General features: G+C 36.1%; 47 protein-coding genes and 1 other annotated feature (2 of these 48 cut by a window edge). Of the genes, 30 read left to right on the top strand and 17 right to left on the bottom strand.

Annotated elements, in window-relative coordinates; all coding sequences use genetic code 11:
- Nucleotides 1-681, top strand: the 3' portion of a protein-coding gene (locus tag DCE79_RS09355) for an SIR2 family NAD-dependent protein deacylase (protein ID WP_108712795.1). It extends 45 nt beyond the left edge of the window; 681 of the gene's 726 nt are visible here — the last part of the coding sequence; its start codon lies off the left edge, out of view; the stop codon is at nucleotides 679-681.
- Nucleotides 682-738: 57 nt separating this feature from the next.
- On the opposite strand, the gene DCE79_RS09350 is transcribed toward DCE79_RS09355, so the two are convergent.
- On the bottom strand, nucleotides 739-1,539 hold the full coding sequence (locus tag DCE79_RS09350) for an SAM-dependent methyltransferase (protein ID WP_108712794.1): 801 nt from the start codon (nucleotides 1,537-1,539) through the stop codon (nucleotides 739-741).
- A 369-nt stretch (nucleotides 1,540-1,908) separates the two neighbouring features.
- Here DCE79_RS09350 and guaC point away from each other — a divergent pair, with 369 nt between their 5' ends.
- Nucleotides 1,909-2,889 carry a GMP reductase gene (gene guaC, locus DCE79_RS09345; protein ID WP_108714472.1) on the top strand — a complete coding sequence of 327 codons (981 nt, stop codon included), beginning with the start codon at nucleotides 1,909-1,911 and terminating at the stop codon, nucleotides 2,887-2,889.
- A gap of 115 nt (nucleotides 2,890-3,004) precedes the next feature.
- Nucleotides 3,005-3,242, top strand: a binding site (T-box leader).
- A gap of 89 nt (nucleotides 3,243-3,331) precedes the next feature.
- Complete coding sequence (locus DCE79_RS09340; protein WP_108712793.1) at nucleotides 3,332-4,921, top strand: 2-isopropylmalate synthase; 1,590 nt, start codon at nucleotides 3,332-3,334, stop codon at nucleotides 4,919-4,921.
- Between the two features lie 55 nt (nucleotides 4,922-4,976).
- On the opposite strand, the gene DCE79_RS09335 is transcribed toward DCE79_RS09340, so the two are convergent.
- From DCE79_RS09335 to DCE79_RS09310, 6 genes are all read right to left on the bottom strand, one after another.
- A complete protein-coding gene (locus DCE79_RS09335; RefSeq protein WP_108712792.1) occupies nucleotides 4,977-5,972 on the bottom strand; it encodes an LLM class flavin-dependent oxidoreductase in 996 nt (331 codons plus the stop codon).
- A 60-nt stretch (nucleotides 5,973-6,032) separates the two neighbouring features.
- Entirely contained in the window at nucleotides 6,033-6,605 is a 573-nt protein-coding gene (locus DCE79_RS09330; RefSeq protein ID WP_108712791.1) for a YdcF family protein, read from the bottom strand.
- An 88-nt stretch (nucleotides 6,606-6,693) separates the two neighbouring features.
- Nucleotides 6,694-7,662, bottom strand: coding sequence for a TDT family transporter (locus DCE79_RS09325; protein ID WP_108712790.1), 969 nt, complete (start codon nucleotides 7,660-7,662; stop codon nucleotides 6,694-6,696).
- Nucleotides 7,663-7,750: 88 nt separating this feature from the next.
- Nucleotides 7,751-8,065, bottom strand: a complete 315-nt coding sequence (locus DCE79_RS09320; RefSeq protein ID WP_108712789.1) for a DMT family transporter — start codon at nucleotides 8,063-8,065, stop codon at nucleotides 7,751-7,753.
- Nucleotides 8,065-8,403, bottom strand: a complete 339-nt coding sequence (locus DCE79_RS09315) for a DMT family transporter (RefSeq protein ID WP_108712788.1) — start codon at nucleotides 8,401-8,403, stop codon at nucleotides 8,065-8,067. Before DCE79_RS09315 ends, DCE79_RS09320 begins: the two co-directional genes overlap by 1 nt.
- Before the next feature lie 11 nt (nucleotides 8,404-8,414).
- Nucleotides 8,415-8,975, bottom strand: coding sequence for a TetR/AcrR family transcriptional regulator (locus DCE79_RS09310; protein WP_108712787.1), 561 nt, complete (start codon nucleotides 8,973-8,975; stop codon nucleotides 8,415-8,417).
- A gap of 104 nt (nucleotides 8,976-9,079) precedes the next feature.
- Here DCE79_RS09310 and DCE79_RS09305 point away from each other — a divergent pair, with 104 nt between their 5' ends.
- Nucleotides 9,080-9,637: a DNA-3-methyladenine glycosylase I gene (locus DCE79_RS09305; RefSeq protein ID WP_108712786.1), complete on the top strand. Its 558-nt coding sequence runs from the start codon at nucleotides 9,080-9,082 to the stop codon at nucleotides 9,635-9,637.
- A 153-nt stretch (nucleotides 9,638-9,790) separates the two neighbouring features.
- Here the strand turns inward: DCE79_RS09305 and DCE79_RS09300 are convergent, their stop codons facing one another.
- A complete protein-coding gene (locus tag DCE79_RS09300) occupies nucleotides 9,791-10,210 on the bottom strand; it encodes a universal stress protein (protein ID WP_108712785.1) in 420 nt (139 codons plus the stop codon).
- A gap of 11 nt (nucleotides 10,211-10,221) precedes the next feature.
- Nucleotides 10,222-11,655 (bottom strand): SulP family inorganic anion transporter, encoded by a 1,434-nt coding sequence (locus DCE79_RS09295; protein WP_108712784.1) that lies wholly within the window; start codon nucleotides 11,653-11,655, stop codon nucleotides 10,222-10,224.
- A 243-nt stretch (nucleotides 11,656-11,898) separates the two neighbouring features.
- Here DCE79_RS09295 and DCE79_RS09290 point away from each other — a divergent pair, with 243 nt between their 5' ends.
- Complete coding sequence (locus tag DCE79_RS09290) at nucleotides 11,899-13,728, top strand: dynamin family protein (RefSeq protein WP_108712783.1); 1,830 nt, start codon at nucleotides 11,899-11,901, stop codon at nucleotides 13,726-13,728.
- A gap of 85 nt (nucleotides 13,729-13,813) precedes the next feature.
- Here the strand turns inward: DCE79_RS09290 and DCE79_RS09285 are convergent, their stop codons facing one another.
- Both DCE79_RS09285 and DCE79_RS09280 read right to left on the bottom strand, forming a co-directional pair.
- Complete coding sequence (locus tag DCE79_RS09285; RefSeq protein ID WP_108712782.1) at nucleotides 13,814-14,722, bottom strand: EamA family transporter; 909 nt, start codon at nucleotides 14,720-14,722, stop codon at nucleotides 13,814-13,816.
- Between the two features lie 229 nt (nucleotides 14,723-14,951).
- Nucleotides 14,952-16,886, bottom strand: a complete 1,935-nt coding sequence (locus DCE79_RS09280) for a right-handed parallel beta-helix repeat-containing protein (protein ID WP_108712781.1) — start codon at nucleotides 16,884-16,886, stop codon at nucleotides 14,952-14,954.
- 290 nt (nucleotides 16,887-17,176) lie between these two features.
- Between DCE79_RS09280 and DCE79_RS09275 the strand changes: the two genes are divergently transcribed.
- The 6 genes from DCE79_RS09275 to DCE79_RS09250 all read left to right on the top strand — a co-directional run bounded on the left by DCE79_RS09275 (nucleotide 17,177) and on the right by DCE79_RS09250 (nucleotide 28,851).
- A complete protein-coding gene (locus DCE79_RS09275; RefSeq protein ID WP_108712780.1) occupies nucleotides 17,177-18,295 on the top strand; it encodes an AAA family ATPase in 1,119 nt (372 codons plus the stop codon).
- Nucleotides 18,296-18,349: 54 nt separating this feature from the next.
- Nucleotides 18,350-19,843 (top strand): vWA domain-containing protein, encoded by a 1,494-nt coding sequence (locus DCE79_RS09270; protein WP_108712779.1) that lies wholly within the window; start codon nucleotides 18,350-18,352, stop codon nucleotides 19,841-19,843.
- A 94-nt stretch (nucleotides 19,844-19,937) separates the two neighbouring features.
- Entirely contained in the window at nucleotides 19,938-20,774 is an 837-nt protein-coding gene (locus tag DCE79_RS09265; protein WP_234417226.1) for a DUF2785 domain-containing protein, read from the top strand.
- 328 nt (nucleotides 20,775-21,102) lie between these two features.
- Complete coding sequence (gene acnA, locus DCE79_RS09260; RefSeq protein ID WP_108712777.1) at nucleotides 21,103-23,802, top strand: aconitate hydratase AcnA; 2,700 nt, start codon at nucleotides 21,103-21,105, stop codon at nucleotides 23,800-23,802.
- Between the two features lie 235 nt (nucleotides 23,803-24,037).
- Nucleotides 24,038-26,218, top strand: coding sequence for a 5'-nucleotidase C-terminal domain-containing protein (locus DCE79_RS09255; RefSeq protein WP_108712776.1), 2,181 nt, complete (start codon nucleotides 24,038-24,040; stop codon nucleotides 26,216-26,218).
- A 326-nt stretch (nucleotides 26,219-26,544) separates the two neighbouring features.
- Complete coding sequence (locus DCE79_RS09250) at nucleotides 26,545-28,851, top strand: YhgE/Pip domain-containing protein (RefSeq protein WP_108712775.1); 2,307 nt, start codon at nucleotides 26,545-26,547, stop codon at nucleotides 28,849-28,851.
- A 580-nt stretch (nucleotides 28,852-29,431) separates the two neighbouring features.
- On the opposite strand, the gene DCE79_RS09245 is transcribed toward DCE79_RS09250, so the two are convergent.
- Nucleotides 29,432-29,725, bottom strand: a complete 294-nt coding sequence (locus tag DCE79_RS09245; RefSeq protein ID WP_108712774.1) for a YxcD family protein — start codon at nucleotides 29,723-29,725, stop codon at nucleotides 29,432-29,434.
- Nucleotides 29,713-30,171 carry a hypothetical protein gene (locus DCE79_RS09240; RefSeq protein ID WP_108712773.1) on the bottom strand — a complete coding sequence of 153 codons (459 nt, stop codon included), beginning with the start codon at nucleotides 30,169-30,171 and terminating at the stop codon, nucleotides 29,713-29,715. Before DCE79_RS09240 ends, DCE79_RS09245 begins: the two co-directional genes overlap by 13 nt.
- A 256-nt stretch (nucleotides 30,172-30,427) precedes the next feature.
- Here DCE79_RS09240 and DCE79_RS09235 point away from each other — a divergent pair, with 256 nt between their 5' ends.
- The 8 genes from DCE79_RS09235 (at nucleotide 30,428) to DCE79_RS09200 (ending at nucleotide 37,566) form a co-directional block, all read left to right on the top strand.
- Entirely contained in the window at nucleotides 30,428-31,411 is a 984-nt protein-coding gene (locus DCE79_RS09235) for a diaminopimelate dehydrogenase (protein WP_108712772.1), read from the top strand.
- A gap of 164 nt (nucleotides 31,412-31,575) precedes the next feature.
- Nucleotides 31,576-31,839: a YhdT family protein gene (locus tag DCE79_RS09230; protein WP_108712771.1), complete on the top strand. Its 264-nt coding sequence runs from the start codon at nucleotides 31,576-31,578 to the stop codon at nucleotides 31,837-31,839.
- On the top strand, nucleotides 31,839-33,284 hold the full coding sequence (gene panF, locus DCE79_RS09225) for a sodium/pantothenate symporter (protein ID WP_199912320.1): 1,446 nt from the start codon (nucleotides 31,839-31,841) through the stop codon (nucleotides 33,282-33,284). The genes DCE79_RS09230 and panF overlap by 1 nt, the downstream gene beginning before the upstream one ends.
- Nucleotides 33,285-33,386: 102 nt before the next feature.
- The gene (locus DCE79_RS09220; RefSeq protein WP_108712769.1) at nucleotides 33,387-34,133 is read left to right on the top strand and encodes a GTP cyclohydrolase II; all 747 of its coding nucleotides are present in this window, start codon (nucleotides 33,387-33,389) and stop codon (nucleotides 34,131-34,133) included.
- 12 nt (nucleotides 34,134-34,145) lie between these two features.
- Nucleotides 34,146-35,261: a bifunctional diaminohydroxyphosphoribosylaminopyrimidine deaminase/5-amino-6-(5-phosphoribosylamino)uracil reductase RibD gene (gene ribD / locus DCE79_RS09215; protein WP_108712768.1), complete on the top strand. Its 1,116-nt coding sequence runs from the start codon at nucleotides 34,146-34,148 to the stop codon at nucleotides 35,259-35,261.
- A complete protein-coding gene (locus DCE79_RS09210; protein WP_108712767.1) occupies nucleotides 35,254-36,330 on the top strand; it encodes an FAD-dependent monooxygenase in 1,077 nt (358 codons plus the stop codon). The genes ribD and DCE79_RS09210 overlap by 8 nt, the downstream gene beginning before the upstream one ends.
- A 9-nt stretch (nucleotides 36,331-36,339) precedes the next feature.
- Entirely contained in the window at nucleotides 36,340-36,900 is a 561-nt protein-coding gene (locus DCE79_RS09205) for a 5' nucleotidase, NT5C type (RefSeq protein ID WP_108712766.1), read from the top strand.
- A gap of 78 nt (nucleotides 36,901-36,978) precedes the next feature.
- Nucleotides 36,979-37,566, top strand: coding sequence for a transcriptional regulator (locus DCE79_RS09200; protein WP_108712765.1), 588 nt, complete (start codon nucleotides 36,979-36,981; stop codon nucleotides 37,564-37,566).
- A 113-nt stretch (nucleotides 37,567-37,679) separates the two neighbouring features.
- On the opposite strand, the gene DCE79_RS09195 is transcribed toward DCE79_RS09200, so the two are convergent.
- Nucleotides 37,680-38,057 (bottom strand): nucleotide excision repair endonuclease, encoded by a 378-nt coding sequence (locus tag DCE79_RS09195; RefSeq protein WP_108712764.1) that lies wholly within the window; start codon nucleotides 38,055-38,057, stop codon nucleotides 37,680-37,682.
- 417 nt (nucleotides 38,058-38,474) lie between these two features.
- Here DCE79_RS09195 and DCE79_RS09190 point away from each other — a divergent pair, with 417 nt between their 5' ends.
- Together DCE79_RS09190 and DCE79_RS09185 are read left to right on the top strand one after the other, a co-directional pair.
- Nucleotides 38,475-39,347, top strand: coding sequence for a DMT family transporter (locus DCE79_RS09190; protein ID WP_108712763.1), 873 nt, complete (start codon nucleotides 38,475-38,477; stop codon nucleotides 39,345-39,347).
- A 104-nt stretch (nucleotides 39,348-39,451) separates the two neighbouring features.
- The gene (locus DCE79_RS09185; RefSeq protein WP_108712762.1) at nucleotides 39,452-40,192 is read left to right on the top strand and encodes an alpha/beta fold hydrolase; all 741 of its coding nucleotides are present in this window, start codon (nucleotides 39,452-39,454) and stop codon (nucleotides 40,190-40,192) included.
- 79 nt (nucleotides 40,193-40,271) lie between these two features.
- Here DCE79_RS09185 and DCE79_RS09180 read toward each other — a convergent pair whose 3' ends face one another.
- Nucleotides 40,272-41,096, bottom strand: a complete 825-nt coding sequence (locus DCE79_RS09180; protein WP_108712761.1) for a TetR/AcrR family transcriptional regulator — start codon at nucleotides 41,094-41,096, stop codon at nucleotides 40,272-40,274.
- A gap of 93 nt (nucleotides 41,097-41,189) precedes the next feature.
- Between DCE79_RS09180 and DCE79_RS09175 the strand changes: the two genes are divergently transcribed.
- From DCE79_RS09175 to DCE79_RS09165, 3 genes are all read left to right on the top strand, one after another.
- Nucleotides 41,190-44,276, top strand: a complete 3,087-nt coding sequence (locus DCE79_RS09175; protein ID WP_108712760.1) for an efflux RND transporter permease subunit — start codon at nucleotides 41,190-41,192, stop codon at nucleotides 44,274-44,276.
- Nucleotides 44,277-44,457: 181 nt separating this feature from the next.
- Nucleotides 44,458-44,886, top strand: coding sequence for a CotY/CotZ family spore coat protein (locus DCE79_RS09170; protein WP_159083082.1), 429 nt, complete (start codon nucleotides 44,458-44,460; stop codon nucleotides 44,884-44,886).
- 12 nt (nucleotides 44,887-44,898) lie between these two features.
- Nucleotides 44,899-47,070: a YheC/YheD family protein gene (locus DCE79_RS09165; RefSeq protein WP_108712758.1), complete on the top strand. Its 2,172-nt coding sequence runs from the start codon at nucleotides 44,899-44,901 to the stop codon at nucleotides 47,068-47,070.
- Nucleotides 47,071-47,127: 57 nt separating this feature from the next.
- Here DCE79_RS09165 and DCE79_RS09160 read toward each other — a convergent pair whose 3' ends face one another.
- Entirely contained in the window at nucleotides 47,128-48,333 is a 1,206-nt protein-coding gene (locus tag DCE79_RS09160) for an ATP-grasp domain-containing protein (RefSeq protein WP_199912270.1), read from the bottom strand.
- Between the two features lie 154 nt (nucleotides 48,334-48,487).
- Between DCE79_RS09160 and DCE79_RS09155 the strand changes: the two genes are divergently transcribed.
- The 4 genes from DCE79_RS09155 to murF all read left to right on the top strand — a co-directional run bounded on the left by DCE79_RS09155 (nucleotide 48,488) and on the right by murF (nucleotide 53,204).
- A complete protein-coding gene (locus tag DCE79_RS09155) occupies nucleotides 48,488-49,864 on the top strand; it encodes a Mur ligase family protein (RefSeq protein ID WP_108712757.1) in 1,377 nt (458 codons plus the stop codon).
- 98 nt (nucleotides 49,865-49,962) lie between these two features.
- Nucleotides 49,963-50,403: a hypothetical protein gene (locus tag DCE79_RS09150; RefSeq protein WP_108712756.1), complete on the top strand. Its 441-nt coding sequence runs from the start codon at nucleotides 49,963-49,965 to the stop codon at nucleotides 50,401-50,403.
- A 67-nt stretch (nucleotides 50,404-50,470) separates the two neighbouring features.
- A complete protein-coding gene (locus DCE79_RS09145) occupies nucleotides 50,471-51,757 on the top strand; it encodes a YheC/YheD family protein (protein ID WP_159083081.1) in 1,287 nt (428 codons plus the stop codon).
- A 19-nt stretch (nucleotides 51,758-51,776) separates the two neighbouring features.
- A complete protein-coding gene (gene murF, locus DCE79_RS09140) occupies nucleotides 51,777-53,204 on the top strand; it encodes a UDP-N-acetylmuramoyl-tripeptide--D-alanyl-D-alanine ligase (RefSeq protein ID WP_234417225.1) in 1,428 nt (475 codons plus the stop codon).
- A gap of 59 nt (nucleotides 53,205-53,263) precedes the next feature.
- Here murF and DCE79_RS09135 read toward each other — a convergent pair whose 3' ends face one another.
- Complete coding sequence (locus tag DCE79_RS09135) at nucleotides 53,264-54,190, bottom strand: C40 family peptidase (RefSeq protein WP_108712754.1); 927 nt, start codon at nucleotides 54,188-54,190, stop codon at nucleotides 53,264-53,266.
- A gap of 289 nt (nucleotides 54,191-54,479) precedes the next feature.
- Here DCE79_RS09135 and DCE79_RS09130 point away from each other — a divergent pair, with 289 nt between their 5' ends.
- The gene (locus tag DCE79_RS09130; RefSeq protein WP_108712753.1) at nucleotides 54,480-54,905 is read left to right on the top strand and encodes an acyl-CoA thioesterase; all 426 of its coding nucleotides are present in this window, start codon (nucleotides 54,480-54,482) and stop codon (nucleotides 54,903-54,905) included.
- A gap of 165 nt (nucleotides 54,906-55,070) precedes the next feature.
- Nucleotides 55,071-57,671, top strand: the 5' portion of a protein-coding gene (locus tag DCE79_RS09125) for an AAA domain-containing protein (RefSeq protein WP_108712752.1). 1,146 nt of this gene lie beyond the right edge of the window; the window shows 2,601 of its 3,747 coding nt (coding positions 1-2,601); the start codon lies at nucleotides 55,071-55,073; the stop codon falls past the right edge of the window.

Below are 57,671 nucleotides of genomic sequence, written 5' to 3'. Positions count from 1 at the left end.
ACGGTAGTTTTAACGGGCGCGGGTATGTCGACTGAATCTGGTATTCCCGACTTTCGATCGCAATCGGGTTTGTGGCAAACGATTGATCCACGAACAGTTGCCTCGGTTGAAAGCTTAGAAAATGATTATGAGGTGTTCCGAAATTTTTATAAAATGCGACTTGAAGCGTTATTGAATTGCTTTCCACATCAAGGACATGTAATTTTAGCAGACTGGGAAAGAAGAGGGCTTGTTTCACTGGTTGCAACACAAAATGTAGATCAGTTTCATCAAGTAGCAGGTAGCGAGGAAGTAGCAGAATTACATGGGAATATCGTGACATTTCGCTGTAATGATTGTAATAAACCGCATACAAAAGAGCAATTTATGAATGACTCGGTTTGTGTTTATTGTCTAGGCAAGCTTCGTCCAAATGTGGTGTTATTCGGTGAAGCTTTACCACAAGAAGCATGGAATCAAGCACTCAACGAAATACAAAATGCAGATTTAGTAATCGTGATCGGAACAAGTTTGGAAGTGTATCCTGTCAATCAATTACCAAAGATGGCACGAGGAAAATTAGTGTATATAAATTTAGATATCACAGGAAATAATCGGCAGTTTGATCTTGTAATTGAAGGTACTGCTGGCGATGTATTAGCCGAAATTAACGAGGCATTGGTTGAAAATGAAGGAAACTAAAAAACACCACGTTCAATAATACGACTGAACGTGGTGTTTCTATTTTAAAAAGATAAATTATGAATGTGCACTAATTACAAAACTATTTAACGATAAAATTCCAGTTGTTTGATCATTCATTAAATGCGCAAAGCTTTGGACTAATGTGTGAATAGGTGTTGGGGTTTGTTTGAACTGTTCTAATACATAATTGGCAAAATCGATTTCCCAGCCACCATCTTGTAAATAGGTCGCATCAACAGTTTGTTCGTGCGCCATTGTAAAACCTGCATCGATTAACAAGTGTTTTATTTGTGTTTTATGAAATAAATTTTGAATATTGCCGTCGTCTTCATAAAACGCAGCATATAAAGCTAAAATATTTGCTGCACAAAAATGAGCACGTTGCGGAATAAGGGTGTAGTCTAAATCCCATTCAGCAAAACAAATACGTTTTGCCAATGTTTTTATTTTTTTGAAATAGTGTAAAAGCATATCAGGGTTTTTAAAATACCAAGAACAATGCGATAGTACAACCACATCATAGGACTCGGATAATTCAAGGTTTAAAAAGTCTGTTTCAAATTGGAAAGTAATACGTTCACCTAGTGCTGATTGTTTTATCGTATCGGTAGCTTCGCCGAGTGTCACAGGCTCACCATAATTACGCGGTGCAATATCAATTGCTAGTATGTGACCGTGTTCACCAACTGCATCAGCAAGGGCAACAGTGGTATCTCCTTGGCCACAGCCAATTTCTAAGACTTTCATACCTTTTTCGATTTCAAACGCTTTAACCAGCTGTAATCGATGCTTTAATTGCGTTCGCTGAATCGTATCATCCCCGACAATTTTCATGCATTGTAATAAGTTATCCATTTTTTTCGCTCCAATGTTGTTTGAATTGTTCAACGTATTTGAGCGACTCTTTCGATTAATTCACGCTCAAATAACCTTTTGTTTTTGTTGTGAAATTTAAAACTACCATCAATTCATCGACTCCTTCACTTTTCTATATACTATTAAAACATTATTCGAAATAATAGCGCAATAATTAAAGGTAAATCTTGCAGAATTATTGTGCGATTCATTATGAATTTTTAGAATAAAATAATATTTTTTTGATAAAATTTAAAAATAAATGGGAATTTATATTGACACCGTTTTCATTTTCTTGTAAAGTACCTAATGGCGAATGATTTAAATAAAAAAATAAAAAATGTTCGTGTTTAGGAGTGTTTGAAAATGATGGATACAGTTTTTGATTATGAGGATATTCAATTAGTACCTGCGAAGTGTATTGTAAAAAGTCGTACAGAATGTGATGCAACGGTTACTTTAGGTGGTCATACATTTAAATTGCCAGTTGTTCCAGCCAATATGCAAACAATTATTGATGAAAATGTTGCTGAAAAATTAGCAGCAGGCGGTTACTTCTACATTATGCACCGCTTTAATCCAGAAACACGTGTGCAATTTATTCGTGATATGCAAGCGAAGGGTTATATTGCATCGATTTCAGTTGGGGTAAAAGATGAAGAATATACATTCATTGAACAATTAAAGGATGAACAGCTAACACCAGAGTTTATTACAATCGATATTGCTCATGGACATTCAAATCAAGTTATTGACATGATCGGTCATATTAAAAAACATTTACCAAACAGCTTTGTCATTGCAGGTAATGTAGGGACTCCAGAAGCTGTGCGCGAATTAGAAAATGCTGGCGCGGATGCAACGAAAGTCGGCATTGGTCCTGGTAAAGTATGTATTACCAAAATTAAAACGGGCTTTGGTACAGGTGGCTGGCAGTTAGCGGCACTTCGTTGGTGTGCAAAAGCTGCATCTAAACCGATTATTGCAGATGGTGGAATTCGCACAAACGGGGATATCGCGAAGTCTGTACGTTTCGGTGCAACAATGGTTATGATTGGCTCATTATTTGCAGGTCATGATGAATCACCTGGTAAAACAGTTGATGTAGACGGCAAAAAAATGAAGGAATACTTCGGTTCAGCATCTGAGTTCCAAAAAGGCGAACGTAAAAATGTTGAAGGTAAGAAAATGTACGTAGATTACAAAGGTTCATTAATGGACACATTAACTGAAATGGAACAAGATTTACAGTCTTCGATTTCTTATGCAGGTGGTAAAACATTAGCATCAATTCGTACTGTTGATTATGTCGTTGTAAAAAATTCAATTTTCAATGGCGACCGTATTTAACCTTAACAGTAAGTGTTCAACCACACCGAATTAGGATAATTGTTTTTAAATTATAAATTTTCAGAAAACTATTGACTTCTGTACTTGAACTCGATAAACTTGCATTCAAGAGAACATTAAAGCTTTGAATGGAAGTAGTAGATTGCTTGTATATCTAAAGAGAGCCAGTGGTTGGTGTAAACTGGTGGATACATCGATTGAACTCGTCCAGGAGCGTATGACCCGAAATTTTAGTAGGGAAGTCGGATGCCTTTCGTTAACAGGCAAGACAGAATTTCTGTCGTAAAGTGGAACGAGTGCAGCAATGCCCGTTCAAATTAGAGTGGTACCGCGAGTTCAACCTCGTCTCTATCGAATGTAATATTCGATGAGGCGGGGTTTTTATTTTTGTAAATTTTATTGACTAAAAATTCAAAATTAATAAGAAAAGGAGTTTTGTAAAATGAGTAGAAAAATTTGGGTGTTTGATACAACGTTACGTGATGGGGAACAGGTGCCAGGAGCAAAATTAAATTTATATGAAAAAGTAGAGATTGCTCAACAACTAAAAAAATTGGGCGTCGATATTATTGAAGCAGGTTTTCCAGCATCTTCACAAGGTGATTTTGATGCAGTGCAGGCTGTGGCACAAAAGGTAGGGAATACATCAGATATCATGATTACCGCTTTAGCACGTGCGGTCAAAAATGACATTGATTCGGTATACAATGCAGTGAAGCATGCACAAAATCCGATGATTCATATGGTTCTAGGTACGTCGGATATTCATGTTGAAAAGAAATTCAGTAAATCAAAAGATCAAATACTGCAAATTGGTGTGGATGCAGTGAAGTATGCAAAATCATTGCTGCCACAAGTGCAATATTCAACAGAAGACGCTTCTCGTTCTGATTTTGAATATCTTTGGAAAACAATCGAAGCCGTCATGAAAGCTGGCGCAACAATGATTAATGTACCAGATACGGTCGGTTATGCTGAGCCAGAGCAATGGGGCGAAATGATTGCGAAATTAAATTATCGCATGAAAAATCTAGATGACTCTGTACTACTTTCTGTGCACTGTCATAATGATTTAGGAATGGCGACTGCGAATACATTAGCAGCGATTAAAAACGGTGCTGATAAAGTGGAATGTACGATTAATGGGATTGGTGAGCGTGCAGGGAATGCCGCATTAGAAGAAGTTGTGATGGCTATAAAAACACGTGGTGATGTATATGATGTATTTACAGATATTAATACGAAAGAAATTATGAACACATCACGCCTTGTATCAAGCTTCATGGGCCTTGATGTTCAAGTGAATAAAGCAATCACTGGTGATAATGCATTTGCACACTCATCAGGCATTCACCAAGACGGGTTATTAAAATCACGTGATGCCTATGAAATTGTGCATCCTGAAGATGTCGGCTTAAATGATATGGAACTTGTCTTAACAGCACGTTCAGGTCGACATGCAGTAAAAAATGCATTATCGAAACTTGGATTTAAAGATTTTGCAGAAGAAGAGTTTGAAGGTATTTTCGAAGGGTTCTTAAAGCTAGCAGATTCGAAAAAAGAAGTATACAATCATGACTTATATGTTATTGTTGAAAGCTATTACGAAAAAACGGAGAAAAATAATCCGAATAAACAAACGTATTCAGATCAGTTTTATGATATTGAAGATTTACAAGTTGTTTCAAATACGGCATTCCCATCAGCAAGTGTGAAAATTCGCAAAGGCGAAGAAACGTTCAAATCGAGTGCTGTTGGATCGGGTCCAATTGATGCGTTGTACTCAGCAATTGCGGATATTACAAAAATTAATGTGAAGCTAATTGAGTATAATATTAGTTCGGTGTCTCGTGGTCAAGAAGCACTTGGTAAAGTAAAAATTATCGTCGAACATGAAGGTGAAAAATACATCGCCAAAGCAGCCGATACTGATATTTTAAAAGCTTCAGCATTAGCTTATATTAATGCAATTAATAGTATTATTGTTGCACAATTCAATCCACAAACTATAGGAGAGATTGCGACGGTATAAATTGAATCTTAGTATTAAAAATCCGCAGAACGAGAACATTCTGCGGATTTTTATTTTATTTAAGTAATTGCTCTGCTAGTAATCGGTAACTAGTCAGGCGCTGTTCAATCGAAAATAAATTACAATTGATCATCGCCTCATCAAAGCCGTAATAAGCTTGCTCTTCTAAAATCTGAGTGGCTACTTCTTCAGCTGAGCCGATAAGCATTAACGGACGATTTTGTTCTAAAATCATTTTGTCCATTTCAGTTAATGAGTAATCATTGGCTTCTTCTGGTGATAGAACATTGATCAATTTACCGCGCATTAAATTGAGTCGTGAAATTTGCATCGGCATTGATAAATATTCCGCTTCTTCTGACGTTTCTGCAACACTTATAGCATACGTCGTAATAATTTCAGGGTTCGCCATATAGTAAGAAGGTTTGAATGAAGTTCGATAAGCATCGAAAATGGCCTTTGACATTTGTCCGTTGAAAAACTGAGCAAAAGAATAGCCAACACCTGCTGCACCAGCTTGTCTTGCGCTTTGGCCGCTTGAACCAAGTAACCAAGCTTGTGGAAGTTGCACTTTGAACGGTGTAGCGACAACATTATCATAAATTGTTTCACCAGTCTGTTGTTCATTCATTAATCGTAAGATAATTTCAAGCTTGTCATATTGCTCTGTCATTTCTGGTCGGCGTCCACTAGCAAGCGCGGTCATCGCAGCACCGTCACCACCAGGAGCTCGACCTGCACCAAAGTCAATACGACCTGGTGCTAAAGCAGCGAGTGTTTTAAACACTTCTGCAATTTTTAGTGGTGAATAGTGCATCATCATGACACCACCCGTACCAAGACGGATACGATTCGTTTTCGCAGCCAAATAGGCAGCTGTTATTTCTGGTGCAGAACTTGCGAGTGTTGATGAATTGTGATGCTCTGCTAACCACATACGTTCGTAGCCTAATTCATCACCAAGCTGTGCAAGTTTCACACTATTTGCTAAAGCTTCAGTTGAAGTCATTCCTTTAGAAATAGGTACCTGATCTAAAATACTTAATTTCATAATGTTCACCCCATTTTACATTTCTATTTTAACATAGCGAAAAAGAGGAGAAATGTAAAATTATTGACCTACGATAAATGTTTTTAATAATGCCAAGCGTTCACGTAAATGTGATTTAGCCTTTACCACAGTAGGTGTTGGGGCAGCGATAATGTCTGCCTGTAGATTTAACTTATTCGCCAAAAAGGTAGCACGACGTAAATGGAAGTCGTTTGAAATAATGGTGATGGCCGTTATGTCGTTAGGAAGTAACTCTTTTGAAAAAAGTAAATTTTCATAGGTAGATGTCGACTTATCCTCAATTAAAATGCGACCAGGGTCAATTCCTTTTTCAACTAATACATCGTGCATAACAGAAGCTTCCGTTCGATCTTCATCCTCACCTTGACCACCTGAAACGATGACTTTCACATGTGGATGCTCTTGTAAATACGCCGCAGCAACGTCCAATCGATTCGCTAATGATAACGAAGGAATACCACCAGGTTTTACTTTGGCTCCTAACACGATGGCATAATCATTCGTCCCGTCCGCTGTATTTTTTGTTCCTTGTTTAATTTCGTAGCCAAGCCAAAAGAATAAAGTAAGTACAATAACAAGGATTCCAATTAAACCTATCCACCAATTTTTCATATGTATCACCTCTTATTAACTACTACGAATAGAAAGTAGGGAAAGTTTCTAAAAAAGGCATCTTACGTTTAAATAAGATGCCCTACATTTATGCTATTTGTTCTTTTGAACGTTCCTTAACTCGCTGCTCTTTTAATTGGAATACTAAATAATTGATATAACGGAAGAATACATAACAAACAATTAGCGCTGAAAAAATCAGTTCGAATGTTGCTAAAGCGGGTAACCATGAATAGCTCATTTGATGACTTTCTAAAAATGGAACGAGAGCATGTGTAGCTGTCGCGGTAATAACTAATGGGAACGTAAAAGCCGCGTAGCTTGGATAAAAGGGGAGCTTTAACGCACTCGGTAATTTTGTTAACACCAGTATAAATAAACATTGAGCGATAATAAACAAAGTGATGGCAATCGCAACACTACCATCGAATTGTTTTAAATAGGCAGCTAAACTCAATGATGCAGGAGCTGTTAAAATCGTCAGCATTGGAATGGTTGGCTCAGGTAAGTCTTTGCGAATAAAGCCGCGCGTAATGATAATAGGAACCAAAATGAGAAAGGCAACTATCGCAAAAATTACGATGAACTTTGTCAACATGCTCGACAGGTCGCCAGCTGTTAAAGGCATAACGGCAGTACCAACAAATAGAATGAGCCAACTTGGAAAAATAGTCGAAATCGTAACATGTTTTTTCCAAATAAATGTTTTAACAAAATAAACAATAATGACGACTTGTCCAATTGCAGCTACAAGCCATAACGAATGAATAAACCAACTAGCCACGTTGTAGGCATGTAAACCACTACTCAGAGACATCGTACCCATCGTAAAAGTAGGAGATACAGATGCAATTATAGGATTTTGCATTTCTTGTTTGAAAGATGTAAAAGCAAATATAATTTTGCCAATCAATAAAATAAATAAAAGGATCCCAATGAAAAATGCAATATTTCCTAAAAGGCTATAGTCAATCAAATTTAGTAAATTGCCTAGTGAAATGAAAGCGAGCATAAGACCACTCATTGGAATCGGAATAACTTTAAATAACTTGTGCATATATGTTCCTCCGAATATAGTAACGCTTTTTTAGAATGAAAAACGCAAATTAATTTGTCATTTCGCGTATTATAATTACTCATCTATCTTACTGCGTTACCTTTAATCCGACAACTGCAATGATTATAAACGAAATAAACAAAATTCTTTTCCAATCTTTTGATTCGTTATAAACAAACATACCAATTAATGTTCCGCCAACTGTACCGATACCTGTCCAGACCGCATAGGAGACACCCATCGGCAATGTTTTCATTGCGAAAGCTAATAGAGTAAAACTAAAAATAAAGGAACCAAATAAAAAGGAAAAGTTAGCAATCGATTTTTTTTGTGCAACTTTATTCATGCCAATTACGCCGCCGACTTCAAAAAGACCCGCAAAAATTAAATAGACCCAAGCCATTATGCATCCCTCGTTTCTTTAGGCTCATTTGTAAGGAGTTTCAGTCCAATAACACCTAAAAGTAATAGGGCGATAAAGCCGATTTTTGAAAGGCTGAATGGTTCGTTAAATAATACTGTTTCAACAATGACGGTGCCTGCAGTACCAATACCTGTGAAAACCGCATAAACCGTAGAAACGGGTAACTTCTCTGTTGCAATGATTAAAATATAAAAGGAGAGGACAATAAGTGCAACTACACCTGCCCACATCCAAATAGACGTTGCGTATTTTAAACCCATTGCCCAAATAATTTCAATAAGGCCTGCTAATAAAACAAGAATCCAATATTTTGTCAAAATTCTTCACCTCAATTTGTTATTCCTCGATAGAATACGTGCCAACAGGCTTGTAAACGTTTTTCAAATCTCGCTTCGCCACCATATAACATTTCGACATATAGACTATCAAGTATTGCTAAAAAGCTATTTGCCGCTATTTCAGGAGAAACTGTAATTGGCTGTGCTTCGAAATAACGAATAAATAATACTTCTAATGAATCTAAATAAAAATACGTTTGTTCTAATAAAGGATTTTCTAAATGTTTTGGTGTTAAAAATGTTGAAGTAATAAAAAATTTCGTACTCGCTTTTTCAGAAAATCGTTGCTGTATGACCGTTAATAATGGAAATAAACCAGAATTTAATGACTCATTCATCCTAGCTTCAATGGATTGTTTCATAAAATCGAGCTCAGTTTGCATCGCATTTTTGGCAATTGTTAAATAAATTTCGTCCTTACTTTTAAAATACGTATAAATCGATTGCTTTTTAATGCCAACTTGTTCGGCAATTTGTGCTAATGACCCACCATTATAGCCATGCTCGCCAAAATTAAATAAAGCCGCTTCCATAATTTGATTTTTTGTCATATCATTCACCTTCCTACCGTTCGTCAGTTAGAATTTATCATATTGTCATTGCGAATACAAGAAAGATACTTTACAGTGAAGCTATCTTAAAACGAGGTGAGTGTATGGAACGATGTTCATGGGTAAAATTAGATGAACCAATATATGTGAAATATCATGATGAAGAATGGGGCGTACCGATTTCAGATGATCAACAATTATTTGAAATGATCTGTTTAGAAGGGGCTCAAGCAGGACTAAGTTGGTTAACGATCCTAAAACGTCGTGAAGGATATCGCGCTGCCTTTGATAATTTTGACGCTAAAAAAATTGTCCTTTATGATGATGCAAAATTAGCCGCACTAAAGGAAGATGAACGCATTATTCGTAATCGACTAAAAATTGCAAGTGTCAAAACGAATGCAGAAAGCTATTTAAAAATCCAACAACAGCATGGTTCATTCTCAAATTATATTTGGTCATTTGTTGATGGAAAACCCCTTATAAATCATTGGGAAACCATTAAAGATATGCCTATCACAACTGAATTAAGTGACCATATGAGCAAGCAATTAAAAAAAGACGGCTTTAAATTTGTAGGGAGCACGATTTGCTATTCCTTTATGCAAGCGGTAGGAATGGTGAATGATCATACGCTCAATTGCCATTGTCGTCAAAAGTAATTGCGATTCATAAAGCATAAATGACTGGCAGGAACATCTTATTGGTTTTGAACATGTTGTAGAAGTAATTAAAAGAGCGGTTCACTTCATTATAATTGAAGTGAACCGCTTATTTTTATTGTTAAGGAAATTATAAATTTGTGAAGAGTTTCTTTATTTGACTAGCATGGCAGGACAGTTGACACGTTTCATCACTTTATGGGAAACGCTACCTAATACCATCTCTTGCAAACCATTTAATCCACGACTGCCGATAATGACTAAATCAACATTCTGTGTATTCGCAAATTTAATAATTTCAGGACCAGGTGTCCCGTGTGTCATCTGAACGTTAAAATTCAAATTTTCCGATTCAAAAAGTTGTTCAATGGGCACTAACTTTTGGCGTCGCTCCATATATAAGCTATCTATGGATTGCGCATGAAGTACTTCGGTTTTTACTTTTTCTACATCAATGACAAATAAAATAGTGACCTTTGTTTTATCGCCACATTTCGCGATTTTTAATGCTTCTTTTGCCGCACGAATTGAATTTTCTGAGCCATCTGCAGCAAGTAAAATATGTGGATACATGCCAATTCCCCCTAATCAATCATTGTATTGCCCGTTAATTTTCTCATTAACTGCTTACCAGATTCATCTATTCCTTTATAGGTAATTGTAATACCTTTCGCCTTTAAAAGATCCTTAACCTTTAATAAAGAACCAACAGCTGAATCGTCCCATACTTTTGCATTTTCAAAGTTAATAATAATGGAAGTCTCATTAATTGTTTGTGATTTAAAGTAGTTCACAAAGCTTTCCGTTGAAGCGAAGAATAGCTGGCCAGTAACGTTAAATGTAGCGCCGTTTTGAGTTACTTTAACCCGTGAAATTTCATTAACGAAAAATAGCGCACTAACGACAATTCCTGCGACAACACCGATTGCTAAGTTATGTGTATAGAGAACGACGACTATTGTTAATAGCATGACAAACACATCTTTTTTCGGTGCAGTAACAGCGTATTTAAATGAATGCCAATCAAATTGAGTGATACATACAACAATCATAACACCTGCTAAAACCGGCATAGGTATTTGTACAACAAAATCGCCTAACACTAAAATTAAAAACATTAAAAACGCACCAGCAACAAATGTTGATAAGCGACCGCGACCACCTGATTTGACATTAATAACGGATTGCCCAATCATAGCACAGCCAGCCATACCACCAAAGAAACCATTAATCACATTGGCAATTCCTTGTCCACGCGCTTCTTTATTTTTATCACTATCACTAGTCGTCATATCATCTAAAATCGATGCAGTAAGTAGCGATTCTACAAGACCAACGACAGCAAGTGCTAACGAATAGGGTAAAATAATCATCAGTGTTTCAAATGTCCAAGGAATATCAGGAATCAAAAATGAAGGTAACGACTGACTGATAGTGCCCATATCGCCAACGGTTTTTAAATTAATACCAGAATATACAGCTACAATCGATAAAATGACAACTGCAATAAGTGGCGCGGGTATCCCTTTAATAACATAAGGAATGGCATAGATTAATACAATCGTCAGCAGTAAAAATAACCAAGTCATTAAACTTCCCCCAATGAAATGTGGGGTTTGTGCGATAAATACTAAAATGGCTAAAGAATTTACAAAACCAATCATGACAGCATTTGGAATGAACTTCATTAATCGAGCGATTTTAAACACGCCAAATAGAATTTGAATAAGACCCGTTAAAACCGTTGCTGCCAATAAATATTGCAACCCGTGGTCTTTTACAAGTGTAACGATAACGATGGCCATCGCACCTGTTGCGGCGGAAATCATGGCAGGTCGTCCACCAACAAAACTGATCGTCACGGCAATGACAAAGGACGCATATAAGCCGACCATTGGATCTACTCCTGCTAAAATAGAAAAAGCAATTGCTTCAGGGATAAGTGCGAGTGCAACAACAAGTCCTGCTAATACATCTGCACGTACATTTCCGAACCATTGCTCACGTAAACTATACATACAAAAACTCCTTCTTTTAATCTTTTTCTATCATATCATGACAACTATATTGAGCAAGACGTTATTCATTTAATTGTAATAATCATCGCACAAATTCTAGTTAACTATATGTATTTGTTCCTATTTATGAATTTTATGTCTATGTCACATGTCTCAATTTACCAGGAAACTCATTTTTCCATATTCAAGAAAAAATAGGAATGCGTATAATAGAAGTATTAAACAGTTGAAGGGGTTAGGCAGATGACTGAAATACAAAACACCCAGCAAAACACGATAGATGATACCTCACCATTAGAGCAATTAATAGAACGTCTAAAACCGTTACATGTTATTTTATCGCAAAATTCATACGTAAAAGATACGACAAGACGTTTAAAACGAATTATCGATGATGCGGAAAGCCAACCAATCATACTTATTTTAGGGAAAGAACGAGTAGGTAAAACAACCTTAATTAATAGTCTAATAGGACGTGCTTTATTAGAAGATCATACCAATCTGCCAACAAATACAAATACATTTTTACGTTATGGCGAGGAAGAGTGCATTAAAGCAATCTTTTTAGACGGTATGGTTGCAACATTTGATATTTCAAAATTACATTTACTAACCGTTTCGGATACATTTAGTGCGCAAATTATTCGCGAGCACTTAGATTACATAGAGGTATATATTAAACACGATTTGTTAAAGAGTGTAACGATTATTGATTCAACAGCGCTTGAAGTAGGTCCTAATAACACTGCTTATTTCTCACATTCGATTTTACAACGTGTCGATGAAATTTTTTGGGTTTTACGAAATGGCTCAGTAGCGACAGAAGACGAAACTAATTTCTTAAATAAATTACAATCATTTGGTCATAAGCCACATTTAATTGTTAATGGCATTGATGAAGCTACTAAAAACGTCCATCAATTTATTGCATCTGAAAAAGAACGATACGGTGATAAAATTGGTAAAACGGTTGCTGTTTCTGCGTTATTAGCAATGCAAGCACGTAAAACAAATGATTCTCAAATTTTAATCGATTCAAAAATTACCGAACTGACGCAATTAATTTATCGATTAGTGAACAACCAGGAAAAGAAAACACGTCATGTAACGGAGTTATTTGTTCATTGGCTGGAACGCTTACGCAAAGAAATTGAAATCATTCCTTCGCGCGAGCCGTATATATCGGCATTTGAAAATGTTGAACGTTACTCATCGGACTTGGAATTCGAGTTTACTCGCCAACAACGTGATTTAGCGTTAATCGCCTCATACGAAGATGAATACCAAAATGTAAGTAAGGTGTTTAAAGAAGTACAAACTTTGTATCAATTGCTTCAAAAACTAGCTGGAGATTTATATTTGCGCGATCCGCTTGTTGAAAAGTTCGAAGAGATTGCGATAATGTATCAAAAGAATGTGCGTGATTATCGTAAATTGCATGTTGATTATTCAATGGAATTTACACGTCTAGAAAAGCAATATAAAAAATTGACGGGCAATGCACTAATTATTCCAATAAACGCAGATGCTTTAGATCATGTGACATTAGATCGTATTCAGTCATTAAACAAGTTGCAACAGCAATGTCAGGACAAAATGGAGCTTATTAAAAAGTACGAGCAATTTGTATGTAAAAACTTATATACAGTACAAAATCGTTTAAATGAATTAGCTGCAATGCGTTTGAAGTCCATTATTAATCAAGTTAGTGATTTAAACTTACAACGTGAAAATGAACGAATTTATTTGAAATCGTATGCGAATAAATTAACGGAATTTAATTGTATTGTAGAAGCACAAGCATTTTTACGTGATGCGGTCGTTCCCAACTTGTTTGAAGGGGATTTACCTTTAATGGAGCAGGAAAAGGTACATATTCGTAATACGATTGAATGCATTTGCGCGGTTGATTTGACGCATCAAGCATTGTATAAACGATTAAATATTGGTGAGTCAAATGATTTAATGGCGCAGTTAGAATTTGAATCGAAATATAAATTGATGGGGCTAAGTTTAACAGAAAATGATGTAAAATCGGATTTACCTGAATTACCACAGCTGATTAATATGTAATACAAAAGCCCCGAAGTACGTGAATATTAATCCATATAAAAAGAGACTAATCATTGGATTTAATCTAAAGATTAGTCTCTTTTCCTTATAATTCGTCAGATACCCCTAAAAGTATAATACCTAACATAACCATCACAATTACTAAATACTGTACCTTAGTTAATTTTTCCTTCAAAAATAGTCTCGATAAGATAATTGAGAAGATACTATATGAAGCAATTAATGGGGCAGAAATAATTGCATTCTTCGCCATCGCAAATACATAGAAATATTGGCCAACTGTTTCAAATAGGGCAGCCGATAATTTCGTTTTTTCCTTGAATAAGTTAATTTTAATTTTCTTAAACATTCGTAAATAGATATACGAAATGACAGCACAGATGGCAAAGGTAAATTCATATGCTAATAATGCATTATCTTCAGTAATTAGCTTCATTTCATCTAAATAAACGCCATCTAAAAATGTACCTGTACCATCTAATATTGCATAGATAATAGGGAACATAATTGCTAAAAAACCAATTTGATACTTCTTATCTTCTTTAGTTAGCGTGTTTTTAATTTCTTTTATTTCGTATTTACGCTCTAGTATACCTAATAAAATTACACCAACTGTTATTAGGAATATTCCAGTTAATTCTAATGAATTAAACGAATAAGAGAAAAATGCGAAAAGTAAAATACTCGTAATGACACCAGAAGAATTTTGAATAGGTGAGGATATAGACAAAGCTATGTATCTCAATCCGATATAACCAATAGTCATGGATAAAATATAAAAAAACGATACAGGAAGATATCTAATCATTTCAAAAAAATCAAAAGTCAAATTATTTGAAACCATGTAAAATACACCATGAATCCCCATTACTAATCCAACCATAATGACAATTTTTAAGTGACTAAACTTATCATCTGGATTTGAACCCTTTTTATAAAATAAATCAGCACAGCCCCATGATAGAGCAGTGAGTATAGCAAAAATAAACCACATAATGGACTCCTTTATATTGTATAAAATTTAGCTGCTCAGTGTTTCTTCATCTCGTAGACTCCCAAGATTATCGTTTGGGGGGATTTTCGTTAACGTAGTCTTCGTTTTAATTACTTCCTTTCCAACGAACTATTTTCTCATAAAAAGCCCGTGTTGAAAACTTTTATATGTTTATTTATAAGATTTTGGAATGCAAAAGGCCCGAATCATGTTAGACTCGGGCCGAAGTTTAGTTTACTTCATCTAAATTATGGGTAATCTCACTGTTATTTTCACTATAAAATGTGTCGCCTATAGAATTTCCGACAGTTGATTGAACGAGATTAATTTTCGAATGATTGACTGCTTGAATATTGAATTGGAATTTATCATTTTGAATAATGCAGTTCGATGCATGGACAGTTGAATTATTTTGAACATAAATATCGGATTCTTGACCTTCTGTAAGCTGTGTTGACTTCAAATCAACTGTCGAATGCAAATCAATCCAAATTTGTGGATAACGGTGATTAGAAATAAACGAATCTTGAATCAGTACTTCAGAATGGTTTTCGATAATAAACCCATTTTTATCACCCTGTAATAATTCATTGTTTTTAAAGATGATGGAACTGTCATTAACGACAATTTGTGGTAATTTATGTGTTGAAATTTGACTTTCACTAATTTGCAGCATCGCATCTTTCATCACCTTGATGGCATTACTCTTTCCACCTGATACTTTACTTTTATGAATAGTTGCCCTCGTCTGTCCAACAATTTCAATTTGCACCCCAGTACCATCTAAAAACTCACTCTCTTTAATGTTTAAGCTACAATTTTCAACCATAAATACGCTTTTTCCTCCAGTAAACTTGCTTTGTGAAATTGAAACAGAGGCTTTTTCCTTCCCAGCAATATGAGGCATATTATTTTCGTTAAAAGTACAATTTTCAATCGTAGCAGTCGATTCATTGACTACTAAAATCCCGTTGCCTTTATTTTGAGAAATGTCCGAATCTAATATAAATAATTCAGCACCTATTACGGTTATGGCAGTATTTTCATGATTGATAATGTGGCTATCAACAATGGAACAAGAAGCATCTTTTTCAACAAAAACTCCGACTTGCTTCCCGTTTTTAATGGTAGCTTCTTTAACTGTGCAAATGGATTTTTCAGTTACGAAAAGTTGCGGCAATACATTATCAGCGAATGTTGTATTAATAAAATTGATAATGGATTTTTCTTTTACTTGTACACCAACACCTTGGCAGCTATGAATTTGACTATCGGTCATATTAAGTAATGATTCTAAAGTCAATTGAACATTGGCGATTTTATGATAGGCAAATAATGTATTCGTAATTGTTCCTTCAGAAAACTCTCGCAGCATAAGGCCAGATTCCTTGCCGTGTTGAATTTGACAATTAGACAAATTCAATTGGCTCTTTTGAATCCATAGCTGAGGCAGTTGATGATGCTGTATGACTGTACTATTTAGTTCAATCATGGATTTTTCAGAAGCGAAAAGTCCATTTCCTTCACCATGCTCAATCGAACTACCATAATCAATGAACGTAGATTGATCTTGCACGATAATTTGCGTTCCACTATGGTGATGGATTTTCACGTTTTCAGTGTTTATTTTTGAATCAGATTTCAACCAAATAGCGTGTTGAGATTTTAATAACTCGCAATTTTTTAATATTGCCGTGGATTGATCTAATAATAAATGAGATTTTTCGTTGTTTTCGAAATAACAGTTTTCAAATTCTGCATAACTGTGATTAATAAGTACGACACCGACATCACTTGCACCACTAAAATGACATTTTTCAACAAATGCACGTCCATTATTTAAAGATAAAAGAACATTCGAGGCAGCACCGATAAATGTGCAGTTAGTTAATGTAATCGTACCTTCAACAAAAAGCTGGGTTGTTGGATGAATCGTTAAATTTTTAAATGTGACATGACTTGCTTTTGGTATGAAAATCACACCTTCTAAAAAGACGTGATCCATTACTTTTGCCGTAATTGTGACCTGTTTTTTAATCGTTATTGTTTCAACATATTTACCAGCTGCAAGTAAAATTTCATCATCATGCAACGCTTTTTGTAATGCGCGTTCTACTGTTTTGAATTTCGAAAAAACAGAGGTTGACACTTTAATTATCGCCATAAAACTCCTCCTAGCTGACTTGCTTTACCTACTATGTGCACGTAATTAACTAAACTTAATCATATTTATTCAAAATTTTTATAACTAAAATGATTTCGTGTACAAAACTACGCATTAATCAATATTATGTACGGGCAATGGAGAAAATAAGTATGAAAATACAGGAGAAAGAATAAAATGATTGCCAAGAGTAGGTTTAAAGAGGGAAGAGGAAGTGAATCCTAAAGTATTGGAATATATCAAAATTTTAATGGATTTTTTAATTATTATTTGAAAGGAGAGTAAAAGCGATGACAAAACAATTACAACTCATCCAACAAAAATTAAATGAACGTTTTTTTGATCGAGAGGAAGAAATTGAAGCGTTATTGACTGCTCTTCTATCAAAGCAACATTTATTGTTTATTGGCCCAGCCGGTACAGGGAAAAGCGTCCTTTCATCGATGCTAGGTGAAATTGTTGAGGGAAGCCATTATTTCCAACATTTATTAACGCCGTTTAGTACACCCGAGGAATTATTTGGGGTTTTATCGCTGAAAGATCTAGAACAAGGGGTATATAAACGAAATGTTACGAATATGTTGCCAGAAGCTCATTTTTCATTTATAGATGAAATTTTCAAAGCCAATTCCGCGATATTAAATTCTTTATTAACCTTAATCAATGAACGTGTTTACTATAATAACGGCGTTCCAATTCCTTCACCCCTTATGACAATCATTGGCTCTTCAAATGAATATATTGAAGAAGGGGAAGGCTTAGAGGCATTGTTTGATCGTTTTTTATTGCGATATGAAGTGAATTATATTCGAGAAGAAGATTCTTTTATTGCCATGTTAAAAGATCAATCGCCCATTGAAATCCCCAAAATGACGATGCAACAATTGTATGAATATCAAGAGAATGTCGCAAAGGTAAGGATTTCAGACACCATTTATAAAACGATTGCTAAAATCCGACAATCTTTACATGATGCAGGTATTCGACCATCTGATCGTCGCTTTAAACAATCGCTTGCCATTTTAAAAGCTAGAGCTTACTTAGCAGGACGAACGCAAGTACTTCGAGAGGACTTGAACATACTCGCAAATATTTTATGGGAAACAATTGATCAAAAAAATGCAACGCAGGAAATTATTAATGAAGCGGCCTTTGACACAGTAGATGCATTTATCCATCGCACTATATTGGAGTTTGAAATGATTTTATTAAATGCACAAAATACGATGTTAACGAAAACACCACTTACTCGAACAAAACTTAGTCAATTGCTGATGCAAGGGAAAACATTATTTTTAGAAGTACAAAATATGAATCGCAAAGTACCTAATCGTCCAGAATTACAAAGTTTAAAAACAGACATGCATAAACGCTTGCTACAAATGACATCAGATGTAATCGGATTTTAAAGATTCGGGATTCCTCAAAAGGAGTACCCGTTTTTTAAGTGAGGAGGGACATCAATGGAAAATAATATTGCCGTATTTTATAGTCGATCCGTTTTTCAAATTAAGTCATCAAGCCACAGTCGATTTAACGAGTTACTAAGAATGGCCAAAATCTTAAAAGACAGTTGTATCGAAGGTGAACTACTTCTTCCTGGATTTACGAATTTAATAGGAGATAGTTGGTATGCATTTTATGCACGCGAACCAAGTTTTAAGGAAGAAGCAACGCAACTGGATGGGATGCAATTTGATTTTTTAACGAACTTACTTAATAACGAGGAATATAGTCGTTGGCATCAGCTGACAAAAGGGGACGAATTATTAAGTGTATTAACTGCAATAGGGATGGCAGATCAGTTAAAAAAGTCCTTAGAAGATGCGAAAAAATCAGGTGTATTAAATGATGACCAGAATGCACATCGTTCCAAAGCATTTGCCGAAAAGCAGTTAGAGGAAATTAGAAAAAAACAGAAAGAACCTGCGCTAAGTCAAACAATGATAGACTCATTAAAAAGACAACAGCAGATTTATGAAGAAAGAAAAAAAAGTGCTATCCAACAACTAAAGGGAAATGAACAACAATCTCGGGAATATATTCAGCAATTAACGAATAAAATGATTGGTTCAATGATCGAAAACAATAAAGACAAAGTACGAAATACAAAAAAAGCAGTTATTACAGTTGGAACAATGGATGGCAAAAAGTTTGAGAATTTACCATTAAATGATCAATTTGAATTAGCCGAAATTCTAGGGGGACATAAAGAACTTAGAAAAATTGCAGATATGGTCGGTCGTTTTAAACGAATTGCGATGAAAAAGCAAAAAACGAAACACAAACAAACAATGGAAAGAAAAAATATTACGATAGGGCAAGAAGTTTCACGACTATTGCCAACAGAGCTCGCGAGCTATATTTTACCACATAGTAAGCTTGACTTTTTAAGAAGATATAGTGAACAACAGACGTTTATCTTTGATACGAAAGGGAAAGATAGAAAGGGTAAGGGTCCAATTATTATTTGTATGGATGAAAGTAGTTCAATGACATCGATGAAAGAACAAAGCAAAGCATTTTGTATTGCGCTGTTAATGATTGCAAAAAAGCAAAAACGGGATTTTGCAATTATTCCTTTTGCGTCTCAAGTAGGAGAATTGCAGATTTTTCGCAAGGGACAAGCGACTACACAAGAGCTTATTCAATTTAGTAATAGTTTTTTATCAGGTGGTACGAATTATGAACATCCGCTACGTGAATCGTTGAATATTTTAGTACAAAGTGAATTTAATGAAGCGGATGTGTTATTTGTAACAGATGGCTCCAGTTTTTTACCTTCAAAATTTATAGATGAATTTAATGAGACAAAAAAGAAAAAGCAATTTGAATGTACTGCGATTGTATTAACGAATCTATACAATGCGGTTGATTTGAATGTGGTGAATAAGTTTTCGGAGCGAGTAATAGAAGTTAATGAACTTTTTGAAGCAGACGAGGCATTTATTATTTAATTGAAGTTTCACTCTTAACAAAATGGTTCCTCCTAGTCAAAACGCCTATTGTCTCTTACAATGTCAATATGGAACGTATTTAGGAGGAATTTTTTTGTTACAGCAACATTACACTCAATTATTGAACACTACACAGGAACAACGCGCGGAATTTGTCAAAATGAATAATGTTATTTTTGAAGAGATGCTTACTCATTTAGGGAATGAATCAGCTGTTTTACGAGACCAACAAAACTATCGCTTATTTATACAATTGTTGTCAGAAAATGCGATTCCCGAAAATATACTGCATGTCTATGTAAAACAACTTGCATCCTATGAAGGGCTGCTTTATGAAATAGATCAACCTGAAGGCGCTTCCGTTTTCCAACGTTCGTATTCAGCTTTGTTTTTAGCAGCCATTGTAAATGCAGATCGACAATTACAAGTATTAACGGAACAAGAGCTCGAGCATATTGCCGAAAGGGCGATTTCTTTATTTAAAAAGGAGCAAGATTTACGTAGCTTTGTAAGCGAAACAGCTGGTTGGGCTCATAGCATTGCCAATACAGCCGATTTATTGACAGCGATTATTCAACATCCAAAGTATCCGGTTCGATTAACGGCTCAAATTTTACAAGCCATTCGATCGAACTTTTGGAAGGGCTATGTTTTTACGGATGATGAAGAGGAACGATTTTGTACTATCATTGAATCAATCTTAAATAAGGATATCGATGAAGAATTACTAATTGAATGGTTTGAACAGCTATTCGAGCAATTACAAATGGTTGCTTATGAACGTGGGTATGATGCTTTATGGTTTAAGGCGAGAACAAACCTATTAAATTTATCCAAAACATTATACTTCTTTTTAAAGTTTTCAAACCGTCATGATAAGTTGCGTGGAATTATGTCTATTTTTATTCAGAGATGGCTAAAATTGAATTAATATTCGTGTGAGAAGTTTTCGTAGAATAATGATTTTTGAATTGTACAACAATTTAATGCCCATTTCGCAACAAAATCACAGTAAGATTGAATGAAAATTAATATATTTTTTTATTTGTAAAATGCAGTAAGAGCAATACTTCACAGTAAAGTCTAATTTATAGATATTATTGTAGAATAAAATTGTATTTCCGATAGGTCATAAATAAAACTTATCGTAAAAGATAATAATAATGCAATTTACTTATGTATAATAATCAGCTATTATTAGATTTGGAGAAAAGAGCTTTAAACCTTTTCAATTATGAAAAAACTAGGGGGAACATAAAATGGCACAAAACTTACACAACAGCCGCGCTTCATTTGAAGTAAACGGTAAAACTTATAACTACTTCCGTTTAGCTGCAATTGAAGAAGCTGGTATCGCGAACGTATCACGCCTACCTTACTCAATTAAAGTATTATTAGAATCAGTATTACGTCAATATGACAACTATGTAATTAAAGAAGAGCACGTAAACGAATTAGCAAAATTCGGCTCTCACAACAAAGATGCGGAAGTACCATTCAAACCTTCACGCGTAGTATTACAAGATTTCACTGGTGTACCAGTAGTAGTTGACTTAGCTTCATTACGTTCTGCAATGAAAGAAATGGGTGGAGACCCAGCTAAAATCAACCCAGCTATCCCAGTTGACCTTGTTATTGACCACTCAGTACAAGTTGACAAATACGGTAACGCTGCTGCATTAAATGCAAACATGGACTTAGAATTTGAACGTAACGCTGAGCGTTATAACTTCTTAAAATGGGCTCAAACTTCTTATGATAACTTCCGCGCTGTACCACCAGCAACTGGTATCGTACACCAAGTTAACTTAGAATATTTAGCACCAATCGTACACGTTAACGAAAACGCTGACGGTACATTCGAAACATTCCCAGACTCAGTAGTAGGTACTGACTCACATACAACAATGATCAATGGTATCGGCGTTCTTGGTTGGGGCGTTGGTGGTATCGAAGCTGAAGCAGGTATGTTAGGTCAACCTTCTTACTTCCCAATTCCTGAAGTAATCGGTGTTAAATTAGTAGGCGAATTACCAAACGGTACTACAGCTACTGACTTAGCATTAAAAGTTACTCAAGTATTACGTGCTCGTGGTGTAGTAAACAAATTCGTTGAGTTCTTCGGACCAGGCGTACCAGCTTTACCACTTGCTGACCGTGCTACAATCTCTAACATGGCTCCAGAATACGGTGCTACTTGTGGTTTCTTCGCAGTTGACGAAGAATCAATTAAATACATGCGCTTAACAGGCCGTGATGAAGAACATATTGCTGTTGTAGAAAGCTACTTAAAAGCTAATGACATGTTCTTTGATGCTTCATTAGAACCTGTATACTCTGACGTTTTAGAAATCAACCTTGCTGATATCGAAGCAAACCTTTCTGGTCCTAAACGTCCACAAGATTTAATTCCTCTTTCTAACATGAAAACTCGTTTCCATGAAGTTGTAGTTGCGCCTCAAGGTACACAAGGTTTCGGTTTAACTGAAGAAGAATTTGCTAAAACTTCAACTGCTAAATTTGCAGAAGGTGATTTAGAAATCCCAACAGGTGCAATCGCAATCGCTGCAATTACATCTTGTACAAATACATCAAACCCATACGTTTTAATCGCTGCTGGTTTAGTTGCGAAAAAAGCGGTTGAAAAAGGTATTACACCTCCGAAATGGGTTAAAACTTCTTTAGCACCAGGTTCAAAAGTTGTAACTGGTTACTTAGAAGATGCTAATTTACAACAATACTTCGATGCAATCGGATTCAACACTGTTGGTTACGGTTGTACAACATGTATCGGTAACTCAGGTCCATTACTTCCTGAAATCGAAGAAGCAATCAAAGAAAAAGACTTATTCGTAACGTCTGTACTTTCTGGTAACCGTAACTTCGAAGGTCGTATTAGCCCATTAGTTAAAGCTAACTACTTAGCATCACCACCACTTGTTGTTGCTTACGCTTTAGCTGGTACAGTAGATATCGACTTACAAAATGATGCAATTTCAGTAGACAAAGATGGTAACGATGTATTCTTCGCTGACATCTGGCCTACAACTGAAGAAGTAAACGCAGTATTAAACAAAGTAGTAACTCGTGAATTATTCCAAAAAGAATATAAAACAGTATTCACTGCTAACGAAAAATGGAATGCTATCGAGACTTCAACTGAATCTCTTTACACATTCGATGACAAATCAACTTACATCCAAAACCCACCATTCTTCACTGGTCTTTCTAAAGAGCCAGAAGCTATCAAAACTTTAGCTGGAATGCGTGTAATGGCTAAGTTTGGTGACTCTATCACTACTGACCACATCTCTCCTGCAGGTGCAATCGGTAAAGATACACCAGCTGGTAAGTACTTAATCGAAAACGGCGTAGCTATCCGTGACTTCAACTCTTACGGTTCTCGTCGTGGTAACCACGAAGTAATGATGCGTGGTACATTCGCTAACATCCGTATCCGTAACCAAATCGCTCCAGGTACAGAAGGTGGTTTCACTACTTACTGGCCAACAGGCGAAGTTGAGTACATTTACGATGCATGTATGAAATATCAAGAAGCAGGCACTGGCTTAGTAGTATTAGCTGGTAACGACTACGGTATGGGTTCATCTCGTGACTGGGCTGCTAAAGGTACATTCTTACTAGGCGTTAAAACTGTAATCGCACAAAGCTATGAACGTATTCACCGTTCTAACCTTGTAATGATGGGTGTATTACCATTACAATTCATGGCTGGCGATTCAGCTGAAACTTTAGGATTAAAAGGTGACGAAACAATTGACGTTAACTTAACTGATAATGTTAAACCACGTGATATCCTAACTGTTACTGCAACTTCTCCAGAAGGTAAAGTAACTGAGTTCAAAGCGTTAGCTCGTTTCGACTCTGAAGTAGAAGTAGATTACTACCGTCACGGTGGTATCTTACAAATGGTATTACGTGCTAAAGCTGCACAATAATCCCTTTGCAAATTAGACGAAAGGTAAAGCCAATTTTGGCTTTACCTTTTTTCTTTCTTTGAACTATTTATTTACCGAAATAGACCCACTTGATTAGAGCGATTATAATCAAATGGGTCTATTTTTAATTTTTATAAAACTCTTAAATATTCTATTATAATAATTTTATGGAATTTTCTGATAAACTTGTGTATTATTAATTTGAAATACTATTAAAAATTTGGAGGTATATGGATTGAAAAAACGTAAATTGTATTCTACAGCAGCTCTATCAACAGTAACAGCCGTATTAGTGGGGGTTACAGGTGTAGCTGCAGAACAAACCGTATTTAACGATGTAAGTGAATCACACAAGTATGCGACTGCAATTAATGCAATGAGTGCCGCTGGAATTGTACACGGCTTCGATGATGGCACATTCAGACCAGATGCGAACGTAACACGTGGACAGGCAGCCAAAATGATTGCTGGTACGTTAAAGCTTGATTCAGCCAATGTAAAAAATCCAAATTTCAAAGATGTAGAAGAATCGAATCATTATTATCGTTATATTGCTGCATTAGTGGCAACTAATTTTATACGAGGATATGAAGATCATACATTCCGTAGTGAAAATCAAATTACACATGAACAATTAGCAACAATTTTATCGAATGTCTCAACTGTATACCCAATCGATACAGAAACAGTATTAACTGCGGCGAATGTAACGTTTAGTCCAGAAAAACAAGTAACTCGTGGGGAGTTAGTAAGTGTTTTAGCAACATTATTAACAAATGCTACACCACAACCTGAACCACAACCTGAACCACAACCTGAACCTGAACCTGAACCAGAAAATGATAACTATAAATTATCAATTATGCATGTAAACGATACACATGGACGTGTAGAAATGTTCCCGAAATTAATGACTGCTGTGAAAGAACAGCGTGAAAAAAAACCAGAATCATTATTATTACATGCTGGTGACGTCTTCAGTGGAACATTATATTCCAATGAATTTAAAGGACAAGCAGATTTACCATTCTTAAATGCCATGAAATTTGATGCTATGACTTTAGGAAATCATGAATTTGATTTAGGTTCTTCACCAGAAGGCCATAAAGCATTGGCAGACTTCATTAAAGCTACGCAATTCCCTGTATTAACAGCAAACGTAGATTTCTCTAAAGACACATTATTTACAGGATTATTTACAGACTTAATTTCTAGTGAGCCAGAAAACGGTAAAATTTATGCGGGAATGATCAAAGAAATCAACGGTGAAAAAGTAGGTATTTTTGGTTTAACAACAGCTGAAACGAAAGATATTGCATCTCCAGGCAGTGTAGCGTTTGAAAACTATATTGACGAAGCGAAAAAAGCAGTAAAAGCGTTTGAAGATAAAGGTGTAAACAAAGTTATCGCGCTAACACATATCGGCTATGATGACAATCCTGCATATGATAATGATTTGATTCTTGCAAAATCAGTAGCTGGAATTGATATTATCGTAGGTAGTCATTCACATACACAATTAGATGAACCATTTATTATCGATACAAACACAGTTGGCGAAAAGAAAGATGCAACATTAATAGTGCAAGCTTATCAAAATACAGATTATTTAGGTACGCTAAATGTAGAGTTTGATGAACAAGGTGTTGTAGTGAAGCATGACGGAAAACTACTAAAAGTAGCTGACTTTGCAGACGATGCAGAAGGCTTAAAATTATTAGCGCCATTTAAAGAAAAAGTAGCTGCCATTTCTACAGCTGAAATTGGCGTTACGTTAACAGAAGATTTAGTAGCTCCACGTTCTCAAGATGGTGGCCTAAGTGTCCGTAATAGCGAAACAGCTTTAGGTAACATCATTACAGATGGAATGTTAGCTAAAGCTAAAAAATCTACAGCGAAAAAAGTGGTAATGGCCTTCCAAAACGGCGGTGGTATTCGTGAGAAAATTCCAGCAGGGAATGTAACGACTGGACAAATTATTACGGTATTACCATTCGGAAATACATTAGCAATTATGGATGTAACGGGTGCGGAACTAAAAGCGACGTTTGAGCACTCAGTAAAGGATGCTCCAAAAGAAAACGGTGGGTTCTTACACATTTCTGGTGCTAAAGTAGAGTATGATTCATCGAAAGAAGCGGGTTCACGTATCGTATCATTAAAATACTATGATGAAGCAACAAAAGCTTATGTAGATGTAAAAGATGATGAAAAGTACACAGTTGCTACTAATGCGTTTACAGCTAAAGGTGGCGATGGTTTTAGTGCATTAGGAAAAGCGTATGAAGAAGGTCGTGTAACAGATTTAGGTCTTTCAGATTGGGAAAACTTAAAAGAACAACTATTATCATTAAAAGAAATTAATTACCAGCCTGAAGGAAGAATTATTGATAAAGCGATTGTAAATACAAAATAAATTAGAAAAATCATTGGATGAGTTAGTCTATCCAATGATTTTTTTGTAAAATTTTTTTTAGGAATTGTTATTAGTAAAATATGATTAGCTTTATTGCTAAATACTAATCTAATAGAAATATATCAAGTAATAGTAAGAAAATTGTTATTTAACAATTATATTATATAATGCAAAGTATATTTTTATGAACTAAATTCACGTACTAAACAGAAAATATTTGCATTTTGTAGTAGAAAAATGTAAAAACTTAGAATATATTTAATTATATACGAATTGAATAACGATTCATTCGTATAGGGAGTTTGTAACTACAAAGGGGGGGTTGTATGGGGTCTTTTCAATTGTTTGGCAAAGAGCTGAAATCGCTCAAAAATCGTAAGGGATTACTATTTGCACTTATTGGCGTTATGTTAATTCCGATCGTATATGTAGCTGTTTTGTTATCTGCTACATGGGGACCTTACGACAATTTAGACAATTTGCCTGTTGCTGTTGTCAATAAGGATGCTGGTGGTGTTTCAAGCGGACAACCAATCAACGTTGGGAACGATTTAGTTGATACGCTAAAAGAAAGTAAAACATTAGGTTGGGAATTTGTTAGTGAAGAGGAAGCTTTAAAGGGGCTGGATAATCAAAAATACTATATGGTAGTTGAAATTCCAGAAGATTTCTCTCAAAAAGTGACAACAGTTTTAGATGCTAACCCGCAAGTACCAGAACTTCGTTACATCCAAAATGAAGGGTTAAACTACATGGGATCGCAAGTAACGAACAGTGCTGTAGAGCGAATTCGTGAACAATTAGGGGATAAAATTACTGCAACGTATGCACGTACAGTATTCTCGAAATTCACGGATATTGAAACAGGCTTTACCACTGGTGCGGATGGATCGCAACAAATTAACGAAGGTACTGCTCAATTAGCAGAGGGTACAAATACGTTATTAACATCACTAACTGAAAAATCAGCTGACATAAATAAATTAGCTGATGGCGCAAAAACGGCCGATGCAGGAGCAGGCGAATTATTAGCTGCGATTACTGGCGGTACAGGTGATATTAATAAGCTAGCGAACGGATCACAGCAAGTAGCTGCAGGAGCAGGAAGTTTGAAATCTGGATCGCAGCAGGTATTAACTGGCTTACAAAGCTTACAAGGTGGCTCCAATCAAGTTTACACGGGGTTACAACAATTACAGCCAGGTTCTGAAAGCTTATTAACAGGCTTACAGCAATTGCAAGCGGGAGCTAACCAATTATATGCGGGTGTTGCTCTAGGTGATGGTACGGCTTCAAATCCAGGCTTAGCAAATGGTTTAAATCAACTTGCAACAGTCTTACAATCAAAACAAGGTGATATTGAACAATTAGCTGCTGGTGCACAATTATTAAAAGGACTGGCTAGTGCGCCTGGATTAGAAACATATAGTGCAAACTTACAAGCGCTAAGTACAGGATTATCAGAATTAGGGGTAATTTACCCGATTGCTGTACAAAGTGCAAACGCGTTAAATAATGGGGCACAGCAAATTGCACAATCTATGCCTGCATTAACAACTGGTTTAGATCAAGCTGTTGTTGGTCAAAAAACAATTGTATCTGGCGTGAACGCGTTAGTTGGCGGTCAAGGTCAAGCAGTTGCTGGGATCAATCAACTAGTATCAGGTCAAAAGGCAGTAGTAGCTGGAGCTAGTCAGCTTGAGAGTGGTGCTTCACAAGTTGCAGGTGGTAATAAATCGTTAACAGGCTCATGGGGCAAACTAGGCGCAGGTGTAACGAGCTTAAAAACAGGCTTAGAACAAATTAGCGTTGGAAATGAAACAGTTGCAACTGGCTGGCAAACGATGACTGAAGGAGTAACATCTCTAAACGACGGTGCTAATCGTTTACAAGCAGGTAGTACGGAGTTAACAACAGGTTTAGCAGGTGGTGCGGAGCAAGTTGCAGCAATTCGAATTACAGATGATAACATTGCGATGTTCTCTTCACCCGTTGTTTTAGCAGGTGAGAAAGTGAACAAATATGAATATTATCGTGATTCTACAGCACCTTACATTTTATCATTAGCCTTATTTGTAGGGATGTTAATATTGTCATTCTTCGTTGAGTTCAAAAAACCAGCTGTACTTCCTAAATCAGCAATGAGTTGGTATGTGAGTAAATGGTTGCAGTTAGCATTATTTGCTACAGTACAAGCGTTATTAGTATCAATCTTCACATTAGTTGTATTACAGCTAAGTGTTCAAAATGTAATGATGTTTATCTTATTCGCTATTTTAGTAAGCATCACATTTATGTCGATTGTATTCTTCTTAGTATCAGCAGCAGGAAATGTTGGACGTTTTATTGGTTTAGTATTAGTTGTAGCCCAATTATCAATTACAGGCTCCAACTTACCGATTCCAATGTTACCAGAAAATTTACGTTCATTAAGTTCATTACTACCGTTTACGTATTCAAATTCTGGTTTCAAATCTGCCATTTCTTTAGGCGATCTTTCGTTGTTATCTGCGAATTCAGGAGTATTAGCAATCTTCTTAATCGGTGCATCTATCTTAGCCTTTGTAGCCTTTGTCTTAGGATACAAATCGTTAACAACAAAGTACAAACCAGAAGTACAACCAACAGTATAAAGGGAAACTTCAATCAGTGGGGTTCGACATGGATTGTTAGTTGAACCAGAACTATTGTGGCATAAAAATGGGACATCCAACTCAAAATGAGTGGGATTGTCCCATTTTTTGGTCTAATCACTATAAGTTGGGGATGACATAACTTTAGAATTCAAAGTGATTGCTTTTTAATCTAGTCCGTTCTGCTACGCTACGGGGGACGCTTTCCTGGGGGCGTGGCTCCATCTAACTTGTTACTTGCCTCTACGGCGGCAAGCAACAAGTGGATATTCCGCGCACGCTTAATCCCCCAAGGAGTCGCCCCCTGCGCTTAGCGTCACTCATTTTAGAAAAAATTTTTTCTATTAAGGTGTTTTAGATAAGTCTTATTCGATAAGTATCTTTTAAAAAAGTTAAAATAGTTCGTACTACGTGGCCCCATAATGCTGTCAGGTAGTAGCCCGCCAATAGCTAGACAAAACGAATACAAATAAAAATCAACCCCATGTTACGGTGATGAACCCTAAAAATTTGTTTAAGTAAATGCCTTTTTCAAAGCCATCAGGCAATAGAAAAAAGGCGCCATTAAGACGCCTTTTAACTAAAACTCAATATATGCAACCATGCCTTCGTCGTCATGAATATCAAGTGAAATTCGTGCTGACATTGAATCGCGGCCAAGCTGTTCATCAATGTATAAACGAATGGCTGTTATGAAATTTACTGAATTGTAAACTTCTAATTGACCATTATAAAACGCCTCTGCTGAATAACCAGCAACATCATCATACATTAACTCTACTTCAATATCTTGCGGTTCTACGTTTTTGAATTTTGCATGGAATAAACAAACAGAATTGATCAAATCTTGTTCGAATAATGTTAGTTTTTCCACGTTTCTGTTACCTCTTTATCTTTTTTACGTTTAATAAGTTGATAAATCTTCACTAAGAACATGACGATTGCAGCGATTGCAATCACATTAATGAATAAGCCTAAAATATTTCCAAGCATACCCATACCACCGAAAAGACTACCGAATAGTAATCCAGCTAAGCCACCAAGCATTAAGCCTTTCATTAAGCCGCCTTTATTTGATTTCGCTGTATTTGTTGTGTCTTTCTTTGTAGTTGCCCCGTTATTTTGCTTTGCAGAGTTTGTAGCATCATTATTTTTCTTTTGAATGTTAGTACTGTTGTTATTGTTTGTGTTGAAACTTTTCTTACCTGATTTGTAGCCTTTTGCTTCTGCTGATTGTGGATCGTCAGCAAATAGTAATGTTGTACCTACACTTGAAAAGATAAGTGTGAATGCTAATAAGACCGCTGATAATTTTTTCATGTTTTTCCTCCAATATATCTATTTCTCACTTTCTAAGTATAACAAAAATCAATATCGATATAAAACAAAAACTCTGAAAGCGCTTTTATCGTCATTGTATTCTTATTCATGACATGACTTTGTTAGATTTAATTAAAATCATTGTACAAAACGAAATGAAAATGTATGATGATTAATAAAATTTATACTCTATTCAGAATTCGCGCTTAATTTTGAAAATTAAGCAAAATATAGAGTGATGTAGGGGGATATTAATGTGAATAAAATTAGAATTGGTATTGTTGGTTATGGAAATTTAGGGCGCGGTGTAGAAGCGGCCATTCGTCAAAATGAGGACATGGAATTGGTAGCTATATTTACCCGTCGTAATCCATCGACTGTATCGATTAAAACAGAGAATGTACCTGTTTATTTAGTAGCAGATGCACAAAAGTATAAAGAACAAATTGATGTCATGATTTTATGCGGTGGTTCGGCAACTGACTTACCTGATCAAGTTCCGCAATTTGCTCAGTGGTTCAATACGGTTGATAGTTTTGATACACATGCGAAAATTCCTGCATTCTTTGATACAGTGGATGCGGTTGCTCAAGAAAGTGACACTGTTTCAATTATTTCTGTTGGATGGGATCCAGGATTATTTTCATTAAATCGTTTGCTAGGTGAAGCCGTTTTACCAGTAGGCAATACATATACATTTTGGGGAGATGGCTTAAGCCAAGGCCATTCGGATGCGGTTCGTCGAATTGATGGCGTGAAAAATGCGGTGCAATACACACTTCCTATAAAAGAAGCGGTTGATCGCGTACGTGACGGAGAAAATCCAGAACTCACAACACGCGAAAAACATGCGCGTGAATGTTTTGTTGTATTAAATGAAGGGGCAGATGCTACTCGCATTGAAAAAGAGATAAAAGAGATGCCCAACTACTTCGCGGATTACGATACAACGGTTAATTTCATTTCAGAGACAGCATTCATGCAAAATCATCAAGGTATGCCCCATGGAGGATTTGTCATTCGTTCTGGTGAATCTGGTGTAGGTGATAAACAAATTTTAGAGTTCTCATTGAAATTAGATTCCAATCCAATGTTTACTTCAAGTGTTCTAGTGGCTTATGCTCGCGCGGCGCATAAATTACATGCAAAAGGGGAAAAAGGTGCAAAGACGGTGTTTGACATTCCGCTTGGTATCCTGTCACCAAAATCACCAGCGGATTTACGTAAAGGATTACTATAAATTGTAAATTGGAACGGCGTCTATTCGTTAGATGTCGTTCTTTTTTTGCGTAAAAAAGTAGTAAGAGGCAAATTTAAGAGCTTTTTTACTAGAAAGTCTTTTCTTCTAGCGATTTGGTAAGTATGATAGAATAGGCTATTTAACTTTAGAAAGGATGTTTTTTTGTGCAAGATAAGCGTTTTAAAATCGCACATAAGGAAGCACTTATTGGTGTCGGCCTTGTTATTTTAAATTTTGCTATTTGGTACGGCTTTGCATATGGTCTTGGTTCGGGTGATCCAACAGCGTATAAATATGTGTTCGGTTTCCCAGCTTGGTTTTTCTATAGCTGTATAGCAGGTACGATTTTTATGATTATTTGTATTTGGCTAGCGATGAAGCTTTTCTTCAAAGATATTTCACTTGAAGAGGAGGAGAATGACAAATGATTCATTGGTCGGTAATTATTCCGCTAATTTTCTTTTTAATTATTATTTTCGGTATTGGCATTTGGGCAAACCGAAAAGTTCGTTCGTCGAATTCATTTTTACAAGAATACTTTTTAGGCGGACGTGAGATGGGCGGCTTTATACTTGCGATGACGATGATGGCTACATATGGTAGTGCTTCAAGCTTTATCGGTGGGCCAGGGGTTGCTTATAATACAGGACTTGGTTGGGTGCTTTTAGCGATGGCACAGCTTCCGGCAGGTTATTTTGTATTAATGGTGTTAGGGAAGAAATTTGCGATAGTTGCACGTAGAATAGAAGCGATTACATTAATCGATTTTTTAAAGAAACGCTATGAAAGTAACACGATTATAATTCTTTCAGTGATTAGTATTATCATCTTTTTATTTGCATCGATGACGGCGCAATGGGTTGGTGGCGCGCGACTGATTGAGTCATTAACAGGATTAACTTATACAAACGCGTTATTGATTTTTGCGGTTGTTGTATTAATTTATGTCATTATCGGCGGTTTCCGTGCAGTAGCATTAACAGATGCACTGCAAGGTTCGATTATGATCATCGGTACCGTTATATTATTAATTGCCACTGTAATTGCGGGTGGCGGTGTGGATAACATTATGCAAAGTTTAGTTGCTGAAAATCCGAATTTGATTTCGCCATATGGTGCAACTGAAAACTTAACGCCACTTTATGTATCAACATTTTGGATTTTAATTGGTTTAGGGGTAATCGGGTTACCTCAAATCGCAGTACGTGCTATGAGTTATAAAGATTCGAAAAGCTTACACCGTGCGATTATTATCGGTACAATAGGTATTGGAACAATTATGTTCGGTATGCATTTAATTGGTGTATTTGCTCGACCAGTAATGCCAGGTATTGAAATTGGTGATAAAGTAATGCCGATGCTCACACTGGATGTTCTACCACCTGTTTTAGCGGGCATTGTACTAGCTGCTCCAATGGCAGCGATTATGTCAACAGTAAATGCATTACTCATTTTAGTTAGTTCGACTGTAGTAAAAGATATTTATTTAAACTTTATCAATCCAAAAGCAAGTGATGCGCAAATAAAAAAACGTAGCTTTTGGGTAACAACAATTATTGGGATTGCGGTTGTATTATTTGCACTAAATCCACCTGAATTATTAATTATGCTGAACTTATTTGCTTTTGGCGGTTTAGAATCTGCCTTTTTATGGAGTGTCGTATTTGGCCTTTATTGGAAGAAGGCCAATAAATATGGTTCGGTTGCATCGATGATTGTTGGGCTCGTATTGTATGTTTATATTTATAAATATCATGAAAATATTTTTGGAATGCATTCTGTAACTATTCCAATTATTGCCTCATTCTTTGTCTTTATCATTGTGAGCTTAATCGCACAAAAGATGAAAAAAATTGAAGATTTCCATTTTTAAAATAATAACCGAAGCACACTTTGGATTAAGTGCTTCGGTTTATTTGACGTCCGACAGTTATTATTGTAAACTAGGTTACATAAAGTAACTTAAATAAGGATTATGGTGATAAATATGAAGGATATAATGAAAATATTAAAAGATAAATTGCAACTTGTCGAAAAAAACGACTTACAAAATTTGGCGCTTGTTGGGCCAGTGAAATTACCGATTAGACAAGGAGAATTTGAAGCGAATTTCAAATGGTACTCTTGGTTATCGGTGGATAAAGGCGAAACAAAAGAAGAAGTTGTGGCGTCATTACACAACATGAACTTAGCATTTGGACAACAATCTTCTGTTTTAGTATATGGTGATTTTGAAAATCGTGATGATGCGTTAATTCGTATGCACAGTATTTGTCATACGGGTGATATTTTTGGTTCTCAGCGCTGTGACTGTGGCTTCCAATTACATGAATCGATGAAAATGATTGTCGAGCATGGCTGTGGGGCAATTTTCTATTTAGCAGATCATGAAGGAAGAGGCATTGGTTTATTTTCGAAATCATTAGCTTATCTATTACAAGAAGATGAATATGATACAGTACAGGCAAACCATGCGCTAGGCTTTGAAGATGATACACGTTCATATGAAGATGCGATTAAAATTTTAGAAGCACTTCGTTCAAAACCTGTCACGCTTATTACAAATAATCCGAAAAAATTAGCTGCGTTAAAATCACATGGCATGCTTTTGGATGGTCATGTTCCTTTATGGGGTGGCTTAACGGAAACGAATGCTCATTATTTGCAAACAAAAGTGCAAAAATCGGGGCATCTTGGAGATGTCGAAAAGTTAAACGTATAAGGAGCAATTGTGATGAAGTCTGATAATGAATATATGAAATTAGCACTAGAATTAGCAGCAAGCGCAAAAGGAAATACAAATCCGAATCCATTAGTTGGTGCAGTTATTGTCAAAGACGGTGTCATCGTGGGTACGGGCTTACATCGTAAAGCAGGTGAACCACATGCGGAAGTCCATGCTTTTCGTATGGCAGGTGAGCATGCAAAAGGCGCAACGCTCTATGTAACGCTTGAACCCTGTTCGCATTATGGGAAAACACCTCCTTGTGCAAATCTTGTTAAGGAATCCGAAGTGGCGCGAGTTGTTGTAGCCATGCAAGATCCAAATCCAGCAGTAGCAGGTCGTGGTATCAAATTACTACGAGATGCGGGGATTGAAGTGAAAGTAGGCGTTTTAGAAGCAGAGGCACAAAAATTAAATGAACGTTTTATTCATAATATGTTAACTGAACGTCCGTTTGTTGTTTCAAAATTTGCGATGACGTTGGATGGTAAAATTGCGGCTCATAATGGTCATTCGCAGTGGATTACTTCGGAAAAAGCGCGTGCAAATGTGCATCAGCTACGCCATGAAGTAGATGGTATTTTAGTTGGCGTAAATACGGTGCTTCATGATAATCCTAAATTAACAACTCGACTTCCTGAAGGTAATGGGCGTAATCCAATACGTGTTGTTTTGGATAGCTCGTTACGTACGCCACTCGATGCGCATATTTCGAATACATCTGAAGCTCGCACGGTCATAGTGACGTCACTACTGGCAGATGAACAAAAGGCAATTTCGTTAGAAAAACAAGGTGTCATCATTATACGTGTGCCCTTAAATGAACAAGGAACCCTTAATATTGAAGAGACTTTAAAAGCACTTTACAAAGTTGGAATTACACACTTATTAGTAGAAGGTGGCGGTGCGGTCAATGCAGCCTTTTTAAGAAGTGGCTTTATTGATCAATACATCGTATATGTCGCACCGAAAGTGTTAGGTGGGGCCAATTCAATTACACCGTTTACAGGGTGCGATGTAGATTCTATTGATTTAGCTGCACAGTTAGTATTTGACGAAGTACTTCAAATTGGGGAAGATATACGAATCACAGCCTATCCTAAAAAGGTGAGAAACAATGAATAAAAAAGTAGATGTTTGTATTGTAGGTGGCGGTCCAGGGGGAGCCTTACTTGCCAATTTATTAGCTAAGAAAAATATTTCTGTATTATTAATTGAACGTACAAATGAATTTGCGAAAACATTTCGCGGGGAACATTTAAATGAAGAAGGCGAACGTATCCTAAGAGAGCATGGCCTATTTGAAAGAATTGAACAGTTAGGCTTATTACGAATGGAAACATTGGAATACTGGCAAAATGGGGAATGCGTGAAAACAATCTTACCTGATGAACATGTAGGTCATTTAGGCATTCATGTACCACAAGCACATTTACTTGAAGCCATAATTGAACAGGCGAAAACGTACCCAATGTTCGACTATATGCTAAATACTTCCGTCAAAGAGTTGATTCATAATGACCAAGGGCACTATACTGCGCTGCGTGCCGTTCAAAATGGGGAAGAGCTGCTTATTGAAAGTCAATTAATTATTGGCGCGGATGGTCGTCATTCGAGTGTTCGTAAGCTTGCCAATTTAGACACTACGGTGCGCAGTCATGGCTACGATTTATTATGGGCACGAATTCCACAACCAGCTGGCTGGACACCCTCTATTAAAATGGCGCTCGTAGACAATATGCAAATTTCTTTATTTACTCAATCTAAAGGCTATGTACAAATTGGTTGGAATATTGAAAAGGGAACTTACCCTACTTTACGTAAGCAACCATTCACACCATTCATTGAAAAACTTTGCGTAGCCTTTCCTCAGCTTGCTCCGTCTATAAATGAACATATTCAGTCATGGAAGGATTTTGTGTTGCTTGATGTGTTTAGTAGCACGAGTGAACAGTGGGAGAAAGATGGCGTTATTTTAATTGGAGATGCCGTGCATACGATGACACCAACAGGGGCATTTGGTCTTAATAGCGCATTAATGGATGCCCATATTTTGGCACAACACCTAATGCAAGAAGAGGCATTTGACTTTGTGAGTTGTGCAACCAAACGGAAAAAAGATATTGCTAAAATACAAGCAATGCAAATAGAAAAGGAACAAAAGTTTAGTGAAGCTTTTGTCGTATTCAACTAGGAGAGTAACATGAAAATTGGATTTGACATTGATGATACGCTAATCGATTTACGTCGTCATGCGTTTCATTTATATAATAAAAAATTACAAAAAAATATTGGAATTGATATTTTTGAAACCATTCCAACCGTTGAAATTCATGAACCATTTGGCTTAACAGCTGAACAAGGTGGTCAAATGTGGAAAGAATCAATGGAGGAAATATACTTTACGGATTGTCCGAGCTTTGAAGGTGCAAAAGAAATGCTTCATATGCTCGCACAAGAAGGACATGAAATATATTATATTACATCTCGTCCAAAGCACTATTGCGCAAAAACACGTGAATGGGTGAAAGCTCAAGGCTTCCCTGTAGTAGATGAACGTTTTTATTGTGGTATGAAGGACAATGAGAAAATCAATATTATTAAAAAGCTAAATTTGGATGTGTATGTGGATGATAAGCCAACAGTGTTAAATACATTAGAAGGTACATCAACAAAATCTATCGTCAAAGATCACTCATACAATCAACATGTAGATTTTCCACGCCTTATTAATTGGCATGAATTTAAAGAGTTCTTGAAATAATGGCACTATTTTTCCTGTCAACACGCAAAATGTATGGTATTGTTAAGAAAAGTACTATTTACGTGTTGGAGGAAGACAATGACAAATCAATATGAAGCAAGTATTCATTATAACGGGATTATATTATTGACGGCCTATTTACAGCGTCAATTTGTATATGAAACGATTGAAGTTCGCTTAAACGGGGCAAATGATGAGAAACTCAAAAAAGTAAAAGACATGATGGATCATACATATTCGATGTTAAAGCTATTTGAAGAAACGAAAAGTTTAATGGATGGTCAAAAAAGTAAACTACTTACATTTGCAGATGAAATGACCTTTATGATGCATAATTATATTAAGGATGAGCCTACTTATAATGAACGCTTAGCAGTTGTAGGTTCGACCCTTTATGCAGAGCAAATGATGAATAATGGGATTATCCAGCTTTGTCATGTGTTCAATCAAGAAGTGAAAAAAGATTATACAGAGCGCGTGAAGTTTTATGCGGATCGTACGAAGGCTATTGATATAATCGTTCATATGCTGTCTGAAGGCAAAGAAGTCGAACAAGCCATGTTAGATCAAATCGACAAATGGTATGAAGGCATTGCCAAGCAAAAGACAAATATTATGCAGGATATTAAAAAGGTCAATGAAATGCTAAATTATAAGCAAAAATAACAAAAAGCATGAAATTCAGGCGTTTCTGAGTTTCATGCTTTTTTTCGTTCTATCATTTATAACGATAAAAAAGGCTAAAACATGCAATTTGCACGTTTTAGCCTAACTGTTAATTAACGTTCGAAAAATACTTTTTCGATGTTATATTTTGCTTTGAATGCGTTAATTGCATATGTTTCGTAAATTTCACGTTCCATAGGGTCTTCAACTTCATATACTTCAATTTTGTGAATTTCATCACGGTGGTTTTTCATTGGAGATACAGTATCTTCAAAGTGTTTTTTAATACGTTGGCGAATTTTACGTGCTTTACCTACGAATAAAAGTTCGTTTTTTTCGTTGTAAAAGAAGAAAATTCCACCGTTATCACGAGTGATTTTATGGAAATCGATGAAACCGAAGTACGGTTTAATCTCAACTTCACCTAATTTAAGCACTTGTTCACGTTGACGAATTACTAAGTCTGGTTTTGGCATTTCGATGCTAATCATTTGTTCACGTCCCTAATTCATTATAAAGGTTAATTTTACACGAAAACTAGAGAAATTACCATAATTATTAATGAAAAGGTAAAAGTTCTTTTAATTCAACAACAATTAGAGATGAATATCGACTTCATTAGTTCAACAATTTGCATATTATCCGACACTAAGTGTTTGATTTACAAATTAAACCTCCGAACAAAATATTTCTAACTCATGCATAACTGCCTCCCAATTAATAAGAACTACAAAACGAGAAAGCAATAGTCAACTTTTTAAGTCTGATTTCAAGAAGTAATTTTAGAAACAGATGAATTCATGCTCTGTTTACCGATAGAATGTTGAATTTATGAATTACCTCTTTCTTTTTCTTAGTAATTTGATTACTGTATTTTTATTGTTGAAAAAGAGAGAGAAGGAATTATCATGAAAAAATATAAAGGTGAGCTTTTAATGCTCATTACGGCTTTAATGTGGGGAAGCGGATTTGTTGGAATGGCAGCGGGTCTTGAACATTGGACGGTATTTCAGCTAATGGCAGGACGCTTTTTAGCTGCATCCATTATATTAAGTATCATCTTTTATAAGAAACTAAAACTCATTTCCAAATCTGTGTTATGGAAAGGGGCCGTCCTTGGTACGATATTATTTACGGCATTTGCCTTACAAACGATGGGACTTGAATATACAACACCATCGAAAAATGCCTTTCTTACAGCGATAAATGTCATTATTGTTCCAATCATTGCTTATGTTATTTATAAACGAAGAATTGATCGTTTTGAATTTATTGCCGCTGGTGTTGCGATTATTGGAATCGGATTTTTATCGTTGCAAGATTCATTAACGATTAATGTTGGCGATATACTCTCTATAATTTGTGCGGTTGGGTTTGCATTTGATATTTTTTACACGAATGTTTTTGTGAAAACAGAAGATGCGCTTGCACTAACTATTGTTCAATTTTATACGGCAACCATTTTAAGTGTAATTGCCGTTTTAATTTTAGATCAGGTGCCAACAACGTATTCGACTGAAGGCATCGCAATTATTATTTATTTAGCAATTTTTTGTACAGCAATTGCTTATGTATGTCAAAATATTGGGATGCAATATGCAAACCCTACAAAATCCGCGATTATTTTATCAATGGAATCATTATTTGGTACAATATTCTCCGTCCTATTATTAAATGAAATTTTAACAGAACGTATGATTTTAGGTTGTATTTTAATCTTCCTTGCCATTATTTTCGCAGAAGTGAAGCCGACATTCAAACGTAAAAAATCCTATATTTAAAAACGCAATGCCATTTTGATTAAACTAGTAATCGAAATGGCATTTGTTGTGTTTAATAATGGCATTAGAAGGTAAAACATTAAGGGTAGGGAGGATTGATATAAATGCTAAATTATACTCGAAAAGGTTCAGGCGATGTTTTAGTATTGATTCATGGTTTATTAGGGAGTATTTCTATTTTCGATAAAATTATTGACCCATTAACGGATCGTTTTGATGTCATCGCGTTTGATCTACCTGGTCACGGAAAAAGTGATATAGAGAATGAGGATATTGATTACACAATGTATCGATATGCAGAGGAAATTGTGGATGTATTAGTAGCAGAAAAAGTGGATAAATCGTACTGGGTGGGTCATTCAATGGGTGGTTATATTACACTTGCCGCAATTGAAAAGCAATATACGCAAATTGAAAAGGCCATATTACTCTATTCTTCAGATGCACCAGATAGTGCAGAAGCAATCGAAAAACGGACGAAACAACAACAGGAAATTTTAGAATCCGGGGTCGGTTCGTTTGTGGATGGCATTATTCATAATTTTTTAGCGCCAAATGCGAAAACGGAAGATATTTTATTTGCAAAAGAAGTTGCTTATGATGGGAAGGAACAAGGCTTAGTTGCAGCGCTAGGAGCAATGAAATCACGCCCTGATCAACGTGATTTAGTTGATAAAACGTCAACGCCGATTTTAATAATAGAAGGTGAACAAGACAATGTCGTTACACCAATTGAAACATCAAATCCTCAAGTGAATAAGGTGAAAACTAATACTGGTCACTTAGGAATGGTAGAGGATCCACAAAATGTATTAAAGGAAATGTTGAATTTTTTAGAAAAGTAATGGTTATCTCTATTTGCTCAGCGCACTACTTTCTCCATAGCCAAAACATTTAAAGAAAGTAGTGCGCTTTTTTAGAAAATTAGTATCGGATTTTCTTTTTTATTAAATAACGATACCAATTGAATTTATCATTGTGACTTAAATTAGCTAACAGTCCCATTATGATGGCAGTACGTGGCTTAATGGTTAGTAATTCTTCAATTAGTAAAGACAATGATTCTTTTTCTAATGAGTTTATGGCATCTTCTTGAAGTGATGCTAGCTGTTGTGCAATCTGGTCGAATGGTACATCTAGATTGTTCGTTTGCTTTTCCGCTGGTTGTTCGATAAAAATCAGCTCACTTTGTGTAGCAAGCAATGTAGTTTTCTCAACTAAAGTAGCAGAGAGCTTTGTAAAATCTACTGGCTGCTTTCGTTCACAAATCCATTGTAAATAAGCTTGCACCATACCATTAATAACCGTCACTAAATCAAACTGTTTTCCTTTGATTTGATCACCAAATACTTCAAATAAAAGATTCGCTAAGTTTTCATTTGATATTGTCACATAATATTGTATTTTTTTAATTAGTTCTTCATTGATGGCAGAAATTTTATCTCGCATTAAAATTTCAGCAAAAGAAGTATATTCCGTTAAGATTGTAAAGGTTTGAACAAAGTAAACGAATAGCTTTTCATGAGGATTTTTTGTTTCATTGACTACTTGGTCAACGTGGATAATCACATTATTTATAAAATGCTCAATAATCGATGTTACGAGTTCATCCTTTGATTTAAAAGATAAATAGAAGGCACCCTTTGAAATCCCACAGTGCTCTGTGATTTGTTGGACAGAGGTTGCTTCAATACCACGTTCTGTAAATAATTGAAGTGCTGAATCGATAATTAATTGCTTTTTTGTCATAATATTTACATACCCCTTTAAATTGACAGTTGACTGAGTAGTCATTATTATAGAATGGTGGTTATAGTTAGTCAAGAAAGGTAAGGTGGAACCGTGAAAGGCTTAGTAAATTTCGTATTAAAAAATAAGCTGGCAGTATGGTTGTTAACAATCATTATTGTTTTTTCTGGTATTTATTCATCTACGCGAATGAAAATGGAATCGATTCCCGATATATCAATTCCTTATTTAATCGTGATGGGTGTATATCCTGGAGCAACACCAGAACAAGTTATGAACGAACTTTCAATACCATATGAAAAAACAATTGAAAGTTTAGAAGACGTGAAGGCAGTATATTCAACTTCTTCGTCAAATGTATCGCAAGTACAAGTAGAATATGAATACGGCGTAGATATGGATGAAAAGAAACGCCAATTAGAGTCAGTTCTAGATAATATTGAGATTCCTAAAGGTGCTCAAGAGCCGTCAATTATGGCGATTAGTCTGAACATGATGCCAGTTATTGCGTTATCTGTAAGTAGCTCAGATGAAGATATCATTGAGTTAACTTCGACAGTAGAAGATATTTTACTACCGAAGTTAAATAAAATCGATGGTGTAGCCTCGGCAACGGTAACAGGTCAACATATTGAGGAAGTCTCATTTAAGTATAATGAAGCGAAATTAGAAGAATTAGGATTAACTGAAGATTCAGTGAAGCAAATGGTTCAAGCAAGTGACTTAGCCATTTCTTTAGGATTATTTAAGTTTAAAGAGGGAGAACAAGCTGTCTCAATAGATGGTAAGTTTAAAACAGTAGATGATTTAAAAGAAATGCTAATCCCTGTTACACCATCTGAGGAAAATCCAAGTCCGTTTGTGAAATTAAGTGATATTGCAGACATTAAAACTGTAGGTAAAGTTCAATCTATTTCTCGTACAAACGGTGCAGATGCCATTTCAATCCAAGTAGTGAAAGGCCAAGATGCCAATACTGTAACGGTTGTAAATGCAGTTAAAGAATTAATTGAAGATGAACAGAAAAGAATTGATGGACTTCAAATTGATATTTCTTTAGACCAAGGAGAACCGATTGAAGAATCAGTATTCACAATGGTTGAAAAAGCTGTATTTGGTGGTTTAATTGCGGTATTAATTATCCTATTATTCTTACGAGATTTTAAATCAACAATCATTTCAATCATTTCTATCCCAGTTTCAATATTAATGGCTTTACTATTATTAAACTGGATGGACATTACTTTAAACATTATGACGCTCGGTGCTATTACTGTTGCGATTGGTCGTGTAATTGATGACTCTATTGTTGTAGTAGAAAATATTTACCGACGTATGCATTTAAGAGAAGAAAAATTACAAGGTCGTGCGCTTATTCGTGAAGCAACGATTGAAATGTTCAAACCAATTTTATCTTCTACATTAGTAACGATTGCTGTATTTGCACCATTAATGTTTGTTGGTGGTATGGTTGGAGAATTATTCGTACCATTCGCTCTGACAATGTCATTTGCGTTAATCGCATCATTAATCGTAGCAATTACAATCGTACCAGCACTTTCACATTTCTTATTTAGGAAGAAAATTTACGGTGAAAAGCCTGAGAGTCAACATAAAGAAGTTGGTAAATTGGCAACGACTTACCGTGATTTCCTTGAAAAGTGTCTGAATCACAAATGGATTACTTCAATCATTGCGATTGTATTATTAGCAGGCTCATTATTGTTAACACCATTAATTGGCTTCAGCTTCTTAGGTTCTCAAGAGGAAAAGGTAATGTACCTTACGTATACACCTGGAACTGGGGAATTAATCGATGATACTTTAGCAAATATTGATGAAGTAGAAAAAGAGTTAATGAAGCGTAAAGATATCGATATTTTACAATTATCGGTGAACACAGAAACGTCAACAGATGCCATGGCAATGATGACAGGCGGCGGTGCTGGTGGCGGTTTAATCTATTTAATCTTTGATCCAGATATGAAAGATTTCCCAACAGCGAAAAAAGAAGTAGAAGACTATATCTTTAACGTTGGTCAATCAGGAGAATGGAAAACACAGGACTTCTCAATGAGTATGTCTTCTAATGAAGTAAGCTACTCATTATACAGTGAAGACTTAGATAAATTAAATACAGCTGTTAAAAAAGTGGAGGATGTATTAGGTGATGTAAAAGGATTAGAAGATGTGGAATCAAATGCTTCTTCACCTTATGTAGAACATGTGCTTAAAGTAGATCAACAAAATGTTTTACAATACGGCTTAACGACTGCACAAGTGTTAATGGCATTACAATCAGACACATCAAAAGAAGTATTAACTACAGTTGAGAGCGATGGAAAAGATATTAATGTAATCGTTCAACGTGAAGCAAAATCTGCTGCAGCGAACATCGATGAGCTATTGAAAATGCCAATCCAAACAATGACGGGTCAAACGATGACAATTGCTGACTTAGTTGAAGTTGAAAAAGGCACAACATTAAATTCATTATCTCGTCAAAAAGGTGAATACTATGCAACGGTTTCTGCAACAATTACAGATAAAGACATTTCAAAAGCAACATCTGCTGCAGATAAAAAAATCGAAAAATTAGATCTACCTAAAGGTGTAACAACTGGTGTTGGTGGTGTAGCAGCGGATATGGCGGATACATTCACTAAACTAGGAGTAGCAATGATTGCAGCGATAGCTATTGTATACTTCATCTTAGTTGTAACATTCGGTGAAGGTTTAGCTCCATTTGCCATCCTATTCTCACTACCATTCACGGTAATTGGTTCTTGGGTTGGTTTATGGGCAACAGGTCAAACAATTTCTGTTTCCGTTTTAATGGGTCTCCTGATGTTAATCGGTATCGTTGTTACGAATGCCATTGTACTTGTTGACCGAATCATTCATATGGAACATGATGGTATGAATATGCGTGAAGCTATTCTTGAAGCTGGGGCAACCCGCTTACGTCCAATTCTTATGACGGCGATTGCGACAATTGGTGCAATGTTACCAATGGCTTTGGGTAGTGCTGGTGGCGGTCTGGTTTCAAAAGATTTAGCGATTACAGTAATCGGCGGTTTATTATCTTCAACAGTATTAACATTAATCATAGTTCCGATTGTGTATGAAGTACTTTCAAAAATACTGAAGAAAAATCGTAAAGACGTAAAAGATAATTAATTTCGAAAAAACCTGTGGGGATTTCCCTACAGGTTTTTTGTTTTATCTCCTCACATTTTCTTTTATAAAAGTTTCTTCTCTGGGCAAACGAATCCCCTTTTTTTGCAAATAATCATACACTAAAAAGAACGTTCCAATCTATAAAATGTACGAAACCTCACATTAGGAAAGGAGTCGTATTGTGAAACAAGATCATACAAAGCATCATTTATGTGAAGCGCTTGAAGATATAAAAAATTTCCAAGATATGCTGACGACTGCCTGGTCAAAATATTATGATCACTTGTTTATCAAAATGCTTGGTACCGATACGATTCCTTTTGTACTCATGACAACTGAAGCCAAGATGTTACGTTTATCAGATAGTACAGAAAAAATTGATACGATGTATTTTCGCATTGAAGAGATAGATCTTGAGCAAACACGTTTAAAGGTTTCATTATTAAGAGCGTTTGACCTGGAAGATAATGAGACAACTTCCTTGAAAGATGTAGTAAGGCTTGAAAAAACAACTGCTATTGCAAATGTGGATTTACGCTTTATTTCAGCTGTTCAATTAGTAGTTGCACAATTATTATCTAGAGAGTTTTATGTGGAGTCAAAATGGTAAGGAGGTACACAGGTGACGACAATTGGCATGTTGCATCATCGATTAAATCCAGAAACAGTCATTAAATCGTATGCTTTCGCAGCGGTAGCAAAAGCGGAAGGTGTTGATTTTTTTTATTTCACACCGAAGCGAGTAGATTTTCAGACCAGAACAATTCAGGGGAAAGTTTTAGAGGAAGGTAAGTGGCAGGACAAAACGATGCCTTTTCCAGATGTCATTTATAATGCTGGAAGTCCCGAAAAATTAGCGATTTCAAAAACCATTATCAATCGTTTACGTAAGGAGATTCCTTTCACTACGAATTCTATAGGAAATAAGTGGAATGTTACTCGACGATTAAAAGAAGCGAAGGTATTTGCAAAATATCTAATTCCTTCTGAAGTTGTGACGAATGTTGAGAAGTTTCGAAATTTTATGACGACGTATAAAAAGATTGTTTTCAAACCTGTCGAAGGACGTAAAGGTAAGGGGATTTATTTTATTTCTAAAGTAGGAACAGGCTATGACATTCAGCAAGATACGAAAATAGAACGATATACGTCAGCACAGCTTGAGGCTTTTCTAACTGAGCGTTTAGCAGAGGAATCCTATATCGTTCAACCGTATATTCAGTCAACGATGAAATCAGGGCAAGTTTTTGATTTTCGCGTTCATGTTCAAAAAAATGGGGATGGCAAATGGGTCATTACTACAGTATATCCGCGCATTGCACCGAGTGGCTCAATCATACCGAATATTAATAATGGAGGCTATACGAATTATTTAGAGCCATTTTTAGCGTTAGAGTTTAAAGAAGAAGCTTTTAATATGAATAGGATGCTTGAACATTTTGGGCTTTCTTTGGCCCGGCATTTAGATGACATTCAAATGAGTAAATTTGGTGAAGTCATCGATGAAATTGGAATCGATGTCGGTGTAGATGAGCACCAAAAAATATGGGTTTATGAAGTAAACTGGCGCCCAGGCTGTCCACCTGCTTTCTACTTAGAATTAGACGTTGTGAAACATACGATTCAATATGCTGTATACATTGCCCACCATCAAGATGAAATCAATGAGCAAATTCGTTTGGCAAAAACAAAGAACACGCCAGAAATAAATCGAAATAAACCAATAATTGCCATTACCGGTAGTGCTGGAAAAACAACGACAAAAGCATTTTTAGCTTCAATCCTATCGAAAAAGTGGAATGTTTTTCAGTCAAAAGATTATTGGAATACAACGGAACATACAAAGCAGCATAAGGAGCTTATTACCGATGCGCATGAAGCCGTTGTGCTCGAGTATGGTATGGCGTATCCAGGCGTCATTACAGAGCATTGTCGAATTATTCAACCGAAAATTAGTGTCGTTACAAATATTGGCTTAGCGCATGTTGGTAATTTTGATGGCGATATTAAAGGGGTTGCTCATGCAAAATCAGAATTGATTCATGGGATGGATCAACAAGGATTGCTTGTTATCAATCAAGATGACGACAATTCAAAGCTATTAGAAATAAAGCAATTTAAAGGGAAAATAATAACGGTTGGCATACATAAGCCGGCAGATTATCAGGCGTATGATGTGCGATATGTTGAGGACGGAATGAAGTTTAAAATGAAGTTACAAAATGAGGAAATAGAGCTCTATATTCCGATATTAGGTGAACATCATGTATACAATGCATTAAATGCGATTGCAGTAGCGGATCAGTTAGGATTCACACCAAATGAAATACAAGCGGGCGTACAATTTAAAAAACCTCCGCGCAGGCTGACACTTTATCACTGTCGAAATAATATTACGTTAATTGACGATACGGTCCACTCGCATCCTCAAGGTGCAAGGGCAGCAATTGATGTATTGGCAGCAATTAGCAAAAAACGTAAAATAGCGATTATCGGACAAATGCGTGAGCTTGGAGATTTACGTGAAGAAGAGTACCGTAAGCTCGGAGAATATATTGCAGACAAAAAAATCGATGTGCTCATTACGTATGGATTCCGTACCGAAGAAATTGGGCAAGCGGCAAAAAATAAGGGGTTTCCAGCCACTCACATACACCATTTTATCAATAAAGATTACTTACATGAACTACTTGATAAACTCGTAAAAAGCGGTGACACCATTTTAGTAAAAGGTGCGAGTAAAACGAATATGTTTGAAACCATAAAATATTTAGATGAACGATTTAAAGTTTAACAGTTTAGATAATGAAGCACCTCGTTACTAGAAAATCTAGTTGACGGGTGCTTCTTTTTAAATCTTCCGCATATGAAATTTAATTTCCCTAGCTGCATTATTTGCTTTCCGTACGGCTTCGCTAATTGATTTTGCTTGCGAAATAATATAAGCATAACGGTGTCCCATAGATAATGGTGGAATTAGAATCGTTCCTTTTTTCGGTTTTATATAGACATCATAAATCCCTGGTGAATTGAGGGCGCGAAATTTACCTGTAACCCGTTCTAATTTTCCTTTTCGTCGGACAATTAAGTATTTCGTATAAACAAAGTTCTGAAAAGTAGGGGTAAAATTAGCTGTTTCCCCTAGTAATAGCTTCAAGGTTTGTTCGACTAGATTTATACCAAATGCGGCTTCAATCATTTTATTCATCGCACCGCCAGAGATGCGTGGATTAATTTCGATTAACTTCCAGCCCTTTTTTGTAAGACGGAGCTCTAAATGAAAGGCGCCCGTTTCTAACTCGAATGCGTGGACAATCGACTGACAGAGTGCTTCTAAACTGGTTTTTAACTTCTCGGGGACGATAGCGAGAACGCGATAACCGGTAATGATAAATCGTTTCCCCTTCGTAATATCTTGCTTAATAACGGCTATAAGATGTGGTTGCCCATTCATCACGACGACTTCCACCAAATACTGTGGCCCGACGATAAATTCTTCTGTAATGATGGGCTCTTCAGGATATTTATTTTGAAGTGTAGCGATATGTTTGGATAGTTGGTCTTTATTTTGAGCCAATAATACATCTTTGGAGCCTGTTGATTTTGGTGATTTGACCATCATAGGAAATTTAAGATATTTTGAAGGTTTTTCTGTAGGCTGTATGATTTGAAACTTTGGGGAATAGGGTTCGTTTTTAAGGAAATAGCGCGTTTGTTCTTTATCCTCCATAATTTCAATTGCTTTTGAAGAACTACGATTGTGGCAAAATTCGTCACAAAGTTTGGAAGCGATGTGTACGTTCGGATCGACTAAACTAATAATCGTCACAAGTTCAAGACCGAACAACTGTAGCTTAGTTATTTCTTTGCGCATCTGCTCCAAATCGTTCGTATCCACTAAAATCATTTTATGAATATCAGGGTACTGTATGCGTTGTTCAATTTGTTTTTCATTTTTTGTAAAGAGTACTGTGAAGTAGCCCAATTTTTCAGCCGCTCTTGTTGCTTCTCTACTAGACCCAGATTTATTTGTGCCGATAAACAGGATTGTTTTCAAGTTATTCTCCTCCATCATTTTGTAAATGGATGTACCTCCTATTAAATGTATGGCAAAAAATAGATTTTGTCTGGTTAGTCATCACGTGTAATACAAATATCTAGTTATTCTTTTTTTTTACACATAAATTAAGGAGAAGGAGGTGAAATGAAACATGGACCCTTTATCAACAAGTAGACTGTCGACCATTGTTTCTGGGCAGATTGCTCATGGGCAGACAGTGGATATCCATTACGGGGCATATCGGTTAAAGCAAATCAAGCAGAAGAATACCGTTTTATTTATTGAACAGCATATTGTAAACTGGACGGAAATTGAACGTTTTTTTCCAATCGTTTTAGTAACAGAGTGGTCCTATTCCGTACATGAAATCCCCAAGCAGGTTACAGTGATTCAAGTTACTAATTCTAGGGAAGCAATGTGGAAGTTTATTCATCATTACAGAAGTCAATTTCAGTTACCAGTCATTGCAGTAACAGGAACAGCTGGAAAGACGACGACGAAAGAAATGATTAAACATATTTTATCGCATTATAAAAAAATTACGGCAACCCAGTTAAGTACAAATTCTAGAACAGCATTTCTCCCTTATTTATTAAGTATAGAAAATGATACAGAGGTAGCAATATTTGAAACAGCAGTTGGTGCGCCAGGCGATTTAACGAGGGCGGGGAACTATTTTAAACCGACCATTGGCATCATAACAAATATTGGAGCCCATCATTTAAATCATTGCAAGACACTCGAAGGCTATATTAACGCAAAAGGTGAAATGTTAGACATCATTGGTAGTGAGGGATCGCTCATTATAAATGCAGATGATGCCAATACAAAAAAAATGGATTTTCAAAGGTTTCCTGGAAAGTTGATTACAGTTGGATTTAATCCATCATATGATTTTAGTGCAAGTAATGTGGAATATGCTATAAATGGGATGCAATTTACACTGCACCACAAAGGAAAGCAATATGAGGCTCAAATCCCAGTGTTCGGCGCCCATCAAGTTTATAATGCGCTTGCTGCTATCGCGGCGGTAGTAGAGAGTGGTTTAACAATTCCACAAGCGCTTACACAGCTCCGCACGTTTCGACCATTAAATAAACAGCTTCAACTATTTAATAGCGTCAATGGGGCACTTTTGTTGGATGATACATGGAGTATTACAACGACGTCACTCGCTGCCGCTATGAGTGTTTTAAATGAACTAGCGAACGATAAAAAAACAATTGCGGTTATTGGTACCATTACCGATGTTGGCTCTTGGGGAACGTATATTCATCAGCAGGCAGCGGAAATTATTTATCAAAATGATGTGGATATTCTTATCACAATTGGCATGCATGCAAAAATTATTGCAGATCATGTAAAGAAAATTGGATTTAAGGGAGAAGTTCATAGCTTTAATAGTAGTATTTTAGTATATGATTTAATAAAAAAACGAGCAGATGACAAGACAATTATTTTAGTTAAGGGGGATATGTACAGCAAAACGATGTTTGAATTAGCGAAAAGATTAAAAATAAAAACGTAATTCCCCTCTAAACGCCATTATATGAATGCAAATACACAATCACTTCCGTTGTAGAGAGAATACAGTGTACTAATCTACAAAAGGAGGTGGTGAGAGAGATGGGAACTATGTGTCCATGTGGTGTACAGGTAAATGCTTTTGCTAGAAGAAAAAAAGTACGTTTAAACTGGTGTAAGAGCCGCATACGAGGAAATTTAACCTATAAAGCAGATGTTTGTGTGACTAAACTTGCGAGTTCTTCTTTATCCTTACGCTTTGAAGATGATGATACGCCTAATCGGTACAATTTTTTATTCACAGCAAATAAGATTAATAATATAACCTGTCGCCGTAATGGAGAAAATTGCGTCGTGACAGTTAAAGGAACTGGAAAGGTTGGCACGACACAGTATCCTTTTGTTGCGGTCTTTATAGATCAAGGTGCATCCGCTGAAGATGATATTGTACAAAGCTTTGTGATTAAAGGCTTCTTTGAACAATTGGAGGCAGTTTCAGTTGCACAAGGTTCGATTGTCGCATTAGGATGTCAAAAGGTTTAGCCCATGTAAGATGAAGTCCTTGGCTCCGTTGTGGCTAAGGGCTTTCTATAAAGGGGGCGAGGGATACATGTCTGCAATTAGAGGAAGATTAAATCAATACAAAATATTGAGTCGGGAACCACGACTTATTTCAACTATTGTTCCAACGATTCGGTTGACACAAAGTTCGTTGCTTTCCATGCTGGCAACATATGATTCACTCGTTTTAAAGCCAGTAGTAGGTATGCAACTTATTAAAATATATAAAAAAAATGGTGTGTTTACACTATGGATTAACGGCACCCAACACATTGTATCAAATGAAGAAGGCATTTATGAAATCATTCAGCAAAATATAGAAAACCAAAATTATGTTATTCAACCGATGGATACGAATGAAAGTTTTTCGAATAAAACATTCCACCGTCTTGTTACGCTTCAAAAAAAGGGAGAGCGTTGGGAAATTACATCGTCAACGAAAATAACGAAAAATAGAAATGAAGGAATGCTCTATTTATACCATTACCCTAAAATCCAAAAAATCGCACAGCTTACGGCTGAAACATTATACGTCGAATATCCTAATTGTGAAACGATTGTCCTTGAGATGAGCTTTAATCAGCAAGGCGATATCCTTATTCATGATTCCTACTTGCATTTTTCTGTTAGTAAATGGAATCAATATCAATCTATTGGTAACTATATGCCCTTAACAGATATACTCACACTTGCAACTTTTCGACACTTTATGCTCGTGAATGAAACCATCTTTTTAAAACCTTGTAATGGACAACAGGGGAAAGGCATTATCAAAATTGCGAAAAGTGTAGGCAACAATTATGAAGTTCAAATTGGAAGAACGAAATGGTTCAAAGAAAGCCTTGCTGAGGTATATCTTCTTCTTCAAAAAATCCTGACATTTGACGACTGTTATGTAATTCAACAGGGTATCCCTTTAGCGACAATTGATGATTGTGTTTTAGATGTACGTGTACTGATGCAAAAAGTAGAAGGGATTTGGCAAGTTGCCGGGAAGGTTGTGAAATTAGCAGGGGAAGGATATTTTATTACAAATGCCGCGCAAGAAATTATTCCGCTAGAGTTGGCGATAAATCAGTCAACGATTTCTCCTATCTATCATATAAGGCTAAATGAACTGCTAAACCAACTTTGTACTACTGCTGCGCTCAAACTTGATTTAGATCATGCACGTACGGAAATTGGATTTGATGTAGGTATCACAAACAATGGAGAATTATCGATTATTGAAGGAAATTATCGTTCGGATATTTCTATGTTTCATCAGTTAGAAGACAAAACGATGTACAAAGCAATCTTGAATAACAGAAGTGTAGTCAAACAACCTAGTAGATAACAATGCTTTTTCATAAGCTATGAAAAAGGGGGAGTTGACCATTCAACCAATAAAAGTGGCGACGATTCGACAAGTATTGAGAGGGGTGCTACTGCATGGATCTGAAGATTGGGCTGTAAAGCAGGTAATTGACTACAACCGACATGAATTAACTGCTCCCAATACATTACTATTTGTACGTAGGAGTGACACAATTGATTGGAATGAGCTGCAAAAAAAGGCGCCAATTGTCATTATATCGGATAAAACAGAATTAGAATTGAAGCCCCCATTTCCTGAAATAACGGTTATTAAGGTTCGAAGTGCTTTGCAAGCTTACTGGCAATTCGTTGCGTATTATCGTAATCTCTTTGAATTACCGGTAGTTGCGATAACCGGAACTTGTGGCAAAACAACAACGAAAGAAATGCTTAAATATATATTAAGCAAGGAAATGGCTGTACAAACTTCTGTTAGCAGTAAAAATGAGCCGCGCCAATCGTTGCCTTATTTGATGGGAATTAATCAACAGACAAAAGCTGCCGTTTTCGAACTTGGGCTCGGAAATACAGGTAATATTAAACATCAATGTATGATCTACCAGCCGACGATTGGGGTAATTACAAACATTGGTGTGCATCATTTAGATGGCTGTAATGATTTAGAGGGTTATATAAAGGCGAAAGCAGAAATCGTCGATGGACTCAAACCAGACGGTACTTTAATAATTAATGCAGACGATGAAAATACAAAGCGTATACAGCTTAAAGCCTTTAAAGGAACTATTGTCACGTTTGGAATTCACAAAAAGGCAGATTTACATGCTACAGAAATCACATTTACTCCGCGCGGTATGAAGTTTAATGTGCATGTGGATAATAAAAAATATCAAGCTTCTATTCCTAGTTTTGGAGAACATCAAGTGTATAATGTGCTCGCGGTACTGGCGGTAATTAGGGCAATGAATCTATCCGTACAAAAAGCGATTCTGCGCCTTCGAACATTTGAACAAATGGCGCGACATTTGCAATTTTCTAAAGGAATTGGTGGCAGTACGATTATCGATGATACGTGGACAAATAACCCAACATCCATTGAGGCTGCTTTAAAAGTGTTGAACGAGCTTGGCAAGAATAAGAAAGTTATCGTTGTACTTGGCGATATTAACCGGCTCGGACGATTTGAACGGAAATATCATCGTGAAGTGGGGACCCTTGTCGCCAAACAGTCGATTCATACGCTTGTGACCATTGGAAGTAAGGCACAGGAAATTGCAAAGCAGGCCCTTGCTGACGGAACAAAGGCAAAAGTACATTCGTTTCAAAAGATCGAAGGTGTACTGGACTTGTTAAAACCTCAGCTAGATAGTGATACACTACTACTCATTAAAGGTCCAATGTCGAGTAGAGAGATGATAGAATTTGCTGAACAATTGCAGCAAAATACAAACAAAAGAAGAACCCGATGATGTACATTCGGATTCTTCTTTTTATTACGTATTAACGCATACATAACTTGATGTTTAAATTAAAAAACGCGTTTTGCTGTAATATAATGTTCTTTATAATAATCGACCATCATCACACGCGTAATGACGCCATCTGAATTTGGAATGATTAATCGGTGATCACCAGCATAAATTGCAACCATCGAAGGGGTTTTAGATCCTTTTACACTATTAAAAAATACTAAATCTCCCTTTTTTAAGTTTGCTTTTGATACTGTAGAGCCAAGTTTCATTTGCCCAGCAATCGTTTTTGTTCCTAATGTAACTCCGCTTTTGCGATACATATATTCAACAAATCCACCACTTGTAAATTTAAGTGAAGCATCACTATTAACTGAACCCATTTTTACCTTACTTTTATTGGCATAAGCTCGTTCGACAATGGCATCCCCTTTTGTAGGAGTACTTGCAGACATTAATGTTGGTAAAACACGTCTTGCCGTTACATAGTTTTCTGTATAGTAAGGCTTGCTATTTAAATCTGAAATGACGATGTTTTGCTTGGAATCGGCCATATGAATAATTTTATTATTGCCGATATACATCCCTACATGGTCAGGGTCTGTCCCTGTTTTTTTACTCTTGAAAAATACTAAATCGCCTTTTTGAAGTTGGCTACGTGGCACATATGATCCTTGCTGCATCATATAGTCTTCGTTGTAAGTGGCTAAATCAACACCATTTTTCTCGAAAATATACATTAAGAACGATGCACAAGAAAATTTATAAGGTGCTGTTGGCTTGTATACTGAATTACTATAGGTTGCCTTCCCAATTAAGCTTTTGGCTGATGTAATTAATTGATCCGCTTTTTTAGTAACGGCTTGTTGATTCGCTTGTGAGGTAGCTGCTGAAACTTCCATTGGTTGTATGATCGCTGGCAATGCTGTAAAAGAACTAAAGCCAATCGATAGAGCGATAGCGGTTTTTAAAAATTGTTTCTTCATGTTGTTTCCCCCTAAAGTTTTGACTCCTATGACTCTAGCATAGAAATTTGGGTGTTCTTGGAGGAAATTGTTACCAGCATCGTTTTAAGGTTGTGAAATCCGTTGGCACTATGGGCGTCATAGCGTTAATTTACATCTTCATTACAAATGTTTCATTTGTTAGATTATGGCGTTACTAGAGAAATTTATGGTAGTTTTCTTTGGAAATCGATTCAAATTTATGGAGATTCGTAGTTAACTATTACATGCACAACATTTTGTCGCTATAATATTACGAGAGGTGAAGAAAATGTTTGTTTCAGAAACTACAGTAGAAATCCGTTATGCCGAAACCGATCAAATGGGTGTTGTCTACCATGCAAATTATTTAATTTGGGCCGAGCTTGGTCGAACAAAACTTGTAAAGGATCTTGGGTTTGATTATGCAAAATTAGAGGGTGATGGCTTTATGTCTCCTGTTATAGATTTTTCGATACAGTATAAGGCTGCGATGCGTTACGGTCAGATTGCTACGGTACGTACATGGATTGAAGAACATTCAAAAGTACGTACAACATATGGCTACGAAATTTTACATGAAGATGGCACAGTTGCGGCAACAGCAACGTCTCAGCATATTTTAGTGAAAAAAGAAAACTTCCGTCCGACAGCCTTAAAAAGAATTGATCCAATTTGGGATGCAAAATATACAGAAGTTGCACGAATAAAAGCATAAATGAACACGCAAAGTAATTAAAATTGCTTTGCGTGTTTTTCCTTTTGTAATCAAATGATATCAAATACTTAATTTTAACGAATGAAAGTTCGCTTTTAACTTTCGTGACTAGTTGAAAATTGGTATAATAAAATTTATGACTATATAGAAAAGGGAGGTGTGTTCATGGCACAGAATACAGTGGCGCTCGAGCAAATGCGTTGTCATATTTTACTTACAAATACTGCGCGTGAAGCGATGAAGGAGCATGTTCCCGATGAACACGCCTTTTTTAATTTACAGCAATATTTTATTACTGCGATTGAAAAGGTTTCTGTTGAAGATGAACAGACGCATTTAACGCTTTATTTTGATAATGACAAAAATACTAAATTAAAATCGAAATTTGATGAACGCGTTGTCATTATGGATTGCGTGTTTGATGTTAAAAACGGGCTTGTCGCAAAAAGCTTCCGTTCGCGCGGTAAAGGTACGCCTGTCATGACGAATCGACGGGCTGCGATGAAAATTCATTTTGTACCTTCTCGTATTAGTGGGCATACCTATCAAGAAAAATTTCTTGAAGCCATTGATCAATTACCGATTGCCCAGGAACGATTTGATTATGTTAATAAACGAATTTCGAGCTGGGAAGGCTATTTAAAAGTACTGAATAAAAATGCGGATATAGACGATATCACTGCTCGATTTACATCCGTTACATATGATGCTGATTTTTCTCATATGACGATGCGCATTTCAAATGTAGAAAACAAACAGTGGAAGCAGTTGGAAGGCTTAAGTGCGCGCCTTCGTGGATATGTACAAGAAATTGGAGACGTGGTCAAGGCACGCCGTGGTGAAAATACAGTAGAAATTCAATTAAAGCCATTTTACAGTAACTTAGCACGTAGAAATGAACTAAACTTCCAATCTGAAGACGTGGAATTCTCAAATGCAGCAACGAAATCACAATTAAAACGTTTATTAAAGGGCTTTGAGCGCTTAAAAGAAGGTTTGGCAGCGAACGCCAATTTGGAAAACATCTTATTTGAAGATAAGCCAGTCATTGCGGAACGAAAAAAAACGAATACAATCGATTTTCATAACCAGTTAAACCCTTATCAGCAGCAGGCTGTAGAAGGTGCGATGAGTGCAGAAGATTTATACGTTATTCAAGGTCCCCCTGGAACTGGGAAAACGACAGTTATTTCGGAAATTTGCTATCAAAATGCCAAAGCAGGTTTAAAAACGCTTGTCGCATCACAATCCAACTTAGCGGTCGATAATGCGTTAAGCCGCTTACTTTCAAATAAGGATATTCGAATTTTACGCTATGGCCGTACAGAAAGTATTGAAGAGGAAGGCAAAAAGTTCATTGAGGAGAATGTAGCAACCTATTGGCAAAAGCAAACATTTGAAGCTATTGGACATGAAATTTCCCTTCATTCAAAAAAAGAAGCCTTACTAAATGAGCAAATTACTGCTGCTCAAATGGAAATTCAAAGATTAGAAGAAAAACAAAAACAGCTAAAAAAACAAATTGAGCAAAAAGAAGCAGCAAAAGCCGAGCTTCATGTGTTGGCAGATAAAATTTCTACTTTGAAAAAAGAGCTATCTACAAATAAAAAATCATTAGAAGAAAATGAACAAACTCTTGAAAAATTAACGAACACATACGAAATGGTCGCCAGTAGTGTTGAAAATTTTGCCGCGCAATTAGCAGCTGGGGAAACGGCTGAAGAGTTAAAAGAAAAGAAATTGCAATTACTGCAAGCACAGGAAACATATGAACTTCATATTCAAGAAAGCAAGTACATCGCACAATATAAGCAATTTGAAGCACGTATGCAGGCAGTGGAGCAAAAAATACTTCGTGCGCAAGAAACAACGCAATATGAGCAATTAATCGATAAAATTGCATCATTAAAAAAAGTTTACGAAATAGAAGAGTTTATGACTCAATACGGGATTCGCCGCAACTATGCAATGGACCGACTATTAACGGCACTTGAACGTATTCAACCGCAAATGGAACAGTATAAGCCAATAAAGGATGTGCGCGAACGTTTACAAAAAGCACTAAATTATAGTGAAACGGCACTTGGAATTCATATAGATCCCGTTCAATTACCGATGAATCATAGCTATTCAATGGAGGAAGTTCAGGAATTTTTAACAAAGTTAAGCATGGCATTCCGGGATCGTAAAGTGACACCAGCAAATGGTACTCGTTCTATTCAGGGCATTCATTATCGCATGCAATATATGGATCATTTAAACGAAAAATATATGGATGCAATTCGCGAAACGGTATTAATTTTTGAAAAGCTAAAAGAAGAAATTAGTATTCAGTTCAAAGAGCAAAATAGTGAAAAGGCAGAAGTTTTAACGAAGCTTCATCAAGAAAAGCAAACCTATGAAAATCAGTTGAATGTGCTTAAAACGAGTATGAATCCTTCAATTGACATCACACAGTCAGTAGAAGAGCTTCAGGACGGCTTAGCAACGAATGAATTAGAGCAAGTGAAAGTTGAGACACAGCTTGAAAATCGAGTGAAAATCGAACAGCAGCATATGCAAAAATCTGAAGAGCTTACGGTATTAACTGAACAACTAGCCCTTGGGAAAGAAGCAATTGAACCGCTAACCCAATTAATAAAAGAAATTAACGTGCAAGGGATTCAGCTGGAAAAACGCCGTGAAGAACTGGAACAATTAACGAAAATGAATCCAGAGCAAGCGATTATTGAAGTGAATAAAAACATCACACAGCTAAATACACAA

The organism is Lysinibacillus sp. 2017 (genome assembly GCF_003073375.1).
Lineage (GTDB): Bacteria > Bacillota > Bacilli > Bacillales_A > Planococcaceae > Solibacillus.
This window is presented reverse-complemented; position numbering and strand designations above follow the sequence as displayed.

What these genes read in the sequence shown, in the direction of transcription:
- DCE79_RS09350 (WP_108712794.1), bottom strand. Translation starts at nt 1,539, where the DNA reads ATGGATAACTTATTACAATGCATGAAAATTGTCGGGGATGATACGATT.
- guaC (WP_108714472.1), top strand. Translation starts at nt 1,909, where the DNA reads ATGGATACAGTTTTTGATTATGAGGATATTCAATTAGTACCTGCGAAG.
- DCE79_RS09340 (WP_108712793.1), top strand. Translation starts at nt 3,332, where the DNA reads ATGAGTAGAAAAATTTGGGTGTTTGATACAACGTTACGTGATGGGGAA.
- DCE79_RS09335 (WP_108712792.1), bottom strand. Translation starts at nt 5,972, where the DNA reads ATGAAATTAAGTATTTTAGATCAGGTACCTATTTCTAAAGGAATGACT.
- DCE79_RS09330 (WP_108712791.1), bottom strand. Translation starts at nt 6,605, where the DNA reads ATGAAAAATTGGTGGATAGGTTTAATTGGAATCCTTGTTATTGTACTT.
- DCE79_RS09325 (WP_108712790.1), bottom strand. Translation starts at nt 7,662, where the DNA reads ATGCACAAGTTATTTAAAGTTATTCCGATTCCAATGAGTGGTCTTATG.
- DCE79_RS09320 (WP_108712789.1), bottom strand. Translation starts at nt 8,065, where the DNA reads ATGGCTTGGGTCTATTTAATTTTTGCGGGTCTTTTTGAAGTCGGCGGC.
- DCE79_RS09310 (WP_108712787.1), bottom strand. Translation starts at nt 8,975, where the DNA reads ATGACAAAAAATCAAATTATGGAAGCGGCTTTATTTAATTTTGGCGAG.
- DCE79_RS09305 (WP_108712786.1), top strand. Translation starts at nt 9,080, where the DNA reads ATGGAACGATGTTCATGGGTAAAATTAGATGAACCAATATATGTGAAA.
- DCE79_RS09300 (WP_108712785.1), bottom strand. Translation starts at nt 10,210, where the DNA reads ATGTATCCACATATTTTACTTGCTGCAGATGGCTCAGAAAATTCAATT.
- DCE79_RS09295 (WP_108712784.1), bottom strand. Translation starts at nt 11,655, where the DNA reads ATGTATAGTTTACGTGAGCAATGGTTCGGAAATGTACGTGCAGATGTA.
- DCE79_RS09290 (WP_108712783.1), top strand. Translation starts at nt 11,899, where the DNA reads ATGACTGAAATACAAAACACCCAGCAAAACACGATAGATGATACCTCA.
- DCE79_RS09285 (WP_108712782.1), bottom strand. Translation starts at nt 14,722, where the DNA reads ATGTGGTTTATTTTTGCTATACTCACTGCTCTATCATGGGGCTGTGCT.
- DCE79_RS09280 (WP_108712781.1), bottom strand. Translation starts at nt 16,886, where the DNA reads ATGGCGATAATTAAAGTGTCAACCTCTGTTTTTTCGAAATTCAAAACA.
- DCE79_RS09275 (WP_108712780.1), top strand. Translation starts at nt 17,177, where the DNA reads ATGACAAAACAATTACAACTCATCCAACAAAAATTAAATGAACGTTTT.
- DCE79_RS09270 (WP_108712779.1), top strand. Translation starts at nt 18,350, where the DNA reads ATGGAAAATAATATTGCCGTATTTTATAGTCGATCCGTTTTTCAAATT.
- acnA (WP_108712777.1), top strand. Translation starts at nt 21,103, where the DNA reads ATGGCACAAAACTTACACAACAGCCGCGCTTCATTTGAAGTAAACGGT.
- DCE79_RS09250 (WP_108712775.1), top strand. Translation starts at nt 26,545, where the DNA reads ATGGGGTCTTTTCAATTGTTTGGCAAAGAGCTGAAATCGCTCAAAAAT.
- DCE79_RS09240 (WP_108712773.1), bottom strand. Translation starts at nt 30,171, where the DNA reads ATGAAAAAATTATCAGCGGTCTTATTAGCATTCACACTTATCTTTTCA.
- DCE79_RS09220 (WP_108712769.1), top strand. Translation starts at nt 33,387, where the DNA reads ATGGTGATAAATATGAAGGATATAATGAAAATATTAAAAGATAAATTG.
- ribD (WP_108712768.1), top strand. Translation starts at nt 34,146, where the DNA reads ATGAAGTCTGATAATGAATATATGAAATTAGCACTAGAATTAGCAGCA.
- DCE79_RS09210 (WP_108712767.1), top strand. Translation starts at nt 35,254, where the DNA reads ATGAATAAAAAAGTAGATGTTTGTATTGTAGGTGGCGGTCCAGGGGGA.
- DCE79_RS09205 (WP_108712766.1), top strand. Translation starts at nt 36,340, where the DNA reads ATGAAAATTGGATTTGACATTGATGATACGCTAATCGATTTACGTCGT.
- DCE79_RS09200 (WP_108712765.1), top strand. Translation starts at nt 36,979, where the DNA reads ATGACAAATCAATATGAAGCAAGTATTCATTATAACGGGATTATATTA.
- DCE79_RS09195 (WP_108712764.1), bottom strand. Translation starts at nt 38,057, where the DNA reads ATGATTAGCATCGAAATGCCAAAACCAGACTTAGTAATTCGTCAACGT.
- DCE79_RS09190 (WP_108712763.1), top strand. Translation starts at nt 38,475, where the DNA reads ATGAAAAAATATAAAGGTGAGCTTTTAATGCTCATTACGGCTTTAATG.
- DCE79_RS09185 (WP_108712762.1), top strand. Translation starts at nt 39,452, where the DNA reads ATGCTAAATTATACTCGAAAAGGTTCAGGCGATGTTTTAGTATTGATT.
- DCE79_RS09180 (WP_108712761.1), bottom strand. Translation starts at nt 41,096, where the DNA reads ATGACAAAAAAGCAATTAATTATCGATTCAGCACTTCAATTATTTACA.
- DCE79_RS09155 (WP_108712757.1), top strand. Translation starts at nt 48,488, where the DNA reads ATGGACCCTTTATCAACAAGTAGACTGTCGACCATTGTTTCTGGGCAG.
- DCE79_RS09150 (WP_108712756.1), top strand. Translation starts at nt 49,963, where the DNA reads ATGGGAACTATGTGTCCATGTGGTGTACAGGTAAATGCTTTTGCTAGA.
- DCE79_RS09145 (WP_159083081.1), top strand. Translation starts at nt 50,471, where the DNA reads ATGTCTGCAATTAGAGGAAGATTAAATCAATACAAAATATTGAGTCGG.
- murF (WP_234417225.1), top strand. Translation starts at nt 51,777, where the DNA reads ATGAAAAAGGGGGAGTTGACCATTCAACCAATAAAAGTGGCGACGATT.
- DCE79_RS09135 (WP_108712754.1), bottom strand. Translation starts at nt 54,190, where the DNA reads ATGAAGAAACAATTTTTAAAAACCGCTATCGCTCTATCGATTGGCTTT.
- DCE79_RS09130 (WP_108712753.1), top strand. Translation starts at nt 54,480, where the DNA reads ATGTTTGTTTCAGAAACTACAGTAGAAATCCGTTATGCCGAAACCGAT.